The following is a 57,671-nucleotide window of genomic DNA, read 5'->3' on the forward strand; positions in this document are numbered from 1 at the left end:
GTAAATTTTCCTATTTTAGTTAATGGAAAATTCTACTTATAAACTGTTTCATTTTTTGGGGGAGTTACAAAGCCACGTGTAAACTAATGTAAAACAATAACTAAATAACTAAATAACTAAATAGTTCCGTTCCTTGATTGTTAAGATTGCTACAGCGGTTGTTATTACCAGTATTAAATACCGCTGTATCCACGCTCAATTTTTGGTGGGTGTCGCTGTATTTAGCGTCGGGTTATCGTATTTTTAACTACAAAAAAACATGCCTGCCGCTAGCGCACCAGGCTTTTTGCTAGATTTTCAATCAGTAAAAATTGTTTTGCGATATCTTCAGCCCAGCTGGGATCATATTCATTTTGCAGTTTTTTTGGGCTAAATAAGTTAGCACCATAGTCAAGAGAGATCAGTATATCGCTACCTTCGATAAACATTTGTGCTTTTACTTTTGGAATTTTTAGTCCTTTAGGTAGGTTGTCGGAGGAGAAGAATGTTTTGACTTGCGACAATTGCGCCATATATTCTGGCGTGAGTACTTTGCGGCAGGTTTGTTCGTCTTTAGCATAGACTAGGTACTCTTTTTCAAAGTTTTCTTGTTCAAATTTAACTCGCTGTAACCCTTTTAAAGATTGACGTCGATTTATCAGCATGTTCCAAAGCCCTGCATCTTGTAACACCACGATTGGAGTATCTACAGGTTCAGGCATAATCAGCTTTATAACTGCACCATTAAACAAACGTTTACTGTCATTATTCTGGTGATGCGTGCGTATATGCACTTCAGTAAAGTAAAAGGGAATGCCATTTACTTCGCCGTTAAATCCATCCTCAGCCACAGCTCGTCCTCCTTTGGCTAATATACCTGCACTGATTGCTTCCTCGCAGATAAGTAAATTACCACCTACCGAATATTCTAAGTTAAGCGCCGAAGCAATTGGCGCCACCATATAAGCTCTAGTTAACACACCCTTAGTGAAAGACTTAAGAGAATGTTTTAACAAAAAGTAGATAGGAATAATTGAGATTAAGAGAAAAGGCGCAAGAAATAGTAAGGGGATTGCAATACCAATCGCCCACCATTTATAGCGCTTAAACGACTTCGATTTATTGTCAAGGTCGCTATCAAAGCTGGATGTGGTTTTATCTAAATTGTAATAGGCCTCTTTTAACTGCATCTCAATGCCAGCTAGACGTGGATCAATATGATGGAGAGACCTTTGTTCTAATAAAGGCATTAACTTTCCTTGTTAGTTGCAATGGAGATTGAGAAAAAATTGTACCTTGTAATACTTTATAAAGTAAGAGTGAGGAGAGGGGAATAAAAGGCGAGTACAACTTTCTGCATGACGCCTTTTGCTAATTTAGGGAAGTGTTTACTCTTGAATCGCGTACTTAATATTAGCTTCGAATGCTTCTGCTTCGAGAGGTGCGTTTTCGTATCCGTACTTTTGCATATCCGAGATGTGTTGGCGAAGTACATCTGCAAAATTAGCGCGCTCGATTTGCAGGACGTGAACCAGTTCGTGCGCAAGTTTTGGCCTATTTAACTTAAATCCATGGCGAACGTAAATTGAGTATCCGAATACCTGAGCGTTGTTTACTATCCCTTCGCCAATAAAGCCCAGAGACTCACCCATAGCCTTTAGTGCTTTGTTCTCGATAGGAAATGGGACGGTATCAAGGTAAATGATGCGAACTTTTTCTGGGTGCTTAATCCCGATTTCTTTTGCCAATGTGATGCCTCTGGCGTCAAGCGGTATCCCTACTTTTCTACCTTGAGACTCAGTTTGTTGAGCCCAAGAAATGTATTCTCCCAGTAATGTTTGCATATCCATGGGGGGTTCTTTTGCTAACGTGATGGTACTAAGCAAGATGGTCGTGCTCAAGCACAAAGATTTTATATTCATTTTTAATACCTTTTTATTATTATCAATGGTCAAGTAAGATCTGATTTTGCATCTCGTTACAGGCAACGAGGTCTATGATCACAAAAGTATCGAACAAAGTCACCATTTTACATTTGTATACGAGTTCAAAGGCCGTTATTTTTCTTGCTAATTTTTGTTAAAAGCGCCCTACATTTAGCCTGTTATACTTTATCGGAGCATCGAGGTAAATAGCCAAAAAATTCATCTAAGAATATTACAAGTCCGCATGATTTTAAATGCGCCGGGATTTTAGTTTGTTTATATAAATTGGATAAGATTAAGAGTGATAACTGACAGATACCGCAATGTTACTAATACTACTTTTGAAACAAAATAGTGGCTCTCGTCAACACTCAGGTGTTAGCGTCGGTGCAGGCCAGTACTAAAACAATGCACAGCATCCCACCTTGGCTTAGATACACAACTTGTTTATTAAGGTTGGCAGTCCAATCCCCGAGGTTGTCCAATTACCGCTTATTATACAGGTGCACACAGTCTTTTAGTCTGGATAGCGCTGACTATGGATAACTAACTCATTTAGAGCGGTCTGTTTTGGCGCCAAACTGCGGAAATTGGTATAACACCTCAGATTTGGTACCTTGACTGTGGCAGGATACGAAAGCGACGCTATCCCTAATTCTCTAATATAAATAAGGAATGTTCTAACTCTTTCCTTGTGCAAATCCCCAGTCGAAAATTGTATTTTTTTGGAATATCTTATTGAGAATGATTTTTATTAGTGTTAACTTCTTGGGGAACATAACTCAGAGTTTATTTTTATCGTTTTTCATTTGTTAACTTTTTGTTTTTATGATGCGGTTAATAATGGGTGATGTAATAGATAGCAATATACGATTGAATAACTAATAGTGAAAGTCATTCTCATCTGACTTGTTGATATGGTGAAACATCAGGCTGTTCTCGGTAACTTACATGTTTCTTTAAAGGAAGTATTAGCTACAGATGCCTGAGTGATACGGGGATTGGAAGGGAGGTTAAAAATAACTATGTGTAGTGACATTGAAATAAGTACAGCGAATAAACAGCAGCAGATTGATAATGTGGTTGGGCAAAATTTTGTGCAGTTGATGCCAGGGCTTTCTGTGGGCCTATCCTCAGCGCAAGATTTAGGGGCTGCTGATACTAAACATGTATTTCCTGGCGATGACCAATATATTCATATTAACAGTGTTCTTGCGGGGAAGTTTGAAGCGACGGTTGGTAATACGCTTTTACAATGTGAGTGCGGAGACTTCAATATTGGTTTTTCGGGTGGGGAGAATTTCTGTGCTTACCATAGTAATGATTTTAGTAACTTGGAGATCATGATAAAACCCGAAGTGCTTAATGAGCTTGCTGGTGAAGAGCTCAGTGGTGTAGATCTAGGGAAAAGTATGTCATTCTTTGTGAAGCAAAGTGGCCCCAGTAGAAAAGTCAGCACATGTGCGAATCGTATTCATAAGTTGATAACAGATCAAGAAACCAACCCTCTGCTGCTGCATTCTGCTACGTTGGACTATCTATATTGGCATCTTACTGCACTGAAATCAGTAGACGTGAGCAACCAACTCCCGCTTCGGGAGAAAAAGCAACTTATGGCAGCTAGAGATTTTTTATTATCCGATCTTAGTTGTCCTCCTACCATTTCAGATGTGGCTAAGGTGGTTGGATTGAACCAGTGTAAGCTAAAAAAAGGCTTTAAGGTATTATTTAACAATACGGTTTATGGCTGTTTTCAAGAAGAAAGAATGCACAAAGCAATGAACCTATTAAAAGACAATAACGTAACGGAAACAGCCATCTCGCTGGGCTATAGCAATGTGAGCCATTTTAGCGTGGCTTTTAGAAAACAATTTGGGGTGTTGCCTAAAGAGGCGAGACTGAACCTGGCTCCCAGTATTGTCTATGGTTAATCACTTTTGAGAGTATGCTCTGCGGGCTTTTTGCGCAACACATAAATCTATTTTTCGTCGCCTTTTTTGTTATCCTACGGCCTGAAGCGTTAGTGCTTTATTCAAAGTGATGTCTACAGCACCTTCACCTTTACAGTCCCAAGTTATATTCAAATTACTCTGACTGGCTAAAAAGGTGAGTGCTTCTTCCTCCATCTCGGCAAGCTCAGGGCAACCAAGTTCTTTAAACATAGCTGCATACGCACAGTCGGTGATAGATATGCAAATCGTCGAGGAGTCAACCTTTGATTCGCTCAGTGTAAATAGGCCAAGTTTGGCGTAGTTTCTAAGCCAAGTGAGCCAGTACTCTAAAATCACATCCCCCTTGTTTTCGAACATATTAAAGGATTCAGGATTAGGCCATAACCTGAGCTAAACATACTCATATCTTTGGTGATGGACTTCCAAATTTCAGTATATTCTCCTTGGTGTTTTTGTCTGATTTAGAAAGAATAAGCCCAGCAACGACACCTGCTTGTTCGAGATCTTTTATAAAATGATTGGCATCAACAGCTTCATGTAGCATCATTGGACCTGTTTTGGTGATTTGGTTGTTTAATAATTGCTTAGCTGCTATGCCGATGATAAAGCCTGTAGCCTGGTAGGTATCTTCTAGAATGACTTGATTATGATGTATGCAGTTGTCAGGACATTTTATTTAGGCATCAACGGCGTAAATTGGGTCGAGTTTACGCATATCTTTAGCTGAGGCTTTACATCATCACCGTGCCGCACGAGCATAGTTTTATGGTTTTTGTACATCTTGAATATCTTGGCAATCATGCAAACAAACATAGCGCGGGGCCCTAGATTAGCACCGTAGACTTTAGCTGTTTGTATGCCGTGTTCGTTAGCGAGTTGTACGATTTCTTCTGCGTAAATCAACATAGTAGATGCGGTGCCTATGGGAGCAGGAAGGTGTGCTTTAGCACCAGCCTTTGAGAACTTTTCGCGTTTAACTTGCTGGTTTTCCAAGTAACAAAAGCCACGCTTGTGACCAAAGTCTCCTAACCCATTTATAATGTCCCATGCCGAATTGTAGCTCCAAGCGTCTCGGCCAACGTATTGCTCTTCTAAACTATTATACTTATTTTCATGCTCGTGAAGAGACGCGTACACAGGATCATAGCCACCAGCATCAATAATTGGTACGCCTAACTCTTTACAGGCCAATACTATTTGATCGCCAATAATGCCTGAGGGGCCAACACCGGCGACGACCAGATCAGTATTCTTTAACTGAGTTTTTAAATCGTCGGTGTTTTGGACATCAAGTTGTACAGTATTTATTCGGTCTTGATGTTGCGAAATTGCACTGGGTAATGAGGCTTTTCTACGTGAAGCAAACGTAAGTGCGGCTTGTGTATGCTCAAGTAAATACTCAGCTGCTTTTAAGCCTACTTGACCTGTACCACCGAGCAATAACACGGATTGAGCTTGCATGGTAACTCCCTTAATAAGCGTATCAACGCATTGATATTATTTATACAACGTCACGGTGGCGCTTAGTGCGTGCGCCACTTTCCACTCGTCATTGGTTTAGAAATTAGTACCTACAGTGAGGCCTATGGTTCTCGGGTTTCCTGCTTCTGCCGTGACACCGAAACCAAAGTTAAATTCAACTTTTGAGTAATATTCATCAAGCGCATTCTTCACCCATAAGTGCGCGTACCAGCTTTCGCTTTCAAGTCCTACTTTGGCATTTAAAAGGTGATATGCAGATTGCTTCATTTGGTTACCTGCATCAAAGTAGTGATCGCCCATATAAATGTTTTCTAACTGTGTGAATAAGGTGAAGTCGCTGTTGAGTTCTGTACGATTGCTAATGGACAGGTTGGCACTGATCTTAGGTGTATTTGGTAAACGATTATCGGAATAGTCTTCTATTGCACCTGTTGCAAAGTTCACACTTTCATACTCACTATAAGTGGCGTCAACATAACTACTTGAGAAGCCAATGGTCCAATCCGGGTGGGGCTGGTAGCGCGACTCAAATTCAATACCTCGGCTGGTACTTTCGCCAGCGTTATCTGTGATAATGGTGGTGTTTTCTAACATCTGTTGCACTTGTTGGTCGTCCAACGAGACGTAAAATGCAGTGATTGAAAAGCTCAGTTGGTTTTTTAGTGCCAGTGCTTTATAGGCGATTTCATAGTTATTACTGTATTCAGGCTCAAAGCTAGGCTTGCTTAAGTTGGGATATAATGTGTCAAACCCCCCTGCTCGGTAACCTTTACTCCAAGATGCGTAAACAAGGTCATTATTGGTTGTTTGATAAGAGAGGGCTAATTTGGGCAGAACTTCGCTGAACTCTTCTTTGCCGCCGTATTTTGAGGTTACTCCAGAGGATTGAGCGTCGATGTTAATATCGGCTTTTNGGTAGCGCAAACCTGCAATGACGGTAATGTCCTGAGTGATTGCGTAGTCAACCTGACCAAATACCGCCCAAGCTTGGTCATCTTTCCCGATAACCGAACGATCAACCATGGGTCCACTACCTGGGTACATAGCGGAGTAGTTTAGATCATTTCGTGTCGTATTCAGGGTGTCTGATTGGTAGCCGTAGAACCCGACTAGCCAATGGTAGCCTTCAGTATTTTTAGAGCTCCAACGCATTTCATGGGAGAGCTGATCAAAATCTTCTTGAGAGTGACTATGGAACTGATATCCTGCGTCATTGCCTGTATCTTGATCCGCGGTGTTTAGATTATCCCAGTCACGCCAACTTGTGATCGAGATGAAGTTTACATTGTCACCGCTATAATCCAGTGTAACCGAAGCCCCAAGTGCATCGCGATCATCAATTCCTTCAAAATCATGTTCTATTTGATTTGGGTTGGCTTTGATACGCTCAAGTTGTCCCATCGCATACGAATCGCCACGAAAACGTTCATAATCCACCACAAAATTGGCTTCAAGATTGTCTGACGCGACCCATCTAAGTTTAGCTCTCGCACTCAGATCGTCACGAGCACCAAAATCCTTATCTAAGTAGGTATTTTCAAGATGCCCATCGGTATTGTACGCCGAAGCTGATAAGCCGAGAAATAGATTGTCTGCAGTTAAGGGGGTATTCACACCTAATCTAACTCGCTTTGAGCCAAAGTTATCGGCAGAAAAGATGCCTTTGAATTCCGGCATTTCGTCTGGTTGCTTGGTGATGATATTAATAACACCTGCTAGAGAATTGCCGCCATATAGTGTGCCTTGAGGTCCCCTTAGGACCTCAACACGCTCTATATCCACAAGGTCCAAATCAAAAATACTATTGCTACTATAATTCACGCCATCGACGTAAAAACCTATGGTGGGTTCGGTGAATAAACCTGGGCCTATGCCACGAATAAATACATTGCTGTCTCTTCGGCCACCCCAACTATAAACGTGAACGCTCGGGATTGCTTGTCCAAGATCTGTGATGGAATAGGCTTCAGAGTCGGCAAGTTCTTGTCCAAAAATAGCCGTTACGCTAGAAGCAACTTCCATAATATTCACGGTACGCTTTTCAGAAGTGACTTCGATTCGTTCCAAGTCGATATGTTTGGCTTGATCATCTGCAAATACTGCTGAAGAGGAAACACCTAAACTCATTGCTAACAAGGTACGTGAAATATAATAGTTGAGTTTAGAGGTGGAGAAGAGAGGGTTGGCCGTAGACGTCAGCTTATAACGAAACATAGTAAATTAGCTCCTAGTAACAACGAATAGTAGAGTAGTTGGGCATTGAGTTATGCTGCGCTAGAAATGGGTTTTTAGGCTTACTTCTCGTCAGCGTTGACCATTTGGTCGGCCCTGTTTTTATTGCCCGTTATTGTCTGAATAAGCAAGGAAAGCCACTACCCGAAAACGGCCATTACCCCTCTGTGCGGTTTTTTTTAAAGGTAGCGAACAAGGCCGATAGTAATTAGGGCGCTTATGTGGCAGCCCTAATCGTTTGTAATGGGGGTTTACAGAGATAGATTTTGCACTTTTGCGTCATGTAGCGTCATTTGCTGAAATAATATATCTAGTTGTTTTTCATGTTTAGGCTGCTTTACGGCTTGCAACAGCTTAAGGTACAACTGTTGTGCCGATATGAGCTGTGACACCTTATAAACAACAAGCTGCGATTTACTTTTGGCGTATGGTTGGTGCGTTAATGCTAAGGCGTTTTTCTCGAACCCAATGGAGGGCCAAAAATTTGCATCAATATAGCTGGCATTTTTTGTCACTTTGCCAATGTAATCAGTTGCGCGATTACTATAGCCTTGATATTTGGCTGAAGCCGCAAAACTGAGCTGACTTTGTTGCTCATGAGTGAGAGGTGTATTCAAGCCCTAAACTGAGGCATGATGCTGCGTGCAACTCTGCCACTTTGCATGAGAGTATCCCATTCACCGCCTAATATTTCTCGGTAGCCCATGGCTATCATGGCTATTAAACAACCCCAAGTGGCTACGAAGCGTAGTCTATATTTCAACTCATTTCTTGATACTGATTTGTGCCAAATCTGGTGCTCTATTGAGGCGACGAGCTCATCGGGCTTGCCGCGTGCTAGTAGCGTTCCTCGGTTGAGGATCCCCATATCAGCACAAAGGTTGGTGACGTCTCCTACACTATGTGTGGAGAGGATCACGATGGCACTGTCAGTGAGTTGGTGCAAAATACTATAAAAGCGGTTGCGCTCTGCAGGGTCTAGTCCCGCGGTTGGTTCATCAACAATGATGACCTTAGGGTTGGTCAATAAAACTTGCGCTATACCAAAACGCTGGCGCATGCCACTTGAGTATGTATCTACCGCCTTATGACAATGCTCTGTGAGGTTAACCAGCTCCAACAATTCATTTTTCGTTCCTTGGCATTGTAAATACCCTCCAAGCGGGCGAAATGGTCCAGCATATCGGTGGCGGATGCATTAGCATAAACTCCAAAATCTTGAGGCAAGTAGCCCGGCTGGCAACGGAACTCAGTAGGGTTTGTGAAGATATCTTGTCCATCAAAATATATTTTGCCACTGTCGGGCGTTTGTAGAGTGGCAATGGTACGCATAATACTGCTTTTACCAGCCCCGTTGGGACCAAGTAGGCCGAACATGCTCTTGCTTATGGTTAAATTGATATCTTTTAGTGCGTGAACACCGTTTGCATACATTTTTGATATGTCACGAATTTCTAATTCCATTTCACTAGCTTCTGTTATTGATTTTAGATTGCGGTACTGCGCAGTGGTGCCGCTGAGTTTGAGGTTAGTTGATCTTGTGTCCCAAGTGGCAAGCACAGCGGCTTAGTTATCTGGCCATAGCATTGAGGCACAATTGAAACATCAATGTTGAACAGCCGTTTAATGATTTGCTCTGTGACGACTTGTTGCGGTGTGCCATCAGCTATTATTGAGCCATTTTTAAGAGCGATAATTCGGTCACTGAATTGACTGGCTTGATTGATATCGTGTAGCACCATCACAATGGTTTTGTGTTCATGAATTTGTAGCTGCTTAAGTAAGTCTAAAAGCTGAAACTGATGGCCTAAGTCTAGGTAAGTCGTAGGTTCGTCTAAGAGTAAAATTTCAGATTGCTGTGCTAAGGCCATCGCTAACCATGCTCTTTGACGCTCACCACCAGATAAATGTTGTAGCGGCGTATGTTGCAACGCTTCAAGTTTGGTCTTTTTGAGCGCCCAAGTAATGGCATCCTGATCTTGTTGCGATAGTGTGTTGAACATCCCTAAATAGGGAAACCGACCATGGCCAACAAGCTGTTTAACGAGCATACCACTTGGAGCTTGTGGACTTTGGCCAAGTAATGCGAGTTTCTTTGCTAGCGTTTTAGGGGACCATTGGTGAAGCGGTTGTTGATCCAAAGAGATAGTCCCTTGCTGCGGTTGAATGAGTCCGCCAAGTAGTTTAAGTAAGGTGGACTTACCACTGCCATTAGGACCGACAATTGCGGTGATCTGATGACGTGCGATGGAGACAGACAAGTCTTTTAGCACAGGTCTATGTTGGTAATGTAAGGTTATTTGATCTGCATTTAACATGATAAATCCTAATTTTGGCGGCGGATCAATAACAGCAAGATGGGAATGCCCATCAAGGTGGTTAGCGTGCCTGTGGGGATCTCCAAAGGAGAGATGAGCGTTCGGCTTGCAATATCTGCCGCCAGCGTTAACGAGGCCCCAGCTAACATGCAGACTGCCATCAGGTGGGGGAGGCTGGTACCCAAGCCGAATCGGTTAAGAAGCACTTTGGCGAAATGGGGTACAATTAAACCAACGAATCCGAGTGGGCCCGAGATAGCGGTGGCGCTGGCCGCCAATGCCACCGCTATCAATAAGCTGATTAAACGCCACCTAGTGACGTTTAGCCCTAAAGTTCGTGCGGCATCGCTATCTAATTGCAGTATCGACAAGTACTTTAATAATGCGAAGCAACCAAGTACGCCGATAAATGTCCAAGGAAGAAGCAAAAACACGTGGCTAAAGTCTCTGCCATACAGACTACCTGCTAACCAAATCAAACTGGTTTCTGTGCGATTTCCTCCCCATGCCAAAATGGCCCACATAACTAGAGCATTTAGCACCGCGCCTATTGCGACCCCGTTAAGTGCCAATTGATTCGGCTGTAGCTGTTGTCGCCAACTAAGTTTCAACACTAAAGCTGTGGCCAACACCCCACCGAGCAATGCTACAACGGGAAGCCAAGCAAAGTTAAAAATGAAATCACTGAAGCCGAATACATGAAGTTGAATATAATCCACCACAAGTAAACAAAGTACGATGGCTAAACTCGCGCCACCATTGACCCCTAAGATACTTGGGTCGGCAAGAGGATTGCGGATCACGGCCTGTAAAATTAGTCCTGCCAGCGCAAAATGGATCCCAACCAACATGGCTAACAATGAGCGAGGTAAACGCAGCTGCCAAAGGATGTGTGAATCACTATTTTGCGGTATTGAGGAAATCAGTATCTGCCACACAGATTGCATCGACAGTGGTACAGAGCCCATACATAGCGCGGTAAAAAATAAGCAAATGAGTAGCGCGATGAGTGAGGTTAATAGACCATAAAAAGGCCAAGGTCTAGTTTCTCGGCAAGCGGATATAGTCATTGTTCGATTCATATAGACGCCTGCTGATAGCGAGATTGGATGAGCCAAACTAAGCTTGGTCCGCCAAACAGCACGCATAGTATACCTACAGGGATCTCCTGATAATTTGCCAATAAGTCGGAAAGACTGACAAGCACAGCGCCGCTTAGTGCGCTGCCAAATAAGACATAGCGGTACTCATAAGCCAGGTGCTTGGGCAGTAAAGTGCGGCACAGGTGAGGGGCAACCAGCCCAACAAAAGCGATGGGACCTGTAACAGCCACAGTGGCAGAAGTTAGCACTACGGCAACAGTGAGCGTTTGAATACGCCAGCGCTTTACATTTCCCCCAATACTTTTTACGACATCGGTATCGAGTTGTAAAATGGTGAGCGGGCGGGCTAACAGTGTACATAAAATAACACCGAGCAATGCGATAGGAGCCAATAACGACACATGCTGCCAAGTGCGATTTGCAACGCTGCCAAGCAACCAATAAAACAACCCTCTAGTGTCAGTGCTTACCGAGATTAGTAGCAAAGTTGTTGCGGCGGCGCAAAACAGAGAAACGCATAAACCAGATAGAATAAGATTCACAGGCTCTAGTTTTTGCTTCCAAGAAAGCCAAAGTGTGGCTGACATCGCCAAAGCACCGCCAAATATACCCGCTATAAATTGGAAGTAGGTACTTAAACCGGTAAAAGTGAGAACCAGTACAATAGCCAATGCGGCACCAGAGGAGACGCCAACGAGGCTTGGGGATGCGAGCTCATTTTGTGTTACTGCCTGAATAATGGCTCCTGCTATGCCAAGTGTTGTACCTGCAATGATGGCCAATGTTAGGCGAGGTAGTCTCAGCTCCCAAACGACAAAACTAGCCTGTGACTTTGATGGGTTAATAAGTACTGACCAAACTTCCTGTAATGTGAGCTGATAGTCGCCGATTGTTAAAGACAGCAGTAGGCTGAGTAGTAACATACACACACCGATTAGAAATAAGCCAGTGGGCGTTGTAGTGACGCGAAGTCTTTCTAAGTAAATCATAGCGTGCTTACATTACCTGCTATAAATGACCAAATTGCATTGGTGTGGCCCGTGCTTTATTGGCCAGATCGCTTGGGGGGGCAAATTGCTCAGGGTGCAATAGGTGCGCTAATTCTTGTAAGATGAGCTTTCTTGCAATTGGGCCGTGAGGCATCACGTAATGGTCTGCAACTCGGTAAGCGCGGCCATTGGTAACGGCTTTGAGCTGCTTCCAAACTGGGTGTGATTTAAAGGGCCCTGGTTCGCCTTTGAAGGAAATAATTACATCAGGGTTAAGCTTTAGCAAAGACTCCATTGAGATCGGGGCGGAATCAAGTTTTTTTAAGCCCGGCTGTGGAGAGGTGCCGACGCTATTTTTACCTTTGAGAGTTGCCATCATTTCAACGGTAAAATGATGGTCGTAAAATGCATAAGGTACATCTGACCAATGCCACAAAAATACCACAGATTGTGCTTTTAGAGGTGTAGCTGCAAAATGCTTGAGCTGATCTGCAAATACTCGGTTTAATTCAGCACCTTCCGCTTCCTTGCCCAGCGCTTTAGCCGCAGAGATTATTGCCCGATCTGAGTCGGATTTGGTGACCAAGTCATAAGCTAAAAAGGGACTGATCTCCTCAAATTTGGCTTCAAATGGTTCTGTGTAGGTACGCAGTCCGATGGTGAGATCGGGTTGTAGCGCAGTCAATACTTCCAAGTTCGTCTCATGAATTTCACCAAGATCTAGCATATGTTTAGTTTGCTCACCGAGGTAGGGTGACATCTGATGATTGAGTGTTGAGATCGCTACAGCTTGCATATCTAGAGCACTGAGTAAATCAGCACCAAATACGGAGACCGCGGCGACCTTTTTGGGTGAAGTGTTAATAGTAACAAGTTTGTCGCGGTCATCTTTCACTACGACAGGAAACTGAGCATTAACGCTGAGAGACGATAATGTTGATAAACATGCACAAAATAGCAATATGAAGCGACGCATTAGCGTTTCCTTGCGAATAATTGAGTTGGTTTAATAGGTACATTTTGCAATGCTTAAAAACCCAGCACTACCCACATCGGGTTTGTAATCCCCAAAAGAGATAATTTTTATCAGTGCTGGAAGAAGGATCAGTGGGGTAGCTCCTTGTTTGAACAAACTTGCTCCCCAACCGGCGAGTACATTTGCAGATTAAGGTGCACACAACCATGTTTTTTGCACTGGGAACAGCGTGCCCAAATGTGTCAAAATAGCCTCAACATGATTGGCTAAGTAGAAACGGCCACCTTCGTAGACCTCAATGTTGATGGGCTGACTACTCATTTGTTGCCAGGCTTAGGCTTCTTCATAGGTGAGCTCGGAATCAGTTGACCCGAGCATCACGGTGATTGGGTACTGCAATTTTGGTGCATTGAGGTTTGGTTTATAAGTCTCGATTAACTGGTGATCATTGCGCAGCAACGGCAACATCATTTCTAGCAGCTCTGGAAGGGCATTGAGATCAACCTTCGTACCATTAAGACGTTTAAGCTCATTAAGCATGACTTCGGGGCTTTGTGTACTTCGGTCGCATGGTGGCAACTAGGCCCTTCAACAGCAGACACCACCAGTTGAGTTGGAGGCGGATAGCGATAGGCCTGAATGCGCATGGCAAGTTCGCAAGCGATACCACCGCCCATACTATGTCCAAACAAGATATAAGGCTTGTTGAGTATTGCTTTAAGATCTGTGGCCAAGTTGCCGACCAAACGATCCATGTCTGAAATCAAAGGCTCAGCCATGCGGTTTTCACGACCTGGGTATTGTACAACCACGACTTCTAAATCTGAGTCGGCGATATTAGCCCAGTGACGAAAGTAGCTTGTACTGCCCCCTGCATGAGGCAAAATGATTAACCGTTTAGAGGCGTTGGGGCGTGCTTTAAAAATGCGGTAACACGCACTGTTGTTGGTGTATTGGTGGTGACCACCCGAATCCATCCCTTGCTTGAAGTAAAGCTCAACAAAGCTGCGCACAAAGCTGTCATGGAGTTTGTCTTTCCATGTTATAAATCAAGAGGTTGAATATCGCAACCAAGTTCGTTAAACCAATTGTAGATCTGTGCAACATCGGTACTTTGGTCTGACACTAGGTGGAAGTTGCTGTTTAACTGAGAAAGGGATGTATACGGGGGATCGCTTGGTGTATCACTCGCGAACAAGACATGCTCAATACTTGGACATGTGGACACAATACGTTGGACCATGGCAACTGCAAGTGTTATTTGTCATGAAGTTTTCTTGCCCAAAAAGTTGTTGTATGCCCCTATCGGTAATTTTTTCGGGGAAATTTGCGTGCAGATCAGAGAGCTTATACTTATTTCCGATCTGGGGGTTATCGAGCGGATATGGGGAGCGTTGTCAGGGTTGCTGCAGTAGGCTAGTCACTATTTTTTATTGTGACTAGATAAGTCACAGTGTGGTAAAAGGTGGCGATGTAAACCAGAGGTACAAGCAAGGGATTTGTTCTAGTCTTTAATGGTTGACTCTGCTGTTCAAGTTGCACGTTTGGTTGATATAAATCTGATATCTTGACAAGCTAGGGGTCGGCAAGAGCATATTTGCGTTGTTGCACGATTTTAATACCGCTTAGGGTTAGTTTATACGACAGATTTTTAACCGCATTTAAAGGAGTAGGTATATGCGTGTTGAATCGCATGAAACCGAGGGACATTGCAGTCCCTGGTCAATTATTTTTGCTATCTGTGCACCTTATAAAGGCAAAATGTTGATAGCTTTTAGCCTAATGGTGCTTGTCACTTTGCTTGAAATCGTGCCTGTGTATTTGTTATTTCTTTCTATTCAAGCCTTACTTAATCCTTTATCGGCTTCGATTGAACAATTGTTATGGATTGCTGCAGGGATTTGTGGCGCGATTTTATTGAAATCTGGGTGTGCTATGGGCGCCTATTACTTCAGCCACCAAGTCTCTTTTAAGGCGCTCACTAAAGTTAGAATGACACTCGCAACCCAATTGGCAAATATGTCGTTGCTATGGCTCAGTGCTCAAAACCCCGCCGTTTTAAAACAAAATATATTGCAAGATGTTGAGCATATTGAAAACTTTATTGCCCATCAAAGTGTTGAGTTGTTTAACGCAATCCTTACACCTTGTGTCGTCTTTACGGTGATCGCATTTATAGATTGGCGGCTTGCACTCAGTGCGGTTGTTGTTGTGCCGCTAGCATTTTTTGTTAGTGGTTTATTTATGCATAAAACAGCAGGTCAGTACGAGCGGTTTAGCCTTGTGTCAGAGGATTTGACCACGACACTAAGTGACTACGTTAAAAATATGCCGTTGATGAAGCTATATAATTTAGACAGTGAACGATTTGCCGTTTTAAATCGAAAGTTGGATAAATACCAAAAGTTGGTATTTGAACTCACCGCTCAAACAGTACCAGGCTGGACATTATACACTGCATTACTTGGTGCATCTTTTGTTTGCCTGTTACCTGCAGCGATTAGTTTACATAGTACGCAAAGTGTCACTACTGAGCAGGTTATTTTAAGTATATTATTGGCTGTTGGCATGCTTAACCCAATCATCAAAGTGAGTCGTTTTTTTATGGAAGCAAACGAGTTACTCGCTGGCGTTAAACGGATCACGCCTATCTACATGGCGCGCTTTTCTAATTCAGCTAGCACACCTGTTAAAGTTGATAAAAGGTTGCCGCTGATGCAGTTTCATCACGTGGATTTTGCTTACCAATCTCATCAGGTTTTGGCAGGCGTGCACTTTAAGATAGTACCTAATTCGTTGAATGTTATAGTTGGTGCATCTGGTAATGGTAAATCCACGCTTGCTATGTTGGCATGTGGTTTATTGTCTCCCTCATCAGGTAAAGTGCAACTATTCGGGCAGGATGTGAATTTACTAAGTGATAGTGTCCGATCGCAGTTTATGAGCGTGGTAACGCAAGAATGCTACTTATTTGAGGGCACGTTACGAGATAATATTTTGTTTGGTCGCAGCCATATTAGCTCCGATGGACTAGAGCGTGCCATTATGGCTGCTCAAATAAAGCACTGGATAAGCCAATTACCTGATGGTCTCGAAACACAGGTACAAGTGCGTGGACAAAATTTGTCTGGGGGAGAAAAACAACGTATTGCTATTGCACGTGCTTTGGTGGCCGCTCCCCCTTTGGTGATTTTAGATGAAGCTGCGGCGGCAATGGACAATGTAACACAATCCAAATTCTATCAGGCTATTCAAACGTATTATCCAAACACCACTTTCTTGGTGATCACCCACAAGTATCTTGGCCTTGAAAGTATCGGTCAGATCCTTGTCTTGAAAGAGGGGAAAATTGTCTCACAGGGAACTCATGACGAGTTGTTATCGAGTTGCGACTATTATCGCCGCAGTTGGTTGCTGCAACACAGCGAAGGAGAGCAACAACGTTTGGTAAAAGGCTCGTCAGATTTCCAACCTATAAACTATGAGGCTTAAATGGACAGACAAGCATTATTGAGTATTGCCCGTGTGATAGGGCATGCAAGCGCTGGCAAGTGGCGCTTTTATACGGGCGTTGTTTTTCGAGTGTTAGAACGTAGTGTAGCAATTGCACCGCTGCTGTTATGTTTCCACTGGCTACAACAGCCGTTTTTAACCACGTCAAAAATAGAGCCTTGGCTTTCAACACCAATGGGTTATTTGATGGCGCTAGGTGGTTGCTTTGTTATGCAACTGCTGTGTGCATATATAGGCCAATATCAAAGCTTTGTTGGCAGTTACCAAGTTGTTCATGCGTATCGTATTAAATTGATTAATCATGTACGAAAACTGCCTCTTGGGCGTGTGCGACGCACTCACAGCAGTGAATTTCTAGAAGTGCTCACTGAGGATATAAAAAAAATTGAGAGTATTTTTTCCCATATAGCTCCGGAATTGATTTCTGCTTTGGTGACACCTGTGATTGGTCTAGTGGTAATGTTATTTATTACTCCTATTTATGCCCTTAGTGTATTGATTCTGTTGCCTTTAGCACTGTGGGTGATGCAGATGTCAAAACGAAAGTTCGTGCAAGTCGCTACAGCTAAGCAACAATCATATCGTCAAAGTGCCAGTACTATTACCGATTATATTGAAGCACTAAAAACCCTCAAGTTATATGACCAAGCACAAACATGGTTGTCCCATCTTGCCAAGCAGTTAGAGAAAACAAAGCAGCATAGCCTACAAGTGGAAATGTGGGGAGCCGGTCCCGTATTAACCTATCGCATCGTGCTAAATATGGCGCTCAGTATGTTTGTGATGATGCTAGCCATAACCTTACCAGAGCACCGTTTTTCAGGCATAGATTTTACCGCTATTCTATTTGCTTTGCTGCTAATAAAACTACTTGAGCCCCTGCAAGAAGTTGGCGAATATCTCACGGTTTTACGTATGGCTGTGCAGTCTGAACGCAAGCTTGAGCTTATTTTAAACGAGCCTGTGTTGGCAGAGCCAGATAACCCCCAATTACCAAGCAATTTTGACATAGAGTTTGAACGAGTATCGTTTGAACAAGGGGTTAAAAAGGTTATAGATGACGTGAGTTTTTGTGTGCCGCAAGGCACTACAATGGCCATTGTTGGTGCATCTGGTAGTGGCAAGTCAACATTATTAAATTTATGCGCACGCTTTTTTGACCCTAATTTAGGTTGTGTGAAAATCGGTGGCTTAGATCTTAAAAACATTGGCTCAAAGGGCGTGCATCAGTTAGTTGGTATGGTGTTTCAAGATATCCAGTTAATCGATGCCAGTATTGTTGAAAACATTCGTATTGGTCGGCTTGATGCCAGCGATGAAGAAGTGATAGAGGCGTGTAAAACGGCTAACTGCTTAGAGTTTATCGACAAGTTACCAAATGGCATAAACACCCGAGTAGGCGATGGGGGGTTATTGCTATCTGGCGGTCAAAGACAGCGTATTGCAATTGCCCGAGCACTATTAAAAGATGCACCTATTGTACTGCTTGATGAAGCCACAGCCTCACTTGATCCTATTACTCAATCACAGGTAATCATCGCCATGAATAACCTGTTGCAAAATCGTACCGTGGTGACCATTGCACATCGGCTTTCTAGTATAGAGGGTGCTGATAACATTATTGTACTTGAGCAAGGTAAAGTAGTGGAGTCGGGTTGTCACCATCGCCTGTTAGCGCAGAGGGGACACTATACATATCTTTGGAATACACAGGCTATGCAATTTGTGTAAAAGGAATTTGTATTGCCATCATAAAAAGGAAACCAAATGACCAATTTAGTCAACAATGAGGGGATGCCAGAGGCGGTTGATGCATTTAGTCTGAAGCCGCTGATGTTTGAGACATTTGTTTGTACAATGGCGGTGATGGGGTTTACTGCGTTAGCGGGTCCTATTGCCCATGTGATCGGGCTCAAAGCATGGCAAATTGGCACGGCGATGACCGTTGCTGGAATTGCTTGGGTTATTATGGCACGGTTCTGGGGAAGTCTTAGTGACCGAAAAGGCCGACGCCCAGTGATACTGTTTGGGCTTACAGGTTTTGTCATTAGCTATGCATCATTAGCAATCTTTATCGACTTTGCGATGCAGACCGCAATAGTGCCCGTGCTTGCATTTGCAGGCATAGTAGTTGGACGTGGATTCGCTGGGATGTTTTATGCTGCGGTACCCGCAACCTGCGCCGCTTTAGTCGCGGATCATGTTGTGCCTAAAAAACGTGCGGCAGCGATGGCGGGGATTGGTGCATCAAGTGCGGCTGGTATGGTGATTGGCCCTGGATTTGTTGGATTACTTGGGCCTTTTAGCTTAAGCATGCCTTTGTATATTTCCGCAATGTTGCCCCTTATTGCCTTGATTGTTCTTTGGCGGGTACTGCCAAGGTACGAACGACATGCAAAACCCAGCAACAATCGCGTTCGTTTAACGGATGTAAGGCTACGTCGACCTGTTACCGTGGCTTTTATAGCAGCTTTTTGTGTGGCTGTTGCGCAGATCACAGTTGGCTTTTTTGTCCTTGATAGGCTTCAGCTTGACCCTGCTGACACTGCACGTGCTGCAGGGATTGCACTTGCGACTGTTGGTGTGGCACTGATTATCGCGCAAGTAGCACTCCAGAAGCTTGAATGGCAGCCTGCGCGGCTAATTCAATTCGGCGGAGTCATCGCTGCCGCTGGATTTGTGTCTGCGATTTTTGCATTAACGCCTATCACACTCTGGGTGTGCTATGGTATCGCTGGTTTTGGTATGGGGTGGATATATCCGTCTGTCTCTGCTTTGGCTGCAAACTCGGTGGAGGCTGATGAACAAGGTGCGGCGGCTGGAACGATATCAGCAGCGCAAGGACTGGGTATTGTAGTTGGCCCGGTTATTGGTACTGTTATTTATGAAATTGAGATTGGGTTGCCGTATGGGCTAATAGCAGGAATGCTATTATTAGTCGCTCTGATCCCAGCTCGCACTCGCGCTTAATCACCCAAAATTCGGGATAGTTACTTGCTCTTTAGCCGTTGTGATCTCTTAGGGTAGCGTCCGTCAACTTCTATATGCCTTGAATACACGCACATAGGTCAGCAGGTGTGCGTGTGATCAGAGTTTCAAGATGAAGCGCGGGGTAAAGTCAGAGTGAACTTAGCGCCGCCAAGTTCGGAAAACCCAACATAGCAACTGCCGCGATGCCAAGTGGCGATTTTACGCACGATAGCCAACCCGAGGCCATAACCACCGTTATCTTTACTGCGACTTTCATCTAAGCGGGAGAAGGGAACAAAAACCGATTCCCACTGAGATTTAGGGATCCCATCGCCATCATCCTCAATATGAAGATAAGCGTTGCTTTTGTCACATTCAAGGCTAATTTCGATATTTGAGCGACCGTATTTATCGGCGTTTTGCACAATATTTTGAATGGCTCGAGAGAGGTAGTGAGCGTTACCTGAGACGATAACCTGTGTGCTCTTTTTATTAAGAGTTATTTGTTTATCGGTGAGCTTACGGAGTTTGTTTATCTGGTCGTCGACAAGCGCGCAAAGATCCAGTGGTGTTACCTCAAGTTTATCTACTTCAAATTCAAGCCGTGCGTAGGCCAGCATTTCATCAATCATGGCTTCCATTTCGACCACATCGTCCGCCATATCATTTGCTTGCTCACGGCTTTGCTCTGGTAACATGGCTAAAGCAAATTTGAGTCTGGCAAGTGGGGTTCGCAGGTCGTGAGAAACCGCATTAACGAGTAGTTTTTGATTTTCAATTAGCCTTGCGACTTGAGATGCCAAATCGCGGATCTGCTCGGTTAAATTTGAAATAGCAGAAAACCGGGAATGCCGGGCCGCATTGGGTAGCTGACCTTGAGTGAGATTTTCGGTGATATATCTCAGTTGCAATAAATCGAGCCACAAGGGCCTTATCCACAGCATAAGTAAAAACGCGAGCACGGCATAAGAAAGCAATTTGATGATCCACTGTTTATTGGCAGCTGAAGCGGCTGGTGCTAACGGTCCTAATTGCAGCAGCAACATTGAGTCAGGTACTTTGAAAGTGAGCCATGCACTGCCTTCATCGTCAAAACTCGTCAAAATCCCCCCTTGCATTAACGTAGTGGCTTGCTCTGGTAGCCAAGCGACATCGTCCATATTGAGTATTTTGACAGTTTCTGACTCTTGGGGTAAGTTGTGTGAGGAAATACTCGCTTTGAGCGTATTAGCGACCGCCTTTGCGTGTCGCAACTCATCAGGTGCGGAGTGTACCCAATGAGACCAAATAGCTTCACTCAGTTGGTTGATGACGACAATACTGGTAAACACAGCTAAATAGAGGCTGAGTAATAGTTTTAGCACAAATACACTAGCCCCAAGCAGACTTAGAACAGAGGTAGCCCTTGCCCCACACGGTAATGAGTCTTGCGGGTTGCTCTAGATTGTCGCCAAGCTTTTTACGCAACCGGCTAATACGTACGTCAACGCTTCTATCTAATCCGTCGTATTCGCGGCCAACAACATGTTTATAGATATAGTCTCGACTTAGCGTTTCGCCTGCATGACCAGCCAGTATCTTCAGTAAATCAAATTCATAGCTTGTGAGCTCAACCTCATCTCCAGCCAAATAGACCTTACGGTCTGATTTGTCTATTTGTAATTCGCCTAAGGTAATGGAGTCAGATTGAGCTTCATCATTTTGTGTACGTCTTAATAGCGCATTCAAGCGGGCAAGTAGTACATACGGCTCAACAGGCTTGATGATGTAATCATCAGCACCGATTTCAAGCCCTTTTACATGATCGAAGTCGCTATCTTTGGCGGTAAGGAATAAAACCGGCCCTTTAAACTCACCGCGCGCAGCTTTGCAAATAGAGAAACCATCAAGTCCGGGTAGCATAATATCTAAAATGAGAATGTCGGGTTTTTCGGCTTCAATCGCTTTAATGGCGTTAATGCCATTGTGTAATTGAACGACTTCAAAGCCATTATGGATTAAGAACTTTGCGGTTAACTCCGCTAGTTTTACATCATCTTCGACAAGTAATACCTTGGCCATTAAAACACACTCCAATCGCTTCTGAGTTTGCGTCTATATTGTTGGTTGACGCTTGTGTGTACTTCAATATTTTGTTTTGCAACAACGTTATTTTTAGCATCTTTTAGGGTAAAGAGCATGGACTTTGAGAGGTGGATAATTTGTGTTGATTTTGCCTCCTTGGCCTGCTCCCAGCATTGTAATTTTTGTTTTTCTTGAAACAAACATAAGTTCATTTTGGTCGGTGCCTGCCAAGCAATTTTTGCCGTCATTTCGCAGCGTTGTCCTGCTTGTTTCACCATACATGTAATAGGTTTTATTTCTAATTTAATGCCATTGTTGGGTTTGGTTAAAGCTTTACTTGGTGCGCTGAAAATTATAATTGTGATTAAGTACAGCCTAAAATTCATATTTTCCCCCGACAAAAACCGTCGCGGTATAGCTATCCTCGACTATCGGGCTATCTGTCATTGTGCTATCAAGTTGCTGATATTTAGCGTTAAATTTGAAGGTCCAAGACTCACTTACGGGATAAGAATAGGCAAAGCTAACATAAGGCTGGAAGCTTGAACTGCCTTTATACCATAGCTCACTATTCGGTGTATCCGCTTTGTCTATGCCGTAGTAATAGTCCACCAGTTGTCGACTTTTCCATTTTAGCCCCGCTTTAATAAACACATAAGTGTTAGGTAAATTATTGAACCTAAAACGATAGCTAACCCCAACATCGGCATTGTAACCTTGATAAGTGTTGGTGATATCGGTGAGCCATGAAGCACTGATTTTTACGCTATCGCTCATTATCCAGTGGGCTAAAACGCCGCCATCTATAGCCCATTTTCGCGACTCGATATTGTCTAAGGAGATGGCCGTTTGTTCTGCGGCAAATTCGCCGCCAGGTAGTTCATTGCTGGCATCAAACCCCATTTTTTGCACGAATATATTACTTGGGTGAAACTTCTCGAAATAGGCCTGCTCGGTGTTAAATGTGCCGATCAAGCTAAGATCAAATTTATCAGTGTAGTGAAAGGTATAGCCCAAAGTTCCATTATCAAGAAAGAGGTGTTCACCGTAATAACTAATATAGGGCACAACAATCAAGGGAATATTTTCACCGTCATGGAGTGGGTTGGAGATCACGCCGCCGCCAAGCGCAATGCCAAATCGCCATTCATCTACTGGCGTACACTCGCTGTCATTGGCGTCACATGACACCGCCGTGGCACTTACCTGAGTGGCAACCAGCAAGGTTAAGGCCATTAAGAACTTATTCAACTTGGAACTCCAATTCTGAATTTGGGCTTTGCACTGGCTTTTTTGAGGTGTCAATCAAAGCGCATTATTACTACCAGTGTAATTTACCAGTCACTGTACAAATTACCAGAAAGGGTAACATTAAATAACAAAACAAGTTGCGAAGATAACAGAAATTTTAGTGTGAAAGTTTAGGCTTACGTTGACACCTAACTTACAAGGAAACATATCATGAGATGCAAAATTTGGCTCAGTCTTCCGCTTGCCGCTAGCCTTTGCGCATGTGGTGGTAGTAACGACAATGATGAAGATAAATTACCAGAACTTAATGCGCTTAATAACAGTTCTGCACCGTTGAAGTCAGCTTCATCAACTCAGTTTAGTCAGTTTATCAAAAACGGTATTTTCGTTGCCAGCGGTGGGTTGAATAATGGCGATGATTTGGAAAACCCATCTGTAACCGCAGATGATGTACCTTACTCAGGCACTAATCAACTGGTTGAAGGAATATCAGAAAGCGACCGTATTAAATTCGATGGCCGTTACTTATTTATCGGCGGCTCGACCAGTGTTGCATACACGGATACAGACAGCAAAACTTTCGTCAGGATCTTAGATACAGAGACAACGGGTGTTCCTACACAGGTTAATGAATTAGCGGTATCAGATTCAGAGTTTGCAAGCCAAAATCTTTACCTTAAAAACAATCAACTTATCAGCGTATTAATGGATTATGAGTATGATTTTCAGGATGATATGTCATCGCAAGAGATTCAACCTGAGGTCAATTATCAAGGTGTGATTGAACTCGCTTTTAGTAACGTGTCTCTACCCGCACAGGCTGAGGTCGAAAAGCGCTTTCAAATTGATGGTTCATTAGTTGGCAGCAGACTAATTGGTGACAAACTTTATGTTATCGCTGACCATACTTTACGCTACAGTGGTTTTAATAGCACTGACAGAGTAGCAAGCTACAATCGCTTAATGGACACTAACATTAACGATTTATTGCCTCAATTTAGAAATTTAAAGCAAGGAAGTGTAGCGCCTCTGGTCGCGGCAGATGGCTGTTATTTGCCAGCAGATGCTACCGCGCAAGATGGATTTAATGGCTTAACAACAGTGACTGAGATTGACATTCGCAATCCTGACGAGGTGAAAACAACTTGCGTCAGTACGCGCGCTTTTGGGTTTTATATGTCTGCAACAGCTGTGTATCTTTACAATTACTCGTTTAAGGGTAGTGATGGTGATGTCAATACATCAATCTGGGATCCATCAGGCATAGTATTACATAAGTTATTGTTAACGGATGAAGGGGTAACATACCAAGCAACCGGTGAGGTGGAAGGTCAACTTGCTCGTGTCAGCGATACGATGACTGCGACTCGATTTGATGAAAAAGATGGCGTTCTGCGCGTAGTAACGAGCCAGTATGATACTGAGATTGGTAATAGCCATAAGTTATATGTACTTAAACCAGAAGGCACAAAACTCAACACTGTGGCTACGCTGCCAAATAGCCAAAACCCAACACCTATTGGCAAAATAAATCCGGATACGGGGCTTGTTGATGAAGACGTTTATGCGGTTAGATACTTTAACGATACGGCCTACATTGTGACCTTTAGACAAATAGATCCTCTCTATGTTTTAGATTTATCTAAAATATCACAACCTAAAATGGTAGGAAGTTTAGAGATCCCTGGTTTCTCTTCTTATCTTCACCCTGTTGGTGATGGCTTGTTGCTTGGGGTAGGTCAGCACCTTAGAGACTCTGATGGAAACGTGCAGCCCGGTACCAAAGTGAGTTTGTTTGATGTGGCAAATCCTGCTGAGCCTAAGCTATTAAAAGATCATACATTTGCAGGGGGGTTTACACCGCTGGAATATGATTATCGCGCTTTGGCCATACTAAAAGATAATGCCTCGGTAACCCGGTTCACTTTGCCAATCGTTTATTGGAATACAGAACAAGTGAACGAAAACAGCTATAACTGGTATAGTCAAAACGAGCTTGCCGCATTTGAAATTATACACGGTGTGGATTCAACACTCACTTATCGCGGGAGTAGCCGTGCTGAGGTATCAACACCGATAGCGAGTGACAAAGCACTCGGGTATACCGAAGCAGATCGAGGGCTTATTCAGGCTGATAAACTACTTTATATCCATGGCAACTACGTATGGCAGAGCAATTGGCAAACGCCTGCTGATAACAGCGGACCGCATTAATCTAATTCCTTTTTTGAATTGCTGTACACTGTTTCGTTGCCAAGCGGTGAACTGTAGCACTGCTTACCACAGCTTCAGAGTTAACGTTACTTTTGCTGAGTCTGTATCAGCGAAATAGTGATTTTTGGCCCCGCTTGACGCGGGGCTTTTTTGATTTGGAAAGTTCAGGGCTACTCAGGGCTAGCCCCTCGGATTGATGCAGAAGTCTAAAACTGGTATTTCGCCCCAATAAACGCAAAACGGCCAACACCTGAGCCATAGGCACTATCAAAGTTACCTGAGCCGCCGACGATAAACGGACCTTTTTCATCAAATAGGTTATTCACACCACCATAAACAGAGAGAGTGCGGTTATCGCCTAACTCCATGCTGTAGTTTACCGTTAAGCCATGAGTCGTAACTGATGGCAGCGCACCTTGCCAGAGCGGCTCTGGAGCTGCGATACAGCTTGTCTCACCAGCTGTACAGCGTTCGTTATTTTTGGCGATTGCAGCTTGCCAGTCTTCGTATCTCGAACGGCTGGCTTCCACTGCACCTTTATATTTTGTGCTCCAGCGTACACGCCAATTGTTTTTATACCAAGTCAGTGAAATAGCGCCTTTGTCTTCGAAAATATCTTCGTTTAAATAGCCTTCATAAAGGTCTTCGTATTGCCCGTCAGGTCCCGTACTGGTAATTGAGTATTCAATAACGTGCGTCCAATCGGCTTTTACCTTAAAGCTACCGTAATCGCTAGCGTCATACACATATTCTAGTGCGATATCGTAACCTTTAGTGCGGATCTCATCCGTGTTGATGACACGTTGATTGACTTCATAAATCTGCCCTTCTTCATCGCGTTTAATATCACGACAAAACTCGTTATTGTCACCGAATTCCATAGATGATGCGTAACAGAACTTAATGATGTCTTCGTTAGCAAGTGAGCTTACCGCATCATCAATTTGAATATCGTAGTAATCTAGCGCAATTCTAAAATCCGGTGCAAAGGCAGGCGCTAAAGATAAACCAATGGTGATGGTATCAGCGGTTTCCTCAAACAACTCGCTATTTCCTGAGTTGGGTGAGTAGCCGTTATTTTCATCTTTAAAAGTACCTTCAGTGGCAATAGCGGCTTTTTTTTNCAATTATCGTGGCCTGCACCTGTTGACGTCGCGGTAACACCATCACAGATATCATCAAAACTATCATAGTCGCCGCGAGGTGGTGACATAAGTTCGGTGATTGTCGGTGCTCTCATCGCTCGAGCCCAGTTTGCACGAATGGAGTAACCTTCGATTGGCTCATAAATAAAGCCCGCTTTATAGCTTTGGATTAACCCCGTATTTGCCCAACTGTAATCTGCGATACGAGCAGAGACCTCGGCGCTAAGCGATTTTGCCATTGGCGCATCTTTTAATAGCGGTAACGATAATTCACCGAAGATTTCACGAACACTTACATCGCCTTCAAATGTGGGCACATAGTTAAACGTTACACCACCATTTGGCACGTTGGTTGATACGCTCTGTGTATCTTTTCTATATTCAAAACCAAATGCCGAGCCAACGGGGCCAGCCGGGAGTTCAAATAAATCACCTGTAACAAAGCCAGATACCGTCACTTGGTCTATATCGGTCGTAATGGAAGGGTTGGCACGAATATAATTCGCCGCTTCTGGCGTGATTGAGCCTTCACCAAATAAATTAATTGGCACACAGCCTTGGCTACGTGCTTGCTCATCTTTACACTGAATCGTGCCATCAGCAAGGCGCTCAGCATTTAGCGCCTGTTTAACTCGCGCAACGTAGATTTCGTTACTGCGGGTTTGTTCTTGCTTAAATTTGCCGTAACCTACAGAAACATCCCACTCCCAGTCATCCCAAATATAACCGCGGAGACCACCCCAAGTTCTGATTGTTGTTCTTTCATTACTGTTGACGATATTACCAACTTCAGTAAACAGCCTATCCCATTTTACGCCTTTTGAGCTTGCCTCTGCTCGAATTGCTTCTGGCATATATGGATTATCATAAGGGATACGGCCCATGCAGTCGGAGCCAAATTGATTACTGTTTGGGTCATAGGTCACAATCGCATCGCACTCATCCTCACTTTCTGGCGATTTAACATTCCGCGAGGTATTACGGCTATATTGCAGTTGGAAGTATGCTTCTATATCAGAATCAAATTCGTACTCTGTTTTAACTGCCGCTGAGAGATCTTTGTCAGGCACCTTTAACATTGTAAATTGGTTGAAATCGATACCGTGAAGTTCTTCTTGCCAATCGTCACGTAAGGTGGTGCCGTCGTACCAAAAGCCGGAGTTAGGTTTGGCACTGCTTGATTCATCAAATACACCACCGGGAATTGAGTCGCTTAAACTTGTCCACTGGGATTTATCAATATCTCTCATGCAGTGATAGGCACTTTTTGTATCAGGGTCGTAGTTGGCAGTGAGCATCACGTTGCACATACGGTCGGTATCGTAGTCCCAGCTATCTTGCTGCTGAGCACGCTTTCTATCCCAGTAGCTTAGTCCCTTTTCTTCGTCGTAAGTGGCACTGACAAATAAGTAGCCTTTACCATTATCGTAAGTCGTACCGTAATCAGCATTTACGGTATATTCACGAGCGCCGCCTTTGGTACTTTCACCACCTCGGGCACTAAATGTAGCCCCTTCTTGATCTTGCTGAGTAATAATATTCACAACACCTGCAACTGCATCAGAGCCATAAGCCGCTGATGCACCACCGGTAATGATTTCAACTCGCTCAACCATACCTTTAGGGATGGTTGATAGGCTCACATAGTTGCCCGAATAGCTGTTTGATACCACTCTTCGGCCATCAATTAACGTTAGTGTTCGACTAACCCCTAGCTCACGTAAGTCGATAGTTGAAAGTCCGGTATTTTGAACACTGCTTTGCGAGTTACCATTGCCAGTTCCTTCACTGACCTGAGGCATTTCTTCAAAAAGAATATCTGAAAGTGAGCCGAAGCCTGCATCATTGAGAGACTCAGCCCCCATAGTGGCGATAGGAGTCGGCACCGAAAAGCTATCACGTTTGATGCGAGAACCTGTGATGACGATTTTTTCTAGTGCTTTATCTTCACCTTGCGTTTTAACTACCGAACTACTTTGTTCAACTTGTTGACGATCGATTTGTTGCTCTTCAGCCATTGCCGTATTACAGCAGGCGAGCGCGATAGATAGGGCGAGTAATTTAATATTGTTATTAGGTGACACGGGCGTCCCTCTTTTAATTTCTGATTGTTGTTTATTTCTTAGATAATTAGGGCTTGTTGAAAGAAGTACATAGTTTGTGGTTTTGACTAAGCAAAAAGCACTGCACCTCATTTTAGCTATTGTGAATGTCACTATAATTCATGCAACGAATTGGACATCTATTCTTTGACGTTTTTAACTCTATTTAATATCTATTGTAAAATAAGTATATAATTCAATTTGTTATACCTTGTTTTTTTGAAGTGTTAGATTGTTGCCATGATGTTTGTCGCGTTACTTTTGTCTTTTGGCCGATAATTTAGGTATGATTTACAACATATTTACTCATGGTTATAAAAATGCAGCACAGTGCGACTTATCAGTTATTAGATGTCAATATTGATCCGGTTGGGCATATTTTGTCCTGTTCCGGGCAGGTGTGTTGTGTTCAGCCTAAATTTATCGAAGTGTTGACAGTATTGGCGCTTGCTTACCCAAACGTGGTTACTCGAGAAGAAATAATTGAGCAGGTTTGGGGGGGGAACCTATTTGTTGGAGAGAAAGCACTAACTAATGCAATTTGGCATCTTCGCAAAACTTTTAAAACTCTACTTACAAGCAACGAAGAAGAAAGTGGTACTGCTGATTTTGAGGTGATCGAAACCATAAGAAAGTCTGGATATAGACTAAAAGCACAGCCAAACTTCATCGATATAAAAGCTACTCCCAGTAAGCCTAGCGAGCGAAATTTACCTTTCAAGCTCAAAGTGGCAGGGGTAGTCGCTACATTATTCATTCTACTTAGCGTTTTTATATACTTCTTAGTTGAACAGTCAAGCCATCAACTCGAAGGCGTGACTGATTACCCTGGACGTGAGCTTTTTCCTAGTGTTTCCCCAAATGAGCAGTACCTAGCATTTGCTTGGCGAAAGTTTGGCAGCCATGCAGGGTTATATTTAAAAAATCTAAAACACCCTGATGAACCCTCTAAAGTATTAGTAGATGGCCCTGGAAATGTCTCGGTATCAGTGTGGGGGAGAGATAATCGCACACTATTTTATATAGAGAAGCGCTCAGAAGCATGTACGATTAAGTCACTGGATATAGTGACCAAAACACAATCAAATATAGCAAATTGTATTGCAGATACGACCACTACCTTAAGCTATTCTAATGAAAAAAACCTTCTTGGATTTATCGCAAAGCAAGGCCTCACAGATCCTCCAAAAGTAACCTTGCTAAATTTAAACGATAAAACAGTGACTGAATTAGGTTGTGAGTTAGATTGTGAAGGGAGTGGGCTTGAAAGTATTGCGCTTTCTCCCGATGCCAAGCAAATCGCGATTAGTCGCAACTTGCCGAACGGACTTGAAAATCTCTATTTGAAAAACTTGGATACAGGGAAGGAAGTTAAAATATTAGGTGGGCGTGATGACCTACGTGGCCTAAGTTGGCATCCCAATGATGATTATTTGGTTGTATCCATGATTGAACATGGCACACGCAGCGCGTATAAACTTTCACTTGAAGGTAAAGTATTGGGGACATTGCCGTTTGATGGGTTAAGTTACCCAAGTTTTAGTCAATCAGGGCATTTATATTTTCATGACTGGAACATTAATACTTCTATTATGAAACTTGACCTTAACGCGCAAGTCACCAGTTCACCCTTTCCATTACTACAATCACAAACTAGCTTCCGTTATCCCAGTTATTCACCTGTGTCGGAGCGTTTACTCTTTGTGTCTAACCAATCAGGATTTGATGAAATTTGGGTGTCTAATTTGAAAGGCGATCAACGAATACAACTGACAGATCTTGGGTTACAAGCAATGCACCCTGCATGGTCACCTGATGGCACAAAAGTAATTTTTACTACAAAGTCACACCAAGGAAGCCAACTTCAACTTTTGGATATGGCCACTAAACAAGTAACGCAGCTAGAAACTGGGCTAAAGTATCACGGTAAACCCAGCTGGTCTCAAGACGGTAACTCGATTTATATTTCTGATGACAACAATATATTTCGCATCTTTCTTGATTCAAAACGCGCCCCAGTGAGGGTGACTACTGGCACCACCGCACTTGAACATGAAGGGGGGTTGTATGTATATAAAAGCGGGCCACAAGAAATGTGGCGTATCGATTTAGCAACTGGGGTCAACACGCTGTTATTTGAAAATGCACACTTGGCTTCGAGCGCAAGCTGGTCAGTGTCTGATACGGGACTTTACTATTTGTATGTTCGTCGTGGAGACTTCCGCATTAGTTATTTTGACTTTGCCAGTAAAGCGCATAAAGATATTATCCGAGTTCCAGAACGTAGCTTTAGCCGAAGTCGCGGGCTTGTATATATAGCAGAAAAACAGTGGCTGCTATTTACCGGTTACGAAATCCCACAAGTAGATATAAAACGAATCGAAATGTAGTCATGAGTCACAATTTCTCGACTATCATAACCACAGGTTTGGATAAGAAATTAGCTATCCCAAGCTCAGGTTATATAACAAACTCAAGGCAATTAGCCCTTAGATGAAGGATTTAAACAATGATTGAAGTTGGACAAAAATTACCACAAACCGAGTTGAGCGAACTTACCTCAGACGGCATGGTTAATCACGAAGTGACAGCGTTGTTCGCTGGTAAGAAAGTCGTACTGTTTGCGGTTCCTGGTGCCTTTACACCAACTTGCTCAGCGTCTCATTTACCCGGTTTTGTCGTGAATGCAGATAAATTTGCTCAAAAAGGTATTGATATCATTGCATGTGTATCGGTAAACGATGCTTTCGTAATGAAAGCTTGGGGTGATGCACAAAACGCAGAAGCAATTATGATGCTTGGAGACGGCGATGCAAGCTTTACCAAAGCGTTAGGACTTGAAATGGATACCGGTTCATTTGGCGGTGTACGTTCGCAGCGTTATGCTATGATTATTGAAGATGGCGTCGTGACAACACTCAATGTAGAACAACCTAAGCAATTTGAGGTCAGTAAAGCTGAAGTTATTTTAGATGCTCTATGACTGTAAAAGTAAATGACCTGAAGTTCGGGTAAAGAATACCAGTTCGCTTTGAATGGCCTAAAGGTGCGCTTGTCTGAGCGAATTGGTATGAAAAAGAACGACTATTTTTAAGTCACTGATAAAAGGTGATAAATATGCACTCTGATTGGGCTGAATGTCTATTAGCTTTTATAAGGCCGCATGGTGTTAATTTATTTACTGGAATTTTTCCGGCAATGTCAGAGGTCTATATGTGATGGTAAAATCAGCCCATGATTTTGACGAGTGCGGCCACGTTATAAAACACAATTTTATACCGTCCGGCGAACTTAACAAAATAAAGCAAGTCGTTTTAGCATTTCATCATGCGTGGCGGGCTGACAATAATGACTTTTATCAAAACAGAGCAGTAAATTCTGCCTACCTTACTGCACCAAAGTACCTAGGCGAACAGCAAAGGCTTGTCCTTTTTCAATTCATCGCGTCTACTTCTCTGGTGTCTCTAGCTGCATCTATATTTTCGCGTGAGTTTAGGTTTATGAATACTCAGCTATTTTTTAACCCTGTGAACACCACTCAACTCAATTACTGGCACCGAGATCCGCAATACCATTTAACCATCGAAGAGCAAAAACAAGCGTTGTTGTCGGGGCCTGAAGTGGTTCACTTTCGGTTAGCACTGGAAGATGAGCCCGGAATAGAATTGATACCGGGCACCCACAAGCGTTGGGACACAGTTCAAGAGTTAAATGTGAGGTTAGAGCAATCAGGGCATCATAATCATGAAAGCCTGTCAGAAGGTAAAACTATTCCACTGAAAGCGGGTGATCTTCTCGCTTTCTCAGCCAATATGATACATCGCGGTATTTATGGCAAAAATAGGTTGGCACTTGATATATTATTTTGTGAGAGTGACCCCAAACTCATGCAGTATATTAATCAAGAGTGTTTACCAGAGGGAGAAATGCTGACGTTACTTGACGTACCAACAGTTTTTCACGGTAAAAGTTAATAAAGTAGTTTATTTCGAGGTAAGTTAAGCTCAATACGATTAGAGTCTAATATTGAGCTTAAAATATGAATTAATAAGATTCTATAAGCCGCATTAGTAAGATTGGAAAGGCTTGCCCATATCGTCAGTTGGTGAGCGCTCATACACTTCAAAACCTTTAGCTTCATAAAAGCCGACGGCTTCAGGGTTTTGCTCATTGACATCGACAAACTGCACATTTTGTGTTTCAAGCGTAAAGCGAAGCAGCTCAGTACCGACACCTTGTCCTCTGCTTTTCGCGAGCACAAACAACATCTCGATTTTTTTGGTCATGTACACCGATAAAACCGACAATTTTCGTGTCGCTATATTTTACACTGTGCAGCGTAACGTTTGGAAACGCCTGTTCAATAATAATAGGTTTAAAATAAGCGATATCCGCCTCAGTGATAAAATCATGAGTGGCTCGCACAGAGTCTTCCCAAACAGCCAGTAATTCCTGGTAATCGCTTGGTGTAACTGGACTTANCTTTTCCTTTTGTCTAATAAAACAGTCCAAATGGGTAAAACGATAAACAACAGGGAGATTAGCCAGCGGGACGAGCATAACATACCCGATGCATTAAAGGTACAGCGGGTATATTCAGATAAATTACTTGTATGTGGTTGTGTAGGTAGTGCGCCCTTAACTATTCATCTAGTTGAAAAAATGCAACTTGATCGGTAAGTAGTTTGGCTTGATTTTCCATATTTCTACCTGAACGAGATGTTGTTTCAACCAGAGTAACGTTCTGCTGAGTAATATTATCCATTTGTGCGATGGTGGTAGAAACCGCAGCTATCCCTTCAGCTTGCTCTTTCCCCGCGTTATCTATGTCTGCCACCATTTTGCTCACCTCGGCAATTGATTGCATTAGCTCATCGAACGTCGTGCCAGACTCGTATACAAGTTTGCTGCCTTGCGCCACAGCATCAACGCTATTTTTGATCAATGCTTTGATTTCACGTGCCGCTGATGCGCTACGTTGAGCAAGGTTTCTCACCTCTCCGGCAACCACGGCAAATCCGCGTCCAGCCTCACCAGCCCGGGCTGCTTCAACGGAAGCATTGAGTGCTAAGAGGTTGGTTTGGAAAGCGATTTCGTCAATGACACTGATAATGTCAGAGATTTTCGTGCTGTAAGATTCGATTTTACCCACTGCGGTAATGGCATCATCAATCGATGCTTTACCTGAGTGTGCTTTTTCTCTAACAATAGTCGCTTTCTCTGCGGCATAGCTTGCGCTACCCGCATTCTTTTTAACCGTAGCGGTAAGCTCTTCCATAGTGGCGGCGGTTTCTTCTAAGCTCGCCGCTTGATTTTCAATGCGACTATTGAGCTCTTCGTTGTTATTCGCGATTTGTTTAGCTACATCAAACACTTGCTCTGCACCATTGTTTATGGTGTTAACTAAATCGCTTAATTTGTCGAATAAGCCGTTCATCGCTTGTTGTAGCACCGAGAACTCGCCACCTAAGTGGTGGGTGATCCTATGTCTTAAATCGCCTTGCTCCATTGCCAAGATAGCATTTTTAATATGTTCAACCGCTTGTTTTTGTTCTGTGATATCCGTTGCATATTTAACGACTTTAAAGGGGCGGCTTTGTTGATCGAGGATAGGATTATAAGACGCTTGGATCCATACCTCTCGACCTTGTTTTGCCAGTCTTAAGTATTGTCCTGAGTCGAACTCACCTCGGTTGAGCTTTTGCCAAAATTTCTGGTATTCAGAGCTAGTGGCTTGTTCGTGTGTAGCAAAAATACGGTGATGCTTACCTTTGATTTCGTCAAGTGAGTATCCCATCGTATCTAGGAATGACTCGTTGGCCCATAAAATAGTACCATCCATTGCAAACTCAATGACGGCTTGAGATTTACGAATGGCTTGAAGCTGACCATCAAAATCAGCAGCAGTGGCTTTTTGCTCGGTAATGTCCGTTGCGAACTTAACAACTTTTATTGGCTTGCCTTTATCGTCTAAAATTGGGTTGTAGGTGGCACTAATCCAGATTGCTTTGCCACCTTTGCCTAAACGGTGAAACTCCCCGGATTCAAATTGGCCTTGTTTTAAACGTTGCCAGAATGCTTTGTATTCACTGCTTTGCGCGTAAAAGCTGTCGACGAACATGCTGTGATGCTTGGCAATGATTTCTTCTTTCTTGTAGCCCATAACAGACAGGAAGTTTTCATTTGCTTTTAAAATATTACCTTGCAAATCAAACTCGATAACAGCTTGCGAGCGATTGATGGCTTTGAGTTGTCCGGCAAAGTCGAAAGACGCCAGTTTTGCTTGAGTAATATCGGAGGCATATTTGACGATTTTGTCCAACTGGCCATTTTCGTCATAGATGGGGGTATACGTTGCTTGGATCCACAGAGTGTTTCCTGATTTTGTTAGACGTTTAAACTCACCTGATTGATGTTTTCCTTGTCGTAAAGCGTGCCAAAAGTCTTGATATTCGCTGCTCTCAGCTTCTTCTTGTGCCACAAAGAGTCGATGGTGTTGACCTTGTATTTCACTTAATGTGTAACCAACCGCATTTAAAAATAGCCTGTTTGCAGTCTTTACATTGCCGTAAGGGTCAAACTCAATAACGGCTTGAGTTTGTTTGATGGCATCAACTTGCCCTTGAAAGTCAGCGGCTTTTGATTTTTGTGCGGTGATATCTGAGGCATATTTTACGACTTTAATAGGTCTATTGTGTTCATCAAAAATAGGGTTATAGGTGGCTTGGATCCATATCGTTTTACCCGATTTTGTTTGCCTTGCGAATTCACCTTCAAAAAATTCGCCATTATTCAAGCGTTGCCAAAATGCTTGATATTCCTCACTGGCTGCGTAGTCATCCTTAACAAACAGACTGTGATGCTTGTCTTGTATTTCTTCTAAGCTGTATCCCATAACGGACAAAAAGTTGTCATTCGCGCTCAGCACTTTACCGTGCATGTCGAACTCAATAATCGCAAAGGACGCTGATAAAGCTTGTAAATTTGCACTCATGTTGGCAATGTTGGTGAGGTAATGACCGATGTCAGTCGCAATAACTAAAATTCTGCCTTCTTGAGTACGTGATAGCTCTAGTAATAACTTCTTCGGTTTGTTGTCATTCGCTGTATTGAGAGAGAGCTCAACCTTTGCATGTGCTTGGTGCTCAAGTTGAGCGAGCCCACGCTTAAGTACGGCGGCATCTTCTGAGGTGTGACATATAAAAGCGAGTGACTTCAGCTCGTGGGTAACTGGGTATCCGAGTAAACGGTTAAAGGCCGGACTAACCTGGAAAATATCGGTTTGATAATCTACTTCCAAGTAAGGAGTTGTTGCCTTAAAGTGTTGAAATAAAGCTGTATTTTGTCCATCTTGCTTTTTTGCTTTTCCCAAGCCAAACGTGATCATATATAAGCTACCCGTCGCGGTAAATTTTAACAATATTAACTATAGTAAAGTTGCTTAGGTCCGCCACAAAATAGCTGCAAAACAAGTATATAATTTTGTTGCTTAAAGCAAATTATCATCACGGATAATAAGGGTATAGCCGTAACTCAAATGTCTTGGTAAAATCTTCACCAATTTTTATAAAAACGAGCATTAAGATGGGCAGAGCATTTGAAGTCCGCAAAAACGCCATGGCAAAAACGGCGGCGGCAAAAACAAAAGTAAACTCAAAATACGGAAAAGAGATTTACGTTGTTGCTAAAAATGGCGGCGCAGATCCTGAAACGAACTTGTCACTACGTCGTTTAATCGACAAGGCAAAGAAAGATCAAGTTCCTGCACACGTTATTGATAAAGCAATCGAAAAAGCGGCAGGTGGTGCGGGTGAAGATTACACGCCAGCGCGTTACGAGGGTTACGGTCCAGGAAACAGCATGATTATCGTTGACTGTTTAACAGACAACATGAACCGTACTATCAAAGATGTTCGCTTACCGTTTACCAAAACTGGTTCAAACTTAGGTAACCCAGGTTGTGTGGCGCATATGTTTGATCACTTCGCAATCTTAGGATTTGCAGGTGATGATGACGAGTCAGTTTTGGAAGCGCTAATGATGGCTGATGTTGATGTTACTGACGTAGAAGTTGAAGACGGCCAAGTTTCTGTTTTCGCCCCTCACACTGAATACTTCAAAGCGAAAACTGCACTGACAGAAGCGTTTGAGGGGATCACGTTTGAGGTAGACGAAATCACTTGGGTGCCGCAAACTCACGTAGAAATCGAAGATCCAGAAGCAATCGAGACATTCGAAAAGCTAATCAATATGCTTGAAGATGTGGATGACGTACAAAACGTTTACCACAATGCGATTGTCAAAAGATAAGCCGCTTATCGATATAGCGCAGCACACTGCGCACAAAGTTAAGGCCGACATCGTTCGGCCTTTTTATTGTCTAGGTCTTAGATGTAACAACATTAGTTTTTATCATGGCAACAGGAAACAATAATAGTAGCGTTTGCGAGCCAATATAGATGACCCAATTAACGTGCCTTGCAATAGGAAAGTAGCCATCCCCTTGGTTTGCGAACAGCCAAAATTGACCGATAACAGCGTCTGCTAGCATGGCTAGGATAAAGCCGCTGGCAACTGCGTAGTTGGTTTTTTCGTTGAGTTTAAGATTTTGAATAATAAGCCAAAAACCAAAAATACCGAGCAAGGCCACTAATAAGCTATAACTTGCGCTCAACAGCAAAGAGTATTGGCTTATGGCGGGTAGGTACATCATTTTATAGCTAAGCGACGATAACGTAATAGACACTACAACCAATACGGTCGCGGTTGCTAATGTTAATGCAAATTCTCGTCGTAAAAATCGAATTAGCAGTCCGAGTAAAAGCCCATAACCAAGGGCAAAAAACCAAATAGAGTCGATCAAGTAGTCATGTTTTATGGTTTGATCTTGACGATGATAAAGCCCAAACAGATTGAAGTTGATGATATCTCCGCAAGTGCATAAGAGCAGAGCAATCCAGCAGAGTTTTATGTCTTTGTGCAACGTACTGGGGCTAGCTGCCAAGCTTGTTTGGCGAACATGCCACCCTAATCGCAGCACAATAAGTAGTGCGGCTGATGGTAAAATCCATTGAAATAAGGCTTGGTGACTTTGCCAAAGTGGGCTGCTGCCAAGCAATGACGTAACCGTTGCAATGCCAAGTAAAAGTAATGTGATAGGTTTATAGTGGACGGTTTGCAGTATATTATTCACGGTCATTCCTTGTTGGCAATCATGGCAAGCTGTTTGGGGGCTCATTTTTTCACCTTAAGCAAAGTGTAATAATTATCCGCGTAATTGCCTCTTGCTGTATCAATTTACAGTATAATCATTTACAGTATTTGTCTTGCATATCTATTACATTGCTACTTTTTATAAGGGTACCTCGTTCATGTCTAATCTTAAACTCAATATAGCGCTTTCATGCTCAGTTCTTGCATTGGCTTTTTCTGGGTTTAATGTCATTCAAACCAAATTAGCAACCTCTCCTGTGGCAACGCACGTGTATCAGAGCTCTACTCAACAGCCCCACTATAATGCAACTCAGTATACGCAGGGCACTCAGATTTCAACTGACGAGTCTGAACAAGTTGCTCAGTTAATGGCTCGGATCAATAAACTTGAAACGAGGTTACAGGCGTTGTCGATGGAAAAGTCAGATTTACTCTCTGAGCAGGCACCGGATGAGTTTGAGTCTTTAATCTTCTCTTTGATAGAAAAGCGTGAACAGCAGAAAATCGACGAGATGAAAGCAGAAAACCCAATTTATGGCTTTTATGAAGACTTACCCGAAGACTACGAAATGCGGATCAAAACTGATCCTGAGTACGCAAGTCAAATCAGCAACGATTTAAAACAGAAAATTCTAAATAACAGTTTACCGGCGGCGGAGCGTTTAGCTGCTATGAGTCAGCTGCAAATGAACATGTTTATGCTAAATCGCAATGAATTAGAGCAATATGATTATCAAGCAGTAGAATCTATCCTCAATATGACGCATAACATGAGTGATGAAAAGTTGAGGTTACAGGCGCTTGAACTCGTGTCGCGTACACCTATCGTTGATGAGCGTTTGTCACAGTCGTTTGTGAAAATGCTAGAGCAAGAGCCTAATGATTACGTGAAAAGTCTCGCAGCAGAAGGGTTGATGTCACAGTACTTTCAATCAGGCGCCGATCCAAAGCAGCAGCAAAGGATCGCACAAGATTTGCTGTCTCTCTATGAAAATGCATCGGACCCTAAGGTTAAAGCCATCCTCAAAAACTTGATGGGCGATGAGCGTATGCTAGAAGAGCTAAAACGTCAGTCTAATGGCTGACGTACATTGGGCTAACTGAGTGAGAAGCAAACTCTAAGCACTTCTTGTAATAGTCGCACTTGAGTGTTCAACTTAATCCTCGACTCTAGTTAATTAATACCGAAAATCAAGGAAATGATAAATGCAAATCGTTGCTCTTGATGCGAGCTTTCCATCACTTGGCACATTAATAGCAGAAATCGATGCGCTGATGAATTCGCTATACCCCGCTGAAAGCAACCAGCTAACGGCATTGCAAGAGTTATGTTCACCTACTGCGCATTTCATTGGTATTATCCAGCATGACGAGGTAATTGCTTGTGGTGCAATCGTCGAAAAGCATCATGATTGTCTCTATGGTGAGTTGAAAAGACTGTATGTAAAGCCAAATCATCGCGGTCTTGGTTTATCAAAAGCAATCTTGTCCGAGTTAATCGCTTTTGCAGATAATCGTCAATATCCACTGATACGGTTAGAAACCGGAGTTAAGCAACCAGAAGCCCTCAGGTTATATGCGCAGTTTGGTTTTATCGAAAGAAAAGAATTCGGTGATCACAAATCGGATCCGCTGTCTGTCTATATGGAGTTAAAACTTGGAAAATAAGCAGTTAGATATCGAATACGAAGTAATCAAGGAACATATCAATGAGTTTCCAACCCCCATCACGTTTAAACAAGGTGCGAGATTGACCGTTGGTGAAGAATATGAAGGCGAGGAGGGGTGGGACAATTGGTTTTTCTGTGAAACTGAGGAGCAAGTGTCTGGTTGGGTACCTGCTCAAGTGTTTCGCTTAGTCAATCCCAAACAAGGTGTTGCATTGATGGACTATACCGCTCAGGAACTATCGGTAGTTCAAGGTGAACACCTGTTGGGGCACAACCAACTCAATGGTTGGGTATGGTGTTCAAGTAAAAAGTCTGAACTGCAAGGCTGGGTACCGTGTCGTAATCTAACACAAATTTAGGGCCTGTTTATCTTTCAAGTTTGTTTTTGCAGCAGTTTGATTGGTATTTATACAAAGCAGAGTCTGCGTAGCATAGTTACTCTATGTGAGTCAGGCGATAAAGACTTTGTGCTTCTGCAAAGTCACCTTACCCCACATCTTTGTGGGGCAACACAGAAGAAATGCTAATCAAGCGCTGCCCTTTGAGTTCACCTGAGTGCGCTTTGTTCATTGTTGCTCAACTTTTGCCTAGATTACTAGGCGACAAGTCGAGCGTCGCGACCAAAACACACTCAGGAGAACAAAAATCAAACAGCAAGCTCAACAGGCCCTCGTGTGTTGCTTTTTAGCAACACCTCTCTTTTTTCTCTGCGACTTTTTTTAAAATACTTCTGTTTTTCGTCAGTTTCCTGCTCATTTCGTCACTTTTATAGCAATTGCTTTGGGACGAAAACCTATTTTAATGTGTTGATTTTTAATTCTTTTTATTTGTTTTCTGATTTTTTAGGAAAGATAAGGAAAAATTTTCGATATTTTTATAAAAATTTTTTCTGGCGGTTCTGCTCAAGACCGAATGTGAATGATTGTCGCATGAAACTTAACCGCTTTGGGCTGCACTCAAATCCTAATTTTTTATGGTGTTGCTTTTATGCGACAGTTTAACTTATTGAAAATAAATAAGTTTTAATTTGATCTCAACATTTCCTGTTGCTAAATGGCAACAATCTCACTGAATCCATCCTTAATGAAAATCCACCTTTGTATTTAACTTATTGATTTTTATATTTTTTTAAACTTTGGCATCAAAGTTGGAATAGTTATCTCGAAAGCAAAAAACATTCGCTTCAACACAAACCAACGTAGAGAAGCAGAAACGACAAGTTTAGAAATATGAGAGGAACTGATTATGAAAACTTTAGCAATCGCACTATCAGCAACTGTACTTTCTTTCGCATCAGTAGGTGCTCACGCAAACTCTGAGTTTGATAAATACGATGTTGATGGAGATGGTTACATCTCACTAGGCGAATCAAAAGCAAATCCAAATTTGATGGCGCAGTTTAAAGACCTTGACGCCGACCAAGACGGCCAATTAAGCCAGTCTGAGTTTGATAACTTTGAAGGCTGATCACAAGCCGACGACATAATAGCAGAGTTAAAAATATACCCCAATTTAAGGAAAAGATTATGAAAAACGTATTAGCAGCACTATCAATCGCAGGTTTATCAATGGTTTCAGCATCAGCACTAGCTGGTGGCGATTTCGAAAAACTAGATACTGATGGCAACGGTTCAATCAGTGTAGCAGAAGCAAGTGTGAGCGCTTCATTAACTGAGCAGTTTGCAGATCTAGACACTAACGCAGATGGTGAGCTAAGTAAGTCTGAATACGCAAATTACGAAAGCTAATTTGGCACTGAATTTAATAATGAGTTAAAGAGCTGGGCCGCATGCCTAGCTCATCAGAACAAAATGACACAATTGAAGGATTAGATTATGAAAAACGTACTAGCAGCACTATCTATCGCAGTTTTATCAATGGTTTCAGCATCAGCATTTGCTGGTGGCGATTTCGAAAAACTAGATACTGATGGCAACGGTTCAATCAGTGTAACTGAAGCAAGCGTAAGCACTTCATTAACTGAGCAGTTTGCAAACTTAGACGCGAACGCCGATGGCGAACTAAGCAAGTCTGAATACGCGAATTACGAAGGCTAATTGCTAGGTGGGCATAGCGCCCACTGCCTTTAACACCATTACGAAAACGACAGAAGGATTGGACTATCATGAAAAACGTATTAGCAGCACTTTCAATTGCAGGTTTAGCATTCGCTTCAGCTTCTGCATTAGCTGGTGAAGATTTCACTAAATATGATACTGACGGTAACGGCACCATCAGCATGACTGAGGCAAAAGTAAATCAATCGCTTGCAGAGCAATTTACGCAACTAGACAGCAATGCCGACGGTGAGTTAAGCGAGTCTGAATTCGCAAATTATCAAGGCTAATCAAGCCGTCCAAAAGCAAGTCATATTTAGGAAATTTTAGGAGCAGAATGATGAAAAATGTACTTATCGCACTATCAATCACAGGTCTAACATTGGCTTCAGCAAATACTATTGCTGGTGAAGATTTCGCAAGCTATGACACAGATGGCAACAGTGCTATTAGCATGAGCGAAGCAAAAGTAAATACAGCGCTTATCGAGCAGTTTAAAGACTTAGATGTAAACGCTGACGGAGAACTAAACGAAACTGAGTTCTCTAACTTTAAAGGTTAATTTGCGACTAGAGCCGCAATGAGAGACGGGCATAGTGAGGAGAATGGCTATGAAACTTAGAACGGTATGTGCAACGACCATAGGTGTATTGGTGAGCACGATGGCACTGGCAGCAACCTTGTCATTTCAAGATGTAGACAAGGATAAAGACGGGCAGATCAGCCAGCAAGAAGCATCAGTATCATCAACACTACTTGGCCAGTTCGAGAAGCTAGATGCGGACAAAAATGGTCAGCTAAGTGCTTCTGAATTCTCTAACTTTAAAGGCTAGGAGGTCACAATGAAAAAGTTAGCAACAGCAATTACAGCCGCCACAGTACTTTTTGCCGGCTCAGCAATGGCAGCAGAATTTAACGATTTTGACTTAGACAAAGATGGTTTTATTTCTAAAAGTGAAGCGTCACTGTCAGAATCTCTTGCTTCAATCTTTGATAAGCTCGACAGCGACGGAGGTGGCAAACTGTCTGAGAAAGAATTTAATCAGTAAGCAAGTGGCAATCCAAAGCGCCACGCCTCCCCAAGCTCGACTTTGTAGTCGGGCTTTTTTTATTTCGAGCTGCTAGGGAGCTTAAGGTGTAGATAGGGAATCGATTAACTTAACTCATTAATCCAACGAAGTTCGCGGATCCATTTCTGCATTTTAGGAAAACCTTGCTTTGGGCAAGTCATATCCCACGCACTGAGTAATGGGTAGCCGAATCCGTTTCCTTCCTTAAAAGCAATTACGAAGCTAGCGCTAGCGCCTTTATAACCATCCTTATGTAATACGACCTCTAGAGGCAATCCAATATATTGAATAGCAGCAACCGACCAAGCAATGGCGGCCATTTCTTCACCTTGCATGGCTTGTTTCTCTCGGCCATTTTTTAGGCCATTTTTATACACGTCTTCATGAAGTTGGTCGCGGAATACTGGCTCACATACGGCAATATGACCAGCTTCGTGCAATATATCACCTGGATATCGCAATTTCTCATTATCGATATAAAGTATTCCCTTTACCGTTTTTAGACCAGGTAAAAATGTATTGTCTTCGACTTCATGAAATCGAAAAGGTAGTTGGATTTCGGTGAGAAAATCACAAATGCGTTTAGTATGCTCGTGCATGGTAATTCCTTTAATTGGCCAACTTACATTTTTAAGTGAGTTTAACCTAATGTTTGATTTGCGCAAATTACCATAAATTACAACTTATTATAGAGGTAGCTTGATCACCGCTAGCATCTCACCATCGTCTTCATTGATTCCAATTTCTTGAAAGCCAAAACTTGCGTAAAATGGTTTGGCAACGGGGTTACTTGGTACATAACAGATTTCTATGGTGGCAAGGTTTGGTGTCTGCTTGATTTCTTCGAGTGCGAGGGTGAGCGCTTTACGCCCAATCCCTTGTTGCTGAAATTGCTGATCAACCATAAAGCGCCAAATGGAGATGCGCTCTATACTCTCTTGTACCCACATTAGCATCCCAACAGCTTCATCATCTTGATAAATTGCGCGTGTGGTATAGCCATCATTAAATTTTGATTCCACGATGGAAAACATGTTGCAGGCTACCAAATCTTGCTGCTCAGGGCTGACATCTAAATCGCAAATGGCTTCGTAGTTTTGTTTATCAATGGCTCTTAGAGAGATATTCATCACGGCGTCCTTGTATTGTTATAGAAACACTATTTTAAATATGGTTGTTTTGGCAAGAGAAAGTTTGCTTTATTAGCCGCACAATCATTGACCGTTAAGCGCTTCTTCCCCACACTGGAAAGCACCTTCGGCTTTATGTCGTTTTGCCTAAAACAAGGACCTTGTGATGCAGCTTACCAGATTACTTAATATCTCCATTCCTATGATCCAAGCGCCAATGGCAGGTGTGCAAAATTGGCGCTTAGCGGTCGCAGCGACAAATGCCGGAATACTCGGTTCAATCCCTTGCGGGATGCTGAGTAAAGAGCAGGTCGTTGTAGAAATTGAGCATTTTAAAGCATATGCTTCAGGCCCATATAACCTTAACTTTTTTTGCCATGAGATGCCGGAGCCTGACCCTTATCAGCAAGATAAGTGGAAGAAAAAGCTGGCTTCATATTACGATGAGCTTGAGTTAACACCTACTGATGAAATGGGGATCTTAAGACGCCCATTTGATAGGGAAATGGCTGAGGCCATTGCGCCTTATAAACCTCCCGTGATCAGTTTTCATTTTGGGCTTCCTGATACTGAACTGGTCGAGTTCGTAAAATCGTGGGGGACGACTATTTTGTCTTCCGCAACGACCTTGGAAGAGGGGATATGGTTAGCTGAAAATGGTGCAGACATTGTGATAGCGCAAGGGATTGAAGCGGGTGGGCACAGGGCAACCTTCACCGAGACAAAACTTGAGTCTCAACTGCATACTCGACAATTGGTCACTATCCTCGCTGATGCGCTATCGGTTCCTGTAGTCGCTGCAGGTGGTATTGCTTCTCATCATGATGTCACTATGATGCACGAATTGGGTGCCTGTGGAACACAAATCGGCACTTGCTTCTTACTATGTGATGAGGCTAGCACCTCTTTGGTACATCGAAGTGCACTTAAGTCACTGGCTGAGCCATCCGCCGTGACCAATGTGTTCTCTGGTCGCCCTGCGCGTGGGATCGAAAATCGACTAATGATAGATCTCAGCTTTATTAATGATGATGTACCCACTTTTCCATATGCATCAGCTGCTTTGACACCATTACGCGCCGCTGCTGAAAAGCAAGGAAGTGGAGATTTTAGCCCGCTTTGGGCTGGGGTTAACCGCCAAGGTTGCATGGAAGTTAGTACACAAGAGATGGTAGAACATCTATGGAATGTTAAATAAAATATTTAGGTTAACAAGTTTGACGCATTTCGAGTTTATGCTCTAGCGTTTTATAACAAGGCCAACCCAGTTGTGCCTTGCTCTTTGTTACCTACGTAAGTCGATTATTTGCTTGGGTGACGTATTCGTTATGACAATAATAAACACGGAGTCGTGCATGAGACATTCTATTTTAACAGCAGCGTTATTCGCTTCTTTTTCTTCGCTGGCAACCCCTACTTGCCCAAGTATTACCGCACTAGAAACCCAGTATGCTGCGCCTAATATGGCCAAGCGTAGCTTTTCTAGCTCGTTTAACAAATACTTATCTTGGCTACCAAGTTACCATATGGTGCATGATCAAGTAACCGTTGTCGGGGCTGTCACTCAGATCACTGCTAAATTTGACTACGGTAGCATCACTCATAAAGACTTGGAATTCGAGTCGGTGGAGTTTTACTACCGTGCTGAGTCGGACACAAATTGGCAGTATCTTGGTGAGCAAACCACCAATGGCGATGGCAAGGCGTTTATCACCTTGCCCGAGTTATCGGTAGGTCAGTATCGTATATACGCAGGCGTACCAGCTGATGGCACCGGTGCACAAGGTTATGTCACGGTTGTTGAGCCAGGCACTCAAGCGGTCCTGTTTGACATCGATGGCACATTGACCGAATCCGATGCCGAGCAAATTGGCGACTATACCGGAATAGATCATGCCGACCCCAAAGATGGTGCCTATGATTTAGTTCGCCACTATCTTGATTTGGGCTATCAACCCGTATTTTTGACAGCCAGAGTGTATTGGTATGCTAAAGGGACGCGCGGTTGGTTAAATTGGATGGGCTTACCGCAAGGCTTTCTACGCACATCACTCAGTAATGAAACCAGTTTGTTTAAAACAGCAGAATATAAAACTGCGGAGATTAATCGCTTAAAGGCGCAGGGCATTGATGTCGTTCGTGCTTATGGTAATGCCAAAACAGATGCTGAAGCCTTTATCAAAGCGGGGATCCCAGCTTCAGAAGCGTTTACTATTGGTTCTGATGCCGGACATTACGGTACCACAGCAATTACCGGCAATAGTTACCAAGTGCATTTAGGTGAACTCACAACTTATCCTCACGCTGACTGCTTGTAGACCTTACCCTCGATTGAATCTAATTTTTAGAAATTCGCAAAAGGAGCCGTATTTTGGCTTCTTTTGGGGAACCCTGTGTGTACTAACCTCTGGGCCTAGGTACTAGCTTACACTGCCATTATTTACTGTTGTTTACGTAATATTCATTAAAATTTCATTTTTTACATTATTCTGGCTTGACCTCTGACCATTGTAATCTAAAGTTTATTTGTTATAAAAATGTAATAATTGGAGCAAGTACATGAAAAGGCTAATTCTCAGCGCCCTGCTAGGGTTGCTATCGGTCGTTACCTCTCCCGCCCACAGCGGTGAGGAATTAGAGTATCCCGTGGTCTTAGTTCACGGTCTATTTGGTTTTGATAATCTGCTCGGGATGGATTATTTTTATCGCGTACCACAAGTGATCCATGACGAAGGTGGGCAGGTTTATGTTGCAGAAGTATCATCAGCCCATAATTCAGAATTGCGTGGTGAGCAACTACTAGAGCAAGTTGCGTTGGTTCGAGCATTAACGGGTAAAGACAAAGTTAATTTGATTGGCCACAGCCAAGGCGCGCAAACTATTCGCTATGTCGCCTCAGTTAAACCTGAGTGGGTGGCCTCAGCGACTAGTATTGGTGGCGTAAACTGGGGTAGCCGTTTTGCTGATGTTGTTCGCGGTGGAGTAGACAGTGGCTCATTTTCGGAGCAGTTTTTAGCGTCGCTTGCTAACGGCCTTGCGGGGTTGATTGATTTGTTATCTGGTAAAGCCACCGCACCAAAAGACGCACTCGAAGCACTAGGTGCTTTGACCACGGCTGGCACATCAGCATTTAACCAAAAATACCCAGAGGGTGTGCCAAGTCATTATTGTGGCGAAACGCAAAGTCTAGCGAGCAATGGCGTGCATTATTTTTCATGGAGTGGCAGCAAAGCATGGACCAACGTATTTGACCCCGCTGACAACGCACTTGCACTGTTCTCTCAAGTCTTTGATGAAGCCAACGACGGCCTAGTATCAGCTTGTTCTAGTAATTTAGGTCAGGTGATCAATAACCAATTCAAAATGAACCATTTAGATCAGGTAAACCACACCATTGGTATTCATCACTTGTTCGAAACTGACCCATTAACCGTTTATCGTCAGCATATTCGCCGTTTAAAAGGTTTGGCGCTATGAAAAAGTGGGGCCTTTTGCTAATCATTTTGACTATGCTGTCGCTGTTTTATATCGAGAGTGAACAGCAAGAGACGCCGCGTCATGTTCCCCGGTTCGCGGAGTTATCTGAGCTGAAAAATGATGCGCATAAGGTCCCACAACCCACAAGGAGTGCATCTGCAAGCGTCCATTGTGAGATCATTAATAAACAGCATAAGCACCAAATCGACGATTGGCTTTTTGAGCTACAAAACCATAACCAAGCCGAGCAGTGGCAAGCTTATCTGGAATTATTACCACAATGCCTTCACGAAGTTGCAGGTCTCTACGTGCAATTTAAGCAGGCCCTAATTGATGTGGATACGCATCTTAATCTACTAGAACGTGTTGAGCTACTACACGCACTGCAGCGGCAATTTTTTACGGATGAAGTGATTGCAGTTTGGTTTGAAGATGATAATGCGTGGGATACGCAAGCTTTGAGTCGCTGGCAAATTTTGTCAGACGCATCTATATCGGAATCGCAAAAGCAGCAATTAATTGAAACGCATATCAGTGAACTCCCAAAGCGCGAACAAGCGTTATTTCAAACCTCAGCCCAGTTACACACCCTAAACGCAAATTGGCAGCAAAAACACTATAACGAATTAAGTGCTGAATATGGCGATAAAGCCGCAACGCGTATACTTGAAGTCCAGAAGCAACAAAAGTATTGGCAGCAAAAACTACAAAGTTTTATGCTGCAAAAGCAAAATATTTTAGCCGAGCTCGGTGATAGCCAAATCGCAACAGAAAAAGTCGAGTCACTACTCAAACAAACCTTTACGGAGAACGAGCAAAAGCGAGTTGCTGTATTGGTTAAGTGATAATTTTTTAGTTATTGATAAGATGTATAGGTCGATTACGTGGAGCAGCCAAACCTGCAGCCATGAGCCCATCTTGGTAGCTGGTAAATACAATCAAACAAACAGTAAAACATGAAAATTGAACCGAACCTGTGGCAGCTTTATTTACAAGTGTATTTTCAACCAATACAACCAATCCGCTTTGATACACGGGGCGCTATCTTAAGTCTGTGGAATCCACATGGAAAGGTACTCTGTGAAGATAAAAATCAACGCTTATCACGATTTTGGCAAGGGGCTTTACAGCGCGTAAATGTGCCTTATCAGTTGCTGTGGGGCGGTGATCAGCAAATGCAATATCGAGAGTTAAGTGTTTATATAAAGTGTGATTTAGCATCGGGGTTGCGGTGGGCGGCATGATTAAACCAATTGGGGTTTTATTTTGTCGAAGATAATCACTTGCATCTCTATAACAGTAGCGATAAAGCGCAAAGCGATGTGGTGACGGATAAGTTCGTATCTCGGCTTTGCTTTGCCAAATTACCAAAGCAGAACCAAGCAATACAACCAAAAAGCAGGGCCTAAATTAGGCCCTGCTTGCGCTACTTAATTGGTTTATTTTAAGTCAAAGCGGTCTAGTTGCATTACCTTCACCCAAGCGGCGATAAAATCGTCTACAAACTTCTGTTTGGCATCGTCCGATGCATAGACTTCGGTAATTGCGCGAAGCTCAGAGTTAGAACCAAAGATTAAATCAACCGGGGTTGCCGTCCATTTTATCTCTCCAGTTTTACGGTCACGGCCTTCGTATAAGCCTTCTTGCCCCTCTACCTTTGACCATTTAGTCGACATATCTAGCAGGTTAACAAAGAAGTCGTTGCTCAACTGACCTGGTTTGTCAGTAAATACACCGTGCTCTGAACCTTTGTAGTTTGCGTCTAAGCTACGTAGTCCGCCTAATAGTACCGTCATTTCAGGTACAGATAGGTCCAACATATTGGCTTTGTCTACTAACATTTCAGTTGGTGACATAAATGCTTCATCACTGTAATAGTTACGGAACGCGTCAGCTTTTGGCTCCAGATAGCTAAATGATAAGACATCTGTTTGTGCTTGTGAGGCATCGGTACGGCCCGGTTTAAACGCTACATTTACTTTGTAGCCTGCGTCGTTTGCGGCTTTTTCAACTGCCGCAGAACCACCTAACACAATCAAGTCGGCTATAGAGACCGCTTTTTTGCCAGCGCGTTTATTAAAGCGGGTTTGAATCTCCGTCAATGTAGCTAGTACTTTGTTTACCTCGTCAGGGTTGTTTATCTCCCAACTTACCTGAGGCTCGAGGCGTAAACGGCCACCGTTTGCACCACCACGCATATCAGTAACACGGTGGCTAGATGCTGCCGACCATGCCGTTCTGATCAGTTCTTGCTTTGTTAGACCTGAGTTCAAGATTGATTTTTTCAGGGCGCTTATGTCCTTATTATCAATCATCTTGTAATCCGCTTTTGGAATTGGATCTTGCCAAGTCAGCACTTCGCTTGGTACTTCTGAACCCACATAACGGGCTCTTGGACCCATATCACGGTGGGTCAATTTGAACCAAGCCTTCGCGAACGCCAACTCATATTGCTTTGGATCTTTGCGGAAGCGTTCAATGACCTTACGATATTCAGGGTCAAATTTTAATGCCAAATCCGTGGTGAACATTATTGGTGCGTGGCGTTTACCTTCAATGTGGGCGTCTGGCACTAGGTTTGCCGCAGCTTTGTTGTCAGGGATCCATTGGGTCGCGCCTGCTGGGCTTTTTGTCATTACCCAATTGAAATTCATTAGGTTGTCGAGATAATTGGTTGACCATTGAGTTGGTGTGACCGTCCAAGCCCCTTCTAAACCACTTGTTGTGGTGTCTGCACCTTTACCCGAACCGCATTTATTTTTCCAACCTAGACCTTGTGCTTCAATCTCTGCAGCGGCTGGTTCTTTACCCACACAATCAGATGGCTTTTTCGCGCCATGTGCTTTACCAAAGGTGTGACCACCCGCGATCAGTGCGACCACTTCTTCGTCGTTCATGGCCATGCGACCAAATGACATGCGAATATCTTTTGCGGCAAGTAATGGGTCTGGTTTACCGTGTGGACCTTCAGGATTGACATAAATAAGTCCCATTTCAACGGCTGCCAATGGACCCTTTAGCTTGCCTTTTTTGTCACGACGCTCGTCTTTTAAGAAAGCATCTTCTGGCCCCCAATAGACTAAATCAGGTTCCCAATCATCTTGACGGCCACCTGCGAAACCAAAGGTCTTAAAGCCCATTGACTCAAGCGCAACGTTGCCTGCTAAGACCATTAAGTCTGCCCACGATAGGCTACGGCCGTATTTTTGTTTAATCGGCCACAATAATCGTCTTGCTTTGTCTAAGTTCGCGTTATCAGGCCAGCTGTTTAACGGATCGAAACGTTGTTGGCCACCTGCCGAGCCACCACGGCCATCGTGTACACGATAGACCCCAGCGCTATGCCATGCCATACGGATCATAAATGGACCATAATGTCCCCAATCAGCAGGCCACCAGTCTTGCGAATCAGTGAGTGTTTGCTCAATGTCTTTTTTGACTTGCTTAAGATCTAGTTTGCTAAATTCAGCGGCATAGTCAAAGCTTGCGCCATAAGGGTTGGATTCTGGGCTGTGTTGTCTTAATGGGCTTAGGTTTAGTTGTTCTGGCCACCAAAATTGGTTGGTTTTCGCTTCGCTCATTGCAGCAAAGCTCGGGGCTGATAGCGTTGTTGTTACTGCGAGCGCGACGGCAGACAACATCGTTCTAGATTTTCTATTCATGGGGTTTTCCCTCGTAATTAAAGTGTGTCTCAAACTGCGTGTTAAACTTTAGTTCACAAATTAAAAAGAGAAAATCCAGAAAAACAAATTGGTATGTTCGGAAAAATAAATCGATAAAAAATCTAACTTATCAAAGTGTTATGTTTATCTTCTATAGCAAGAATATTTTTGAAGTAAAACTTTAATTTAGTCTTTTGCAATAATTGGCTTAAAACAGAAAGCTTGTAAGATCATATTGAATTTTGGTAGCTAGCTAGGTGCGCAAAGATAGTGCTTAATAGTCTCGTAATTGTATTGGGTATGAAAAAATATACAGCGGAGTAATGAGTCCTACTCCGCTTTATTCGCTAATATTGAAAATAGCAATGGCACTTGATGCCTGATATCTTGCTAAAGGGGGGATTGATACGCAAACCCCCTTAGAGCTATAAAGAGCAAGGCTACGGGCAGGGGCCTGAAAATGAAAACATCGGCTCTCCATGTAGGTCGTAGTAAGTGTGTGTACAACTATCACCACCGCCGCCACCACCGGTATTACCATGGCCTTGACTCAGCGGAATATTTCCCCAATTTGGGCTTGAACTACTTCCACCGCCGCCACCGCCGCCAGTACTACCAGAGCCACTTACCGTTTTAGGAAATGTTTTATCTATCGCGTCGGCTAAACACTTAGATATTTGACTGGCCTTCATTATTCCGACGCTACCGCCACTCTTCTGAATATCGAACAACCTTTCACCTCCAATTACAGTTCTTCGAGCATTGACCTCAGCATCCACGGTGCCATCAAGCATTTTTAAATCGAATACGACTTGATTTCGTGTACCTGCACCAAAGTATTTTGAGTGAACGGTAAAGTCGGTAACAATTTGCTTAGTTGTATCAAAATACTCCACAGTACCACCGATCCCAATAGAATAGATAGCGGCTTGAAAGTTGGCACCTGTTATCCTTATATCTTGGAATGAGCCTTTATAATTGCTATCACGATCCGCCTTATCATTAGCTTCAATTCCTAATTTACCTCTTGCTGAAAGATTATGAGCTAAATCCCATGCCTTCATCTCTGGGCTATTACTACAGTCGGTGGCTAACGTATTGGCCGATGTAGCTATACTGTTGAATGGTAGGTTTGACTGGGTAGAGCCAGCAACTAAAGAATCAAAACTAAAGTCCTGCCTTAAACTACGAGTGACATTCGTCATCACTTTGTAGCCATTGACGATAGTTTTATGAAGCGTTATCACATCAGCGGGGATCTGTTGCATATCGGCGATTTCAATAGTTAGATCTAGGGATATACCGCCTTGATTTTTATGCCTAATATAAAAGCCGTATGCTCGTTCTTGTGCGATGTCATAAACCACTAATTTGTTGGCAGCTGAATAGCAAGCTTCATCTTCTGGTCCACCAGAACTACCGACGAAGCATTGCATGGTGGGGACGTATTTAGATCTTGATGCGATACTTCTTGCCTCACTATAACCACAGTTATCACAAATGACAGACTCGTAGAAGTCTCTTGAACTAGTTGATGCCTCATTTGAACTTGCGCTGCTGCTGTTGGAGTTAAAAAGTAAAACAAAAAACAGTAATGTAATTACCTTCATATTATTTCCTTATATATTGGTCAATTCACGCACTGATTTTACATTTATTTCTTTAAGTGTAAACATTTATTTATCATAACTCTGCTTGTTGCGCGCATTTAGGTTTTGGCTTTTTAAAATGTAGCCCCCGCTTTATTCGCCATTATTGAAAATAGCAATGGTACCTGATTCCCTTCGCTCAATAACTGAAAACCGTGTCCAGACACTGCCTCTAAACCTTCAAAGCAGTTATATGGACTAAAAGGGTGCTCATCGAAGTGGGTAATTGTAAGACCAGCTTGCATTAAGGACTGCATCACTTCGGCGATTGAGTGTGGCCAAGTCGCAATGGTTTGTTTGCTATCTTGGTGGTTCTCGGTATAGGTTGATTCTTCGCTAATATCCGGCTGAGTTTGTGGGAAGTAAGGGTAGCCCAAATGAAGGTCAATACTTGGGTGAAACTCCACAAAACAAAACTGACCGCCGGGCTTTAATGCACGGGCAATAGTGGCAGCCCACTGAGATAAATCTTGTAACCAGCAAATGGTGCCATAGGATGCAAAGACAATGTCGAATTGTGTGGTATTTTCAAGCCCAAATTGCGCGATATCCTGACAGATAAAACTGGCATCGAGCCCAGTTTGTTGAGCCAACGTATTTGCTCGCGTAATGGCTTCTGTTGAAAAGTCAACGCCAGTTACCTTAGCCCCCAACCTTGCGAATGATAGGCTATCTAAGCCGAAGTGACATTGTAGGTGAAGCAGACTCTTGCCTGATACATTACCAAGTAGCTCACATTCTATGTGATTGAGCGAAGAGGTACCTTGTAAAAAGCGATTGACGTCATAAAACTCAGAGTCAAAATGTGCCTTGGCTCGTTCTTCCCATGCCGCACGATTGAGAGAGACATAATCCATATTGCATTCCCTATTTTTGTGGATTTTCTTTAATGATAACGAGTAATTAAACCGGGGTAAGACTGCCCCGGCTTGGTTGGGATCCTGTTTATTTCTTCGGGTCGTGCTTGTCGAACCACCACTGAATATAAGCTACTTTGTTTAGCAGGTTAGATGGCCTTTTGGTTATTCCGTGTGAGGCATCTGGAATTCTGACCATAGCTGTTTCTACACCTTGCAGCTTAAGCGCTTGATAATACTGCTCAGTTTCTGAGATTGGTGTACGATAATCCGCTTCACCTGTCAGTAGCATGGTTGGGGTTTTTACATTACCCACATAGCTAATAGGCGAGCGTTTCATATAATGTTCCATGTGCTCCCATGGTTTTCCTGGGAACCAGTAGTCCGCAAAAAATGGATAGAAATCTGCTGTTAATACAAAGCTATACCAGTTGATCACCGGTTTTGCTACGACTGCTGCTGCGAATCTATCCGTGTGACCGACAGTCCACGCGGTGAGCACGCCGCCACCTGAACCGCCCGTAACAAACAAGCGGTCTTTGTCTATATAGCCTTCGCCAATCAGGTGATCTACACCTGTCATTAGGTCATCAAAGTCATGACTTGGGTAGTTATGGTGGATAGTTTGAGCAAACTCTTTGCCGTAGGAGTCGCTGCCTCGTGGATTCATGTAAAGCACTACGCTGCCTTGGGCAGCAAAAAGCTGTACCTCGGCGCTAAAGTGTGGGCCATAGTTTGCAACTGGGCCACCGTGGATCTCAAGTACTAGCGGATACTTTTTAGATTTATCGAACCCAGGAGGGTAGGCGACCCAAGCTTGAATTGGCAGTTGATCATGTGTCGACTTTAGCCAAACTTCTTCAACTTTTGCCAGTGTTTTATCGCCAAGGGCATCTTCGTTCAGCTTTGTAATTGGTCTTGGCTCGCCGCGTTTTACAATTGCGACATCGGCAGGGCGCTGGGTATCTGCGAGTGTAAAAGCCACTAATCCACGGTCACTGATGGCATAGTCACCACCTGAATAGGGGCGACCAAAACTAACACTACCAATGGCATCCGTTATCAGCTCAAAACGCCCTTTTAACGGCTGATAGCCAAGTGTGGTTTTNCGTAACTTACATAGACGCCACGGCTGTTGGCGGCCCAAGTGACAGAGGCAAGGCTTCTATCTAAATCGGCTGCATAGGTTTTGGTTTCGCCTGATTTGAGATCTTTGACATAGAGTAGGCTATTCTCGTAATTGGTTTTTTTATCATCATAACCAAGGTAAGCCAGATAGCGGCCATTAGGTGACACCTCTGGGTGATTATCTGGGCCAACTCGGTCAGTTACCGCTGTGATTTCAAGCGAGTTTAGGTCTAGCTTATAGACTTCGCTGTTGGTTGGGTTTAATTGGTTATCCTTGTGGCGATTAGCCGAAAAATACAGCGCCTTTGCGTCATCAGCAAAACTCAGTTCGCCGCCATGATCAAAGTTGCCAGAGGTTAACTGTTTTGCGTTGCCACCGTTGGCGTCAATTTTGAAAATATGATTAAAGCCCGGTTCGGTATAACCAGCACCGTCGGCGCGATAATATACCTCATCGATAAATACGGGGGGTTTTGCCCATTCTGCCCCTTTAGGTTTCCCTGCAACAGATACCGGTGGTGCCTTTTGGCTGGGAACAAACTGGCTAAAGTATAAGCTTTTACCATCTGGTGACCAATGTAGTCCTGATGGTCCATGGGTTAAATTGCTGATCTTGGCAATGGCACCGGTTGCTAACCATTTCACATAAATTTGGCTGCTACCGTCGCGAGTAGAAACAAAAGCGATGCGATCATTACTAGGCGACAGCACAGGAGAATAATCCATGTGCAATCCAGAGGTAACTGGCTGCATTGCATTGGTAGCAAGGTCTACAGACCAAATATTACCGACTTTTCTATCACTTTTGATATCCATGCGGTTGCGCACGAAGAAGACTTTGTCACCGTCATTGGTGATGTCAATTTGATTAGCATATTCAAGATTAAATATATCGGTTGGCTCAAGCGATGCGGCTTGCACAGCGCAAGCTGAGCTTGCAATAGCGACGCCTGCTAGAAAGTATTTCATGACTCATCCTGTTTCTAATTATCATTTCCACTATGCGCCATATTGCAGCTTAATCAACTCTTTGCGGTGAACAAATTAAAAATCCATAAAAAAGTGCTTTACCTCAACTTAGCTTGCGGTTTTATTGTTGCCACCAGTTGGCGAAATTTATAATGAAGAGGATGATATGTACTTAGAACACGTAAATTTGGTAGTTAGCGACCTAGAAGAGGTGCTTCACTTTTATCGCGCCGCATTTCCTCACTGGAAAGTTAGAAGCAAAGGGCAAGGCGAATGGTACGGCAAAGCACGAACTTGGCTGCATTTTGGTGATGACTATCATTATATAGCGTTTAGCGATCACGGTGAGGGTCAAAACAGAGCACTCGAAGGTCACCAAGTCGGCTTGGCACATTTTGCCTATGTGGTTCAAAGTGTCGAGCGTGTCGTCAATAGGTTAACCGAAGCAGGTTATGTAGTCGATAAAGTCGGAGCGCAGCATCCGCACCGAAAAAACGTTTACTTTATTGATCCAGCCGGATACGAAATTGAGTTTGTGGAATACATGAGTGATCTGCCTTCTGAGCGTAATAGTGATTAATGTAAAAAATAGGCCCAAACTCGGGCCTATTCGTGCGTTATATCTATTGTTGATAGTTTGACCAATGTTTAATTTGTTCAAATACCGCTTTCGGTGGTGCCGTTTCCTCATGCACTAATTGAATGTCGGTATGCATGATGGACCGTTTAGGACGCATTTCAGTCGTTTGATGCGAATGACCGCTGTTCGCACCACTCCAGAAGCGTGTAAAATTCAGTATTAAGCTTGACCATTCATCGTAGTCAGTCAAAATGGATGCGTTTTCGCTGTCATCATTGAGGTTAAAGTCCACTAAAATATCAGAAGTGCTGCCATTACAGTTGAAATCAATGGCTTCTGAGTTGGGATTATTAAGGCCTTTTGATTCGTCCAACTTGGCTTCGTCTAATGGCAGGTTTTTACCATGAGAGTAGTCAATAACAAAGTTCGTAATATCATCTGTCGGGCCGTTTAAAATTGCAGTGCCTTCCGGAAAGCAGTTTTCGTTTTTACGGAACCAGCGACGTAAGTATCGATCGCCTTCGTTATTGCCAATGGTTGATAAGCCACTGAGTTGATACAAATAATTCATCACGCTAAAGTGATTTGGCTTAAAGTTAGTATTTTCATTGCCGCCGTGATACAAACCGAGATTATGCCCCAGTTCGTGCATAATCGTTCCTGCTTGGTAGTTGTAGGTCACATTGGTCATGAGCTCAGACTCTAAGTTCAGTCCCCAATTCCCCAGCGAGATAATAAGGTCGTTGCCAAATAATTCAGCTAAGCCAGAAGATCCGCCACTGCCGTCTGCTTCTTGACTGTTTGCCATCAGCATATAGTGAAAAATTGGCCGGCGTTTAAGGTCAAAATGCTTGGCTTTGTGATCAAGAATACTCGGCGCTTGCTCTGAACTTGCAAAGGTTGTGGTTTGTACAAAGGGGATCTGCTCGCCGCCACCCAAATCATGTTGTTCAGGTGATAAGCCTTCTGTTTGGTGATACAAGTTACCTACGTCAAAGTGCACTGCTATATCTTGAGCTGCAAACGCCGCTTTTACTTTGTCTAGCGCGGGTTTGTGAGGCGTAATACCTGCATCATTACTTTCCATATAGTCAACTTCTATGAAAATATCTCTGACGCCAGCTCGTGCACCCCATTCGTATAAAGGTAAGCCTGCGAATGTGCCACCAGGCTGCTCTGAACAATCAGGGATTCCATCTAAGTCCTCATCTTTATCACAGAGCACATCATTATTGCCGCCAGGTGTAAAAAAGGCGGCAGATTGCCAATCGCTAATCGAATTGGTATCTGTTAATAGGCTTGTTCTAACAAGGCTTTGACCTAGTTGATTTGAAACTGGTAATAACTCGGCACTTTCTTGCCATTCTGAAGGCGTTGCTGGTGCTTTATCACTTTCACCAAAACGGACAAAATCAACCGTTTCACCTTGCTTGTTTTGTAATTCGACATACCCAGATATATACCATGCTGGCGCAAACTGTCCATCGCCGACTAGCATCAACTGATTAGAGCTTGTAACGCTGCGCTGCCATGTTTGAGGTCCATGTTCATTTTGCACCACGATATATTCGCCCGGTTCAAGTAGCTGTGACTTCAACGGAAAGACTTTAGTGCCGCCATCATTGTAGTTTTCCAACTCGATGCTTTCGGCAACAAGTTGATAATTACTCAAATCGATAGTTTCGTCTGTACCGTTGTAGATTTCTACCCAGCGGTTATCATCGATATACCTAGACGATGAAATCTCGGTGATAAGTAAATCTTTCTGTCCAGTGACAAAAGTAAGCTTTTCAGCTTGGGCGATGGCAGTTCCATAAAAGTTGGTCACCGTTTCTGAGATGGTTAATTCATATTCAGTGCCTGCTTTAAGGGACTCCATTGGTGTTATAGAAAAAGCGTATCCATCTTCTTGCTGTGTTTGTCCTACTGAAAATTCTACGCAAGTTTGATTACCAGATTCTCTTAGATGAATTGCACCATTACACTCTGAAGTA

At 43.2% G+C, this 57,671-nt stretch carries 53 protein-coding genes and 2 pseudogenes (1 of these 55 running past the window's edge); 25 read left to right on the top strand and 30 right to left on the bottom strand.

What is annotated here, in order from left to right:
• Window positions 1-269 precede the first annotated feature (269 nt).
• A complete protein-coding gene (locus tag CKO50_RS16655; protein WP_095729063.1) occupies window positions 270-1,229 on the bottom strand; it encodes a DUF3137 domain-containing protein in 960 nt (319 codons plus the stop codon).
• A 138-nt stretch (window positions 1,230-1,367) separates the two neighbouring features.
• Window positions 1,368-1,901, bottom strand: a complete 534-nt coding sequence (locus CKO50_RS16660; protein ID WP_095729064.1) for a hypothetical protein — start codon at window positions 1,899-1,901, stop codon at window positions 1,368-1,370.
• Between the two features lie 1,004 nt (window positions 1,902-2,905).
• Here CKO50_RS16660 and CKO50_RS16665 point away from each other — a divergent pair.
• A complete protein-coding gene (locus CKO50_RS16665) occupies window positions 2,906-3,835 on the top strand; it encodes a helix-turn-helix transcriptional regulator (RefSeq protein ID WP_141240154.1) in 930 nt (309 codons plus the stop codon).
• A 69-nt stretch (window positions 3,836-3,904) separates the two neighbouring features.
• On the opposite strand, the gene CKO50_RS16670 is transcribed toward CKO50_RS16665, so the two are convergent.
• The 12 genes and pseudogenes from CKO50_RS16670 to CKO50_RS23750 form a co-directional block, all read right to left on the bottom strand.
• A complete protein-coding gene (locus CKO50_RS16670; RefSeq protein ID WP_095729066.1) occupies window positions 3,905-4,213 on the bottom strand; it encodes a hypothetical protein in 309 nt (102 codons plus the stop codon).
• Window positions 4,214-4,528: 315 nt separating this feature from the next.
• Window positions 4,529-5,317 carry an NAD(P)H-binding protein gene (locus tag CKO50_RS16675; RefSeq protein WP_095729067.1) on the bottom strand — a complete coding sequence of 263 codons (789 nt, stop codon included), beginning with the start codon at window positions 5,315-5,317 and terminating at the stop codon, window positions 4,529-4,531.
• A 96-nt stretch (window positions 5,318-5,413) separates the two neighbouring features.
• A complete protein-coding gene (locus tag CKO50_RS16680) occupies window positions 5,414-7,552 on the bottom strand; it encodes a TonB-dependent receptor (RefSeq protein ID WP_095729068.1) in 2,139 nt (712 codons plus the stop codon).
• Between the two features lie 269 nt (window positions 7,553-7,821).
• A complete protein-coding gene (locus tag CKO50_RS16685; protein ID WP_095729069.1) occupies window positions 7,822-8,187 on the bottom strand; it encodes a hypothetical protein in 366 nt (121 codons plus the stop codon).
• Window positions 8,184-8,693: an ATP-binding cassette domain-containing protein gene (locus CKO50_RS16690; protein ID WP_176474693.1), complete on the bottom strand. Its 510-nt coding sequence runs from the start codon at window positions 8,691-8,693 to the stop codon at window positions 8,184-8,186. The genes CKO50_RS16685 and CKO50_RS16690 overlap by 4 nt, the downstream gene beginning before the upstream one ends.
• A complete protein-coding gene (locus tag CKO50_RS16695; protein WP_095729071.1) occupies window positions 8,648-9,034 on the bottom strand; it encodes an ATP-binding cassette domain-containing protein in 387 nt (128 codons plus the stop codon). The genes CKO50_RS16690 and CKO50_RS16695 overlap by 46 nt, the downstream gene beginning before the upstream one ends.
• A gap of 23 nt (window positions 9,035-9,057) precedes the next feature.
• The gene (locus CKO50_RS16700; protein ID WP_217989659.1) at window positions 9,058-9,888 is read right to left on the bottom strand and encodes an ABC transporter ATP-binding protein; all 831 of its coding nucleotides are present in this window, start codon (window positions 9,886-9,888) and stop codon (window positions 9,058-9,060) included.
• Window positions 9,889-9,896: 8 nt separating this feature from the next.
• Entirely contained in the window at window positions 9,897-10,958 is a 1,062-nt protein-coding gene (locus CKO50_RS16705; RefSeq protein WP_095729120.1) for an iron ABC transporter permease, read from the bottom strand.
• Between the two features lie 8 nt (window positions 10,959-10,966).
• Entirely contained in the window at window positions 10,967-11,980 is a 1,014-nt protein-coding gene (locus CKO50_RS16710; RefSeq protein WP_095729073.1) for an iron ABC transporter permease, read from the bottom strand.
• A gap of 19 nt (window positions 11,981-11,999) precedes the next feature.
• Window positions 12,000-12,956 carry an ABC transporter substrate-binding protein gene (locus CKO50_RS16715; protein WP_095729074.1) on the bottom strand — a complete coding sequence of 319 codons (957 nt, stop codon included), beginning with the start codon at window positions 12,954-12,956 and terminating at the stop codon, window positions 12,000-12,002.
• A gap of 333 nt (window positions 12,957-13,289) precedes the next feature.
• Window positions 13,290-13,933: pseudogene (locus CKO50_RS16720) on the bottom strand (thioesterase II family protein).
• Window positions 13,934-13,998: 65 nt separating this feature from the next.
• Window positions 13,999-14,199: a hypothetical protein gene (locus tag CKO50_RS23750; protein ID WP_141240156.1), complete on the bottom strand. Its 201-nt coding sequence runs from the start codon at window positions 14,197-14,199 to the stop codon at window positions 13,999-14,001.
• 434 nt (window positions 14,200-14,633) lie between these two features.
• Between CKO50_RS23750 and CKO50_RS16725 the strand changes: the two genes are divergently transcribed.
• The 3 genes from CKO50_RS16725 to CKO50_RS16735 are packed head-to-tail and all read left to right on the top strand — an operon-like array spanning window position 14,634 to window position 19,439.
• The gene (locus CKO50_RS16725; protein WP_095729076.1) at window positions 14,634-16,448 is read left to right on the top strand and encodes an ABC transporter ATP-binding protein; all 1,815 of its coding nucleotides are present in this window, start codon (window positions 14,634-14,636) and stop codon (window positions 16,446-16,448) included.
• A complete protein-coding gene (locus CKO50_RS16730) occupies window positions 16,449-18,200 on the top strand; it encodes an ABC transporter ATP-binding protein (protein ID WP_095729077.1) in 1,752 nt (583 codons plus the stop codon).
• 36 nt (window positions 18,201-18,236) lie between these two features.
• Window positions 18,237-19,439 carry an MFS transporter gene (locus CKO50_RS16735; protein WP_217989660.1) on the top strand — a complete coding sequence of 401 codons (1,203 nt, stop codon included), beginning with the start codon at window positions 18,237-18,239 and terminating at the stop codon, window positions 19,437-19,439.
• Between the two features lie 125 nt (window positions 19,440-19,564).
• Here CKO50_RS16735 and CKO50_RS16740 read toward each other — a convergent pair whose 3' ends face one another.
• From CKO50_RS16740 to CKO50_RS16755, 4 genes are read right to left on the bottom strand one after another with little or no spacing between them, the layout of a single operon-like run.
• Window positions 19,565-20,803, bottom strand: coding sequence for an ATP-binding protein (locus tag CKO50_RS16740; protein WP_095729078.1), 1,239 nt, complete (start codon window positions 20,801-20,803; stop codon window positions 19,565-19,567).
• A 7-nt stretch (window positions 20,804-20,810) separates the two neighbouring features.
• Window positions 20,811-21,500 carry a response regulator gene (locus tag CKO50_RS16745; protein WP_095729079.1) on the bottom strand — a complete coding sequence of 230 codons (690 nt, stop codon included), beginning with the start codon at window positions 21,498-21,500 and terminating at the stop codon, window positions 20,811-20,813.
• Window positions 21,500-21,904 (bottom strand): DUF3019 domain-containing protein, encoded by a 405-nt coding sequence (locus CKO50_RS16750; RefSeq protein WP_255230209.1) that lies wholly within the window; start codon window positions 21,902-21,904, stop codon window positions 21,500-21,502. Before CKO50_RS16750 ends, CKO50_RS16745 begins: the two co-directional genes overlap by 1 nt.
• Entirely contained in the window at window positions 21,879-22,754 is an 876-nt protein-coding gene (locus tag CKO50_RS16755; RefSeq protein WP_255230211.1) for a MipA/OmpV family protein, read from the bottom strand. Before CKO50_RS16755 ends, CKO50_RS16750 begins: the two co-directional genes overlap by 26 nt.
• Before the next feature lie 210 nt (window positions 22,755-22,964).
• Between CKO50_RS16755 and CKO50_RS16760 the strand changes: the two genes are divergently transcribed.
• A complete protein-coding gene (locus CKO50_RS16760; RefSeq protein ID WP_095729082.1) occupies window positions 22,965-24,968 on the top strand; it encodes a beta-propeller domain-containing protein in 2,004 nt (667 codons plus the stop codon).
• A gap of 206 nt (window positions 24,969-25,174) precedes the next feature.
• Here the strand turns inward: CKO50_RS16760 and CKO50_RS24800 are convergent, their stop codons facing one another.
• Complete coding sequence (locus CKO50_RS24800) at window positions 25,175-26,011, bottom strand: TonB-dependent receptor (protein ID WP_255230212.1); 837 nt, start codon at window positions 26,009-26,011, stop codon at window positions 25,175-25,177.
• Window positions 25,966-28,197 carry a TonB-dependent receptor gene (locus CKO50_RS16765; RefSeq protein WP_255230213.1) on the bottom strand — a complete coding sequence of 744 codons (2,232 nt, stop codon included), beginning with the start codon at window positions 28,195-28,197 and terminating at the stop codon, window positions 25,966-25,968. The genes CKO50_RS24800 and CKO50_RS16765 overlap by 46 nt, the downstream gene beginning before the upstream one ends.
• Window positions 28,198-28,535: 338 nt before the next feature.
• On the opposite strand from CKO50_RS16765, the gene CKO50_RS16770 reads away from it, so the two are divergent.
• The 3 genes from CKO50_RS16770 (at window position 28,536) to CKO50_RS16780 (ending at window position 32,189) form a co-directional block, all read left to right on the top strand.
• Window positions 28,536-30,605: a winged helix-turn-helix domain-containing protein gene (locus tag CKO50_RS16770; RefSeq protein ID WP_095729083.1), complete on the top strand. Its 2,070-nt coding sequence runs from the start codon at window positions 28,536-28,538 to the stop codon at window positions 30,603-30,605.
• A 119-nt stretch (window positions 30,606-30,724) separates the two neighbouring features.
• On the top strand, window positions 30,725-31,198 hold the full coding sequence (locus CKO50_RS16775; protein WP_095729084.1) for a peroxiredoxin: 474 nt from the start codon (window positions 30,725-30,727) through the stop codon (window positions 31,196-31,198).
• A 235-nt stretch (window positions 31,199-31,433) separates the two neighbouring features.
• The gene (locus CKO50_RS16780; RefSeq protein ID WP_095729085.1) at window positions 31,434-32,189 is read left to right on the top strand and encodes a phytanoyl-CoA dioxygenase family protein; all 756 of its coding nucleotides are present in this window, start codon (window positions 31,434-31,436) and stop codon (window positions 32,187-32,189) included.
• Window positions 32,190-32,282: 93 nt separating this feature from the next.
• Here CKO50_RS16780 and CKO50_RS24805 read toward each other — a convergent pair whose 3' ends face one another.
• Window positions 32,283-32,501 (bottom strand): GNAT family N-acetyltransferase, encoded by a 219-nt coding sequence (locus CKO50_RS24805; RefSeq protein WP_255230214.1) that lies wholly within the window; start codon window positions 32,499-32,501, stop codon window positions 32,283-32,285.
• A 356-nt stretch (window positions 32,502-32,857) separates the two neighbouring features.
• On the bottom strand, window positions 32,858-35,602 hold the full coding sequence (locus tag CKO50_RS25030) for a methyl-accepting chemotaxis protein (RefSeq protein ID WP_095729122.1): 2,745 nt from the start codon (window positions 35,600-35,602) through the stop codon (window positions 32,858-32,860).
• 197 nt (window positions 35,603-35,799) lie between these two features.
• Between CKO50_RS25030 and CKO50_RS16795 the strand changes: the two genes are divergently transcribed.
• Window positions 35,800-36,525 (top strand): YebC/PmpR family DNA-binding transcriptional regulator, encoded by a 726-nt coding sequence (locus tag CKO50_RS16795; RefSeq protein ID WP_010375669.1) that lies wholly within the window; start codon window positions 35,800-35,802, stop codon window positions 36,523-36,525.
• Between the two features lie 70 nt (window positions 36,526-36,595).
• Here CKO50_RS16795 and CKO50_RS16800 read toward each other — a convergent pair whose 3' ends face one another.
• Window positions 36,596-37,453 (bottom strand): hypothetical protein, encoded by an 858-nt coding sequence (locus tag CKO50_RS16800; protein WP_255230215.1) that lies wholly within the window; start codon window positions 37,451-37,453, stop codon window positions 36,596-36,598.
• Window positions 37,454-37,586: 133 nt separating this feature from the next.
• Between CKO50_RS16800 and CKO50_RS16805 the strand changes: the two genes are divergently transcribed.
• The 10 genes from CKO50_RS16805 to CKO50_RS16850 all read left to right on the top strand — a co-directional run bounded on the left by CKO50_RS16805 (window position 37,587) and on the right by CKO50_RS16850 (window position 42,204).
• Entirely contained in the window at window positions 37,587-38,513 is a 927-nt protein-coding gene (locus CKO50_RS16805) for a hypothetical protein (RefSeq protein WP_095729086.1), read from the top strand.
• A gap of 121 nt (window positions 38,514-38,634) precedes the next feature.
• Window positions 38,635-39,096, top strand: a complete 462-nt coding sequence (locus CKO50_RS16810; protein ID WP_095729087.1) for a GNAT family N-acetyltransferase — start codon at window positions 38,635-38,637, stop codon at window positions 39,094-39,096.
• Window positions 39,086-39,457 (top strand): SH3 domain-containing protein, encoded by a 372-nt coding sequence (locus tag CKO50_RS16815; protein WP_095729088.1) that lies wholly within the window; start codon window positions 39,086-39,088, stop codon window positions 39,455-39,457. Before CKO50_RS16810 ends, CKO50_RS16815 begins: the two co-directional genes overlap by 11 nt.
• 886 nt (window positions 39,458-40,343) lie before the next feature.
• Entirely contained in the window at window positions 40,344-40,565 is a 222-nt protein-coding gene (locus CKO50_RS16820; protein ID WP_095729089.1) for a calmodulin, read from the top strand.
• A 59-nt stretch (window positions 40,566-40,624) separates the two neighbouring features.
• A complete protein-coding gene (locus CKO50_RS16825; protein ID WP_095729090.1) occupies window positions 40,625-40,846 on the top strand; it encodes an EF-hand domain-containing protein in 222 nt (73 codons plus the stop codon).
• Between the two features lie 87 nt (window positions 40,847-40,933).
• Complete coding sequence (locus CKO50_RS16830; protein ID WP_095729091.1) at window positions 40,934-41,155, top strand: EF-hand domain-containing protein; 222 nt, start codon at window positions 40,934-40,936, stop codon at window positions 41,153-41,155.
• A gap of 68 nt (window positions 41,156-41,223) precedes the next feature.
• A complete protein-coding gene (locus CKO50_RS16835) occupies window positions 41,224-41,445 on the top strand; it encodes a calmodulin (protein ID WP_095729092.1) in 222 nt (73 codons plus the stop codon).
• Between the two features lie 50 nt (window positions 41,446-41,495).
• A complete protein-coding gene (locus CKO50_RS16840; RefSeq protein ID WP_095729093.1) occupies window positions 41,496-41,717 on the top strand; it encodes a calmodulin in 222 nt (73 codons plus the stop codon).
• 49 nt (window positions 41,718-41,766) lie between these two features.
• Window positions 41,767-41,988, top strand: coding sequence for a crotonobetainyl-CoA--carnitine CoA-transferase (locus CKO50_RS16845; protein ID WP_010375684.1), 222 nt, complete (start codon window positions 41,767-41,769; stop codon window positions 41,986-41,988).
• Window positions 41,989-41,997: 9 nt separating this feature from the next.
• Complete coding sequence (locus CKO50_RS16850) at window positions 41,998-42,204, top strand: calmodulin (RefSeq protein ID WP_095729094.1); 207 nt, start codon at window positions 41,998-42,000, stop codon at window positions 42,202-42,204.
• A 104-nt stretch (window positions 42,205-42,308) separates the two neighbouring features.
• Here the strand turns inward: CKO50_RS16850 and CKO50_RS16855 are convergent, their stop codons facing one another.
• Window positions 42,309-42,824, bottom strand: a complete 516-nt coding sequence (locus tag CKO50_RS16855) for a hypothetical protein (protein WP_095729095.1) — start codon at window positions 42,822-42,824, stop codon at window positions 42,309-42,311.
• Between the two features lie 87 nt (window positions 42,825-42,911).
• A complete protein-coding gene (locus CKO50_RS16860) occupies window positions 42,912-43,355 on the bottom strand; it encodes an N-acetyltransferase (protein WP_095729096.1) in 444 nt (147 codons plus the stop codon).
• A gap of 166 nt (window positions 43,356-43,521) precedes the next feature.
• Here CKO50_RS16860 and CKO50_RS16865 point away from each other — a divergent pair, with 166 nt between their 5' ends.
• The 5 genes from CKO50_RS16865 (at window position 43,522) to CKO50_RS24820 (ending at window position 48,076) form a co-directional block, all read left to right on the top strand.
• Window positions 43,522-44,553, top strand: coding sequence for a nitronate monooxygenase family protein (locus CKO50_RS16865; protein ID WP_095729097.1), 1,032 nt, complete (start codon window positions 43,522-43,524; stop codon window positions 44,551-44,553).
• Window positions 44,554-44,710: 157 nt separating this feature from the next.
• Window positions 44,711-45,673, top strand: coding sequence for a phosphatidylinositol transfer protein (locus CKO50_RS16870; RefSeq protein ID WP_095729098.1), 963 nt, complete (start codon window positions 44,711-44,713; stop codon window positions 45,671-45,673).
• Window positions 45,674-45,914: 241 nt separating this feature from the next.
• Entirely contained in the window at window positions 45,915-46,832 is a 918-nt protein-coding gene (locus tag CKO50_RS16875) for a triacylglycerol lipase (RefSeq protein WP_095729099.1), read from the top strand.
• Window positions 46,829-47,677, top strand: a complete 849-nt coding sequence (locus CKO50_RS16880; protein WP_095729100.1) for a lipase secretion chaperone — start codon at window positions 46,829-46,831, stop codon at window positions 47,675-47,677. Before CKO50_RS16875 ends, CKO50_RS16880 begins: the two co-directional genes overlap by 4 nt.
• A 111-nt stretch (window positions 47,678-47,788) precedes the next feature.
• Window positions 47,789-48,076, top strand: a complete 288-nt coding sequence (locus tag CKO50_RS24820; protein WP_255230221.1) for a hypothetical protein — start codon at window positions 47,789-47,791, stop codon at window positions 48,074-48,076.
• 195 nt (window positions 48,077-48,271) lie between these two features.
• Here the strand turns inward: CKO50_RS24820 and katG are convergent, their stop codons facing one another.
• From katG to CKO50_RS16905, 4 genes and pseudogenes are all read right to left on the bottom strand, one after another.
• On the bottom strand, window positions 48,272-50,494 hold the full coding sequence (gene katG / locus CKO50_RS16890) for a catalase/peroxidase HPI (protein ID WP_176474695.1): 2,223 nt from the start codon (window positions 50,492-50,494) through the stop codon (window positions 48,272-48,274).
• Window positions 50,495-50,934: 440 nt separating this feature from the next.
• Window positions 50,935-52,104, bottom strand: a complete 1,170-nt coding sequence (locus CKO50_RS16895) for a hypothetical protein (protein ID WP_095729101.1) — start codon at window positions 52,102-52,104, stop codon at window positions 50,935-50,937.
• Between the two features lie 113 nt (window positions 52,105-52,217).
• Window positions 52,218-53,000 (bottom strand): class I SAM-dependent methyltransferase, encoded by a 783-nt coding sequence (locus tag CKO50_RS16900; RefSeq protein ID WP_095729102.1) that lies wholly within the window; start codon window positions 52,998-53,000, stop codon window positions 52,218-52,220.
• Between the two features lie 88 nt (window positions 53,001-53,088).
• Window positions 53,089-55,097: pseudogene (locus CKO50_RS16905) on the bottom strand (prolyl oligopeptidase family serine peptidase).
• A 166-nt stretch (window positions 55,098-55,263) separates the two neighbouring features.
• Here CKO50_RS16905 and CKO50_RS16910 point away from each other — a divergent pair.
• Window positions 55,264-55,677 (top strand): VOC family protein, encoded by a 414-nt coding sequence (locus CKO50_RS16910; RefSeq protein WP_095729125.1) that lies wholly within the window; start codon window positions 55,264-55,266, stop codon window positions 55,675-55,677.
• A 43-nt stretch (window positions 55,678-55,720) separates the two neighbouring features.
• Here CKO50_RS16910 and CKO50_RS16915 read toward each other — a convergent pair whose 3' ends face one another.
• On the bottom strand, window positions 55,721-57,671 hold the 3' portion of the coding sequence (locus tag CKO50_RS16915) for an Ig-like domain-containing protein (protein WP_176474696.1). Its footprint extends 761 nt past the window's final position; only the last 1,951 of its 2,712 coding nucleotides appear in the window; its start codon lies off the right edge, out of view — the gene reads right to left on this strand; it ends in the stop codon at window positions 55,721-55,723.

Origin of the sequence: Pseudoalteromonas sp. HM-SA03 (assembly GCF_002289345.1) — a bacterium.
GTDB lineage: Bacteria > Pseudomonadota > Gammaproteobacteria > Enterobacterales > Alteromonadaceae > Pseudoalteromonas.

Excerpts from the sequence above, each read along its gene's own strand:
- CKO50_RS16655 (WP_095729063.1), bottom strand. The coding sequence starts at position 1,229 with ATGCCTTTATTAGAACAAAGGTCTCTCCATCATATTGATCCACGTCTA.
- CKO50_RS16660 (WP_095729064.1), bottom strand. The coding sequence starts at position 1,901 with ATGAATATAAAATCTTTGTGCTTGAGCACGACCATCTTGCTTAGTACC.
- CKO50_RS16670 (WP_095729066.1), bottom strand. The coding sequence starts at position 4,213 with ATGTTCGAAAACAAGGGGGATGTGATTTTAGAGTACTGGCTCACTTGG.
- CKO50_RS16675 (WP_095729067.1), bottom strand. The coding sequence starts at position 5,317 with ATGCAAGCTCAATCCGTGTTATTGCTCGGTGGTACAGGTCAAGTAGGC.
- CKO50_RS16695 (WP_095729071.1), bottom strand. The coding sequence starts at position 9,034 with ATGGAATTAGAAATTCGTGACATATCAAAAATGTATGCAAACGGTGTT.
- CKO50_RS16700 (WP_217989659.1), bottom strand. The coding sequence starts at position 9,888 with ATGTTAAATGCAGATCAAATAACCTTACATTACCAACATAGACCTGTG.
- CKO50_RS16705 (WP_095729120.1), bottom strand. The coding sequence starts at position 10,958 with ATGACTATATCCGCTTGCCGAGAAACTAGACCTTGGCCTTTTTATGGT.
- CKO50_RS16710 (WP_095729073.1), bottom strand. The coding sequence starts at position 11,980 with ATGATTTACTTAGAAAGACTTCGCGTCACTACAACGCCCACTGGCTTA.
- CKO50_RS16715 (WP_095729074.1), bottom strand. The coding sequence starts at position 12,956 with ATGCGTCGCTTCATATTGCTATTTTGTGCATGTTTATCAACATTATCG.
- CKO50_RS23750 (WP_141240156.1), bottom strand. The coding sequence starts at position 14,199 with ATGGTCCAACGTATTGTGTCCACATGTCCAAGTATTGAGCATGTCTTG.
- CKO50_RS16725 (WP_095729076.1), top strand. The coding sequence starts at position 14,634 with ATGCGTGTTGAATCGCATGAAACCGAGGGACATTGCAGTCCCTGGTCA.
- CKO50_RS16730 (WP_095729077.1), top strand. The coding sequence starts at position 16,449 with ATGGACAGACAAGCATTATTGAGTATTGCCCGTGTGATAGGGCATGCA.
- CKO50_RS16735 (WP_217989660.1), top strand. The coding sequence starts at position 18,237 with ATGACCAATTTAGTCAACAATGAGGGGATGCCAGAGGCGGTTGATGCA.
- CKO50_RS16745 (WP_095729079.1), bottom strand. The coding sequence starts at position 21,500 with ATGGCCAAGGTATTACTTGTCGAAGATGATGTAAAACTAGCGGAGTTA.
- CKO50_RS16760 (WP_095729082.1), top strand. The coding sequence starts at position 22,965 with ATGAGATGCAAAATTTGGCTCAGTCTTCCGCTTGCCGCTAGCCTTTGC.
- CKO50_RS16770 (WP_095729083.1), top strand. The coding sequence starts at position 28,536 with ATGCAGCACAGTGCGACTTATCAGTTATTAGATGTCAATATTGATCCG.
- CKO50_RS16775 (WP_095729084.1), top strand. The coding sequence starts at position 30,725 with ATGATTGAAGTTGGACAAAAATTACCACAAACCGAGTTGAGCGAACTT.
- CKO50_RS16780 (WP_095729085.1), top strand. The coding sequence starts at position 31,434 with ATGGTAAAATCAGCCCATGATTTTGACGAGTGCGGCCACGTTATAAAA.
- CKO50_RS24805 (WP_255230214.1), bottom strand. The coding sequence starts at position 32,501 with ATGACCAAAAAAATCGAGATGTTGTTTGTGCTCGCGAAAAGCAGAGGA.
- CKO50_RS25030 (WP_095729122.1), bottom strand. The coding sequence starts at position 35,602 with ATGATCACGTTTGGCTTGGGAAAAGCAAAAAAGCAAGATGGACAAAAT.
- CKO50_RS16795 (WP_010375669.1), top strand. The coding sequence starts at position 35,800 with ATGGGCAGAGCATTTGAAGTCCGCAAAAACGCCATGGCAAAAACGGCG.
- CKO50_RS16800 (WP_255230215.1), bottom strand. The coding sequence starts at position 37,453 with ATGAGCCCCCAAACAGCTTGCCATGATTGCCAACAAGGAATGACCGTG.
- CKO50_RS16805 (WP_095729086.1), top strand. The coding sequence starts at position 37,587 with ATGTCTAATCTTAAACTCAATATAGCGCTTTCATGCTCAGTTCTTGCA.
- CKO50_RS16810 (WP_095729087.1), top strand. The coding sequence starts at position 38,635 with ATGCAAATCGTTGCTCTTGATGCGAGCTTTCCATCACTTGGCACATTA.
- CKO50_RS16820 (WP_095729089.1), top strand. The coding sequence starts at position 40,344 with ATGAAAACTTTAGCAATCGCACTATCAGCAACTGTACTTTCTTTCGCA.
- CKO50_RS16825 (WP_095729090.1), top strand. The coding sequence starts at position 40,625 with ATGAAAAACGTATTAGCAGCACTATCAATCGCAGGTTTATCAATGGTT.
- CKO50_RS16830 (WP_095729091.1), top strand. The coding sequence starts at position 40,934 with ATGAAAAACGTACTAGCAGCACTATCTATCGCAGTTTTATCAATGGTT.
- CKO50_RS16835 (WP_095729092.1), top strand. The coding sequence starts at position 41,224 with ATGAAAAACGTATTAGCAGCACTTTCAATTGCAGGTTTAGCATTCGCT.
- CKO50_RS16840 (WP_095729093.1), top strand. The coding sequence starts at position 41,496 with ATGAAAAATGTACTTATCGCACTATCAATCACAGGTCTAACATTGGCT.
- CKO50_RS16845 (WP_010375684.1), top strand. The coding sequence starts at position 41,767 with ATGAAACTTAGAACGGTATGTGCAACGACCATAGGTGTATTGGTGAGC.
- CKO50_RS16850 (WP_095729094.1), top strand. The coding sequence starts at position 41,998 with ATGAAAAAGTTAGCAACAGCAATTACAGCCGCCACAGTACTTTTTGCC.
- CKO50_RS16855 (WP_095729095.1), bottom strand. The coding sequence starts at position 42,824 with ATGCACGAGCATACTAAACGCATTTGTGATTTTCTCACCGAAATCCAA.
- CKO50_RS16860 (WP_095729096.1), bottom strand. The coding sequence starts at position 43,355 with ATGAATATCTCTCTAAGAGCCATTGATAAACAAAACTACGAAGCCATT.
- CKO50_RS16865 (WP_095729097.1), top strand. The coding sequence starts at position 43,522 with ATGCAGCTTACCAGATTACTTAATATCTCCATTCCTATGATCCAAGCG.
- CKO50_RS16870 (WP_095729098.1), top strand. The coding sequence starts at position 44,711 with ATGAGACATTCTATTTTAACAGCAGCGTTATTCGCTTCTTTTTCTTCG.
- CKO50_RS16875 (WP_095729099.1), top strand. The coding sequence starts at position 45,915 with ATGAAAAGGCTAATTCTCAGCGCCCTGCTAGGGTTGCTATCGGTCGTT.
- CKO50_RS16880 (WP_095729100.1), top strand. The coding sequence starts at position 46,829 with ATGAAAAAGTGGGGCCTTTTGCTAATCATTTTGACTATGCTGTCGCTG.
- CKO50_RS24820 (WP_255230221.1), top strand. The coding sequence starts at position 47,789 with ATGAAAATTGAACCGAACCTGTGGCAGCTTTATTTACAAGTGTATTTT.
- katG (WP_176474695.1), bottom strand. The coding sequence starts at position 50,494 with ATGAATAGAAAATCTAGAACGATGTTGTCTGCCGTCGCGCTCGCAGTA.
- CKO50_RS16895 (WP_095729101.1), bottom strand. The coding sequence starts at position 52,104 with ATGAAGGTAATTACATTACTGTTTTTTGTTTTACTTTTTAACTCCAAC.
- CKO50_RS16900 (WP_095729102.1), bottom strand. The coding sequence starts at position 53,000 with ATGGATTATGTCTCTCTCAATCGTGCGGCATGGGAAGAACGAGCCAAG.
- CKO50_RS16910 (WP_095729125.1), top strand. The coding sequence starts at position 55,264 with ATGTACTTAGAACACGTAAATTTGGTAGTTAGCGACCTAGAAGAGGTG.